A 47,337-nucleotide genomic window follows, 5' to 3' on the forward strand; every position below is an offset into this window, starting at 1 on the left:
CTTCCTGGTCCCGCAGCATGCCGCTGTGGCGCACCACCGCACAGGAGAACTGAACGATGTCCCGAGCTCGACCAATGTCATCGAGGGCATTGTTGAACAGATTACTCGACATTGCGCGAGAGACGCGTCCCGCTTGCAAATCGGCAGTTTGTCTATGCGGCGGTAGCCCGCCTCCGTGGGAAAGTCCGGACCGCTGCGCCTGGCGCGAGGGTCCGCCCTCGGCCCGCAAAGCGCCTGATTGCTGCCGCGACCCTTCAGGCCGTTGAGAACCTATGCGGCGGCTATCGCGCGCGCTCCCATCGTCGCTGCGTGGCGGCCTGGCCTCCATGCCGGACGGAGTTTTTCCAAGCGAGGAGGCGGAGGCGCGAGAGCCTTCGGGGACGCGATCTCTGCGCCTCGATCCGGCATCGGAATCCGAAGGGCCCGGTTGCCGCCGTGAACCGGAACGGCTATCGCGCGCGCCTCCATCGTCACGGCGTGGCGGCCTGGCCTCCATGCCGGATGGGTTTCGACCATGCGACGGGGCGGAGGTGTGTGAGCTTTCGGTGACGCCATCTCTGCGCCGCGATCCGGCATCGGAACGCGAAGGAATCGCTTGCCGTCCTTCACCGCGTCCCGGCTCATCGTCAGAACGCAAAGCGCTTTCTTCCTCGCTTGCTTCACCTTCTCGCGCCAAAGGAAAACGGCGCCGCGCCATGCCCGTTCCGCGCAATGCGGAAGCGAAAAGTCGTGGTTGACCAACGGGGACGCGCGCGGACCGGTCCTGCGGGGTATCATCACCGCGGCCTGCGACGCGGCTGGAAGAAGCTTCGCTAGCCTGCGGCTCGCTGTGCGTCCGCTCGACAATCGAGTTGAACGCGTTTCCACCTTCTGCCGCGGCGTGACCTGATGCGGCGCGGGGCCTGCCGTCCGGGGCGCCACCGGCTGGAGTGTCTCCGATGCGCGATCTTCCCGTCCGGCCGATGTTGGTCATGTTTCGTCTCCGATCCAGGCAACAACGCATCGCCTAAAGTGTGTGGAGCAACGACAGGCGAGCCAACATGGTCGTCGCTCAGGAACCCCAAAGCGCGCCTAGGCACCGAACCCGGGAGCTCTGAAGGAAGCACCTTGTCCGATCGGTAAATCGAGCAGGCCCTTGGCCGGGCCGACGCTCGAATACCTTTCACTCGCAGTCGGGAGGTCGCAATCACCTAACAACCATTGCTTCCTTGAGGCGGAACGTAGCTTGGCTGACCTGACAACAAACTGACGCGCTATGAGAGCTGAGCAGAATCTGAGAGCCGCCGGAGCAAACCGTTGCTTTTGGCCAAGGGACGATGGCCGGCTGAACTGACGTGCGAACGGTATGGCCGACGCGAGTACGTTAGACCGGCTGCGACCGTAAGGCACACGGAATCCAGCTGCTTGGAACGCCAGACTCCTATCCTCAGAGGGGACGTGACTTTCTCCGGAGTGAAGGTGCATCTATGACCAAGTGTGCGGCGAGCTCATCGTGGCGAATCTCTTTCCTTTCTGATTTGTTCGGCCGCAGAGCGCCTCACCCCACCAAAATTGCAGCTCCCGCATCGGCTCCGTAGCCAGCAATGACGCGGGCGACGTACCCCGACATTCCACGGCGTTTGATCTCTGGTTGGTTGCAATGGTCGCAGCAGGCCCGAAAGCGTCGAGCCTTACCCCGGCTGCTGAACGCCCAATCCAGAACCCTGACCGAAAGGCTTGGGCGCCGGGCGATCTTCGGCCCCTGAAAATATTCCGAGATCGCGGTGCGCATGCAGGACCGGGTCCTCATTAGCTCGCTGACCTGATCAATTTGATGATGGCGCTGCTCCAGCATCTGCTCCCGGTCGAGCGCGAGTACCTGTGCTGTCTCCACCGTTTTCTCCGCCATGAAACGCAGCCTTGAGATATCGCGGCCCACGCTCGAACCGTTGTGGAACATGACCGCCACGGGAGGCTTCCCATCCCGTCCGGCGCGGCCGAATTCACGTAGCTGGTGCTCAACCGACGCCGCCTGCTGCCAACGGATCACGAGGCGGACGTTCGGCACGTCGAGCCCCATACCAAAGGCATTGGTGCAGATGATGGTCGACGGTCGGTCTGCTTTGCCCAAGGAACCGCTTGACGAGCTCCTGCCGCTCCCATGCGTCCCCAAGTTTGGAATGATAGAGCGGCACTTCAAGCCCGAGACCGCGCAGGGCCGCTTGCAGCCTCGCCGACGTTCGTTGACGGTACTAAGACCATCGCCTTCTGTCCCTGGAGCTGAGGTGTCCGCACGAGAGATGCGATTTCCCGTGCTCGCATGCAGCTTTTATGCTGGCAATCCAATACTCGAAAGTCGTTTATTATCAGTTGCTTGCGGTAACAATTTATGCATTCCGCGCCCTTTCTAGGACACGGTGCTTGAAATTATGCAGCTTTTATGCATATATTGGATGAAATGATGAGAGGCAGTGCTATTATGCATCCCGTACTTCGCGTCCCGGAACTCCAGGGCTTGGAAAAGAAAATCTATGAGACCCTCGTTCGGCGTGGCGGCAATGGGCTTTCGCAGGCGAAGATAATCCAGTTGTTAGAGCTTGCCCCGTCCAGTCAGTCTTCGGTTTCAAGAGCTCTTGCCAAACTCGGCGCAGCCGGGCTCGTCGAGAAGTCTGGAACCACGAGAGATGCGTCGTTCAGCCTAACGGCGGAAGCGAAGTGGTTTGCGATTCCAGGCCACCTTCGACCGCAGGTGAAATACGATCCAGACCGCTTTGGATCCTACGACCCTAACGTTGCACCCTGGCTTGATCCTGCTTCGCACGCGCTCATGTCCGAGTCCGTCGGAAAGGGTAGCCTAGAGCTCGATCCTTCCACCTACACGCGTGAAATTGCCGAAAGATTCTTGATCGAGATGTCCTGGGCTTCTTCGGCGCTTGAAGGAAATACTTATTCCCTGCCTGAGACCGAGGCGCTCATCAAATACGCGGAGGTCGCGGGGGGAAAGTCTGAAATCGAAGTCCAAATGATCTTGAACCACAAGCAGGCGATTGGATGGGTTATCGACAACATCGCGACAGTGGAGATCGCTCCGGAGACGGTGATGAGACTGCACGCGATGCTCATGCGCACTCTGGTCAGGCAGAACAATCTCGGCGCGGTTCGACGCGAGCCGGTTAGCATCACGACCAGTTCATACGTTCCGTCGTCCGACCACACCGAGTTATCAATGGGACTTTCGGAGCTCTGCTGGAAGGCGTCCACAGCGAAAGACCCGTTCGAGGCCTCCTTCGCTTTGCTTGCAGGCATCGCTTACCTGCAGCCCTTCATAGATGGCAACAAGAGGACCGGGCGACTGCTCTGCAACATCCCGCTACTGAAAGCAGGACTGCCTCCCATCTCCTTCATCGGAGTGGGTAGAGCCGCTTACGGGATCGGCATGACGACATGGTACGAACTGGCTGATACAAGCCACCTCGGTAAAGCGATCGCCGAAGGCTATGCAATCACAGCGCCGTCCTACCTTGTGGCAACCACCACCAAGAGAGTGCCGCGCTCAGTGGAGATCAGAATGCGACGGCGCCTTGACGACGCCGTCGCGGAGTATCTCAGCCAGGCAGTCGCCAGTCCCGATTTGATGTCAAGCGATTTCGCGAGAGACGCATTCAGGGAGCTCGAGGGAGAAGACCTGGATGTCATAGTTCAGTCCTTCGTGGACATCATCGCGTCTATCAATGAGTTGAACTGCGTCGCATACGGTGTCGCGCCTGACCTTGTCGAAAAATATCACAGGGTGAAACCCGGCGGAGGCGCACACGTTGGACCGTAGGTCCTCCTGCATAAATCGCAAAGGCAAACACTTGATATAACGGTATATTTTTCGGCCAAAGCAATTTTGCATGAAAGATGCATAAATTGACGCCTTCCAATGAGTCCGCCGTCTCCGTCATCAATCCGAATGAGCAGACCGCTTTCGAGTTAGTAAAGCGATATTGGAAGCTGTCCTGGGCGAGATCGGCAGGGCCGTTCTACTACCGCTGCGACGGAGAACTGGGCTTCAGATTACCCTATCGGCGGGACACCATGCGCATCATCGTGGCACTGCCGGACGCTGACGAAATGCCTGGGACTGCGCCCTCCCTTTGTGGCATATTCGGGTGCGCCTTTCTCCATTTCGGCAGAAAGCGTGTGCTTGTATCACGACCATTTCGTTACGCGAGTCATCAGCGTTTGCAGGCTCATAGATGAAGGTCCGCATCATGCCTTTCCCGCACCGGACTCGTCGAGCTTCGGCGTCAGTCCCAGGATAGGCCCCACCGCCTTGGAGCTTCTGAATCGCTGCAGAATGTCGATCGTCGCGGCATAGGCGAGCGCCACCACGTCGCCGACACCGATAACCGTCATCAAGCACCGGCAGGTCGCGTTATTCCTGGTTATCGTGAGCACTTTTTGTGCAGGCGAGCCAATTCGGCGCGCACTACCGCCGGGCGGCCAGCAGCCTCCATGATCTCTTCGAGATCGGGCATGCCTTCGACGAGCTCGCAAATCCGCTCCTGCGCAAGCCGAATACCCATCTGCCCGGCTCGCTGCCCCAGGGGCGCAACTCGCCGCAGCGGCCGGCCTACGGCCTCAATGCCGAGCAGCTTTCGGGCTCGCCCTTCACGCGGCGCGTGGCACCAAAAGCGTTCCTGGCTCTACCGCATCCGGCCGAGCTTCCGGCACACCGGCCGCTTCAAGGCACTATCTGCTTGGGAAGACCGCGCCCAATCTCGGCGACCATGAGCTGGCGCTCGGCGAGCATCGCTGGAACCCGGCCGATGCCGAGCGAGCCGACCTGTTCAAGTCGCAAGTCCGACAAAAATGTGACGTAACGAACAGGCGGAATCGCGCATGAAAGCCAACATATTGAACTAAAACCGCTTTTTGAGCTGGCACAACTTTTGCGCTTTGAACTGCAACGTCCACCCCAGGAACGGAGCCGTTCATGTCCTTACCGACGATTTCGCTTGAGAGTTTGGTCAGCACCAAATCCTTCGACAAGTTGCTGACGATCGCGAAATCCACCGGCTGCGCATCTTCATCCTGCGGCTCGTCCGCAAAGCCGGACGAGATGGACTCCGCGGTCTGGGAGAAGATCAAGGACCATCCATGCTATTCCGAAGAGGCGCACCATTATTTCGCGCGCCTGCATGTGGCGGTCGCGCCAGCCTGCAACATCCAGTGCAACTACTGCAATCGCAAATATGACTGTGCCAATGAAAGCCGGCCCGGGGTCGTCTCGGAAAAGCTGACCCCAGACCAGGCGCGACGCAAGGTAATCGCGGTCGCCAACGAAGTGCCCCAGCTTTCCGTGCTCGGGATCGCCGGACCGGGCGACGCCTGTTACGACTGGAAGAAGACAAAGGAAACTTTCGAACGCGTCGCCAGTGAAATCCGCGACATCAAGCTGTGCATCTCCACCAACGGGCTTGCGCTGGCGGATCATGTTGCCGAGCTTGCCGACATGAATGTCGATCACGTGACAATCACCATCAACATGGTCGACCCCGAAATCGGCGCAAAGATCTATCCTTGGATCTTTTACAACCATCGCCGCCACACCGGCATCGACGCTGCCAGGATCCTGCACAAGCGGCAGATGTTGGGCCTGGAGATGCTGACCGCGCGCGGCATCCTCACCAAGATCAATTCGGTGATGATCCCCAGCGTCAACGACGAACACCTGATCGAGGTCAATAAATGGGTAAAGGAGCGTGGCGCGTTCCTGCACAATGTCATGCCACTGATTTCCGACCCGGCGCACGGTACGCATTTCGGCCTGACCGGGCAGCGCGGCCCAACGGCGTTGGAACTGAAGACGCTTCAGGATCGCCTCGAAGGTGGCGCCAAGCTGATGCGCCATTGCCGGCAGTGCCGGGCCGATGCTGTCGGCCTGCTTGGCGAGGATCGTGGCAAGGAGTTCACGATCGACCAGATTTCGGACGACATCACCTACGACGCCAGCAAGCGCGAGGCCTATCGGGAGGTGGTCGCGCGCGAGCGCGGCGATCACGTGGTAGCCAAGAGCGAAGCGATCGCGACGGTCAAGGCAGCGGGTTCCAGCAAATCGCTCCTCATCGCTGTGGCGACAAAGGGCGGCGGCCGGATCAACGAACATTTCGGCCATACGGCGGAATTCCAGGTTTATGAGGCCTCTCAGAGGGGGATCAGCTTTATCGGGCATCGCAAGGTCGAGCAGTATTGCCTCGGCGGTCGAGGCGCGGACGCCACCCTCGACAGCATCATAGCTGCGCTCAAAGGCATCGACATCGTGCTGTGCGCCAAAATCGGAGATTGCCCCAAGGATCAGCTCGCAGAAGCTGGAATCCGGGCAATGGATGTTTATGGCTACGGCTACATCGAGACCGCTATCAGCGCGCTTTACGCCGCCGAGTTTGGGAGCGAACCACTGGCGGCGACGGCTTGAGTGTCTCGTCCCAACCGAATCAGGAGTTGAGAAATGGCCTTCAAGATCATCGCCTCGCAATGCACGCAATGCGGTGCCTGCGAGTTCGAATGTCCATCGAGTGCGATCAAATTCAAGGGCGAGACCTACGTGATCGATCCGGAGCAGTGCACCGAATGCAAGGAGGCCTTCGATACCCAGCAATGCGCCTCGGTATGCCCGGTGCCGGGGACCTGCATTCCCGCCTAACCTCCAGTCGGGTCACCGGCACGGTCGGGGTCGCTTCCGGAGCACGCCATGACCTCCTTTGTTAACGAACTGCAGCCGCGAGAAAGGAAGGAAGGGGATGGGCCTCGGACGCGAACAGGAGGTCGAGATCCGCAAGCCTCCACGATTTATGCCGGGCGAGCGGGTCCGTGCCACACGCCACATCAAGAATGACGGCACCTATCCCGGTAGCGAGATAGGCGCAAACCTCGTGCGGAAGGGCGATGAAGGCTATGTGCGCGACATCGGCACCTTTCTCCAGCAGTTCTACATCTATGCGGTCGAATGGTTCGATCGCGGCACCGTCGTTGGCATGCGCGCCCACGAACTCATCAGCCTCGACAAATCCGGGGATCCTTGTGCCGAAATCACTTGTGGTCACTAACAAGGGAACAGCCCGATGAAGGTTATGATCCGCAAGACCGACGCCGGCCTATCGGCGTATGTGCCCAAGAAGGATCTCGAAGAGCCGATCATCGGCGTCGAGAATGAAGAGCTATGGGGAGGGTCTATAACGCTCAGGAACGGCTGGCGGCTCGTTCTGCCCGACCTTCCGCGAGATACACCTTTGCCAATCACCGTCGAGGCAAGAAAGATTTCCGACGAGGATTGATGCCGCAGGTCGGCAACCTGAGAGCGTCAACGGGAAACGAGCATGAATAAGATTCTGGCCTTGGGCCATCTTGTGATCAATCGGGACAGCCATGCCGCAAAGCAGCTTAACCTGCTGAAGAAGGCTCTCTGCGCCGATGAGATCATCCCGTATCTGGGTCCCGACCTGCTTCGGCTTAGGTACGAGGAACCACCGGTACCGCACACGCCGCAAGCCGTTGCCGCCGCATTCAACGCGCGGGCGCCCGCTCCTTCCAAGATTCGCACCAATATGTGGTCGGTCGCTCAATTCATCGAGCAGCGCCGGCATCGGCGGACGCTCCAAGCCTGGATGGCTGAGATATTCGCAGGGCCGGTGGCGCCGACCGTTTTCCATGCCTGGCTCGCGACACTTCCCCTCTCGCTGATCGTCGATACCTGGTACGACGGCGCCATGCGGGCGGCCCTCATAGACACCGGCCGCACTGATGTCGTCGAAATTCAAGGCGTCACGCGGGCGCACGCAATTGGCGACGTTTGGACGAAAACGTACGATTTGTCTGGAACGGAACTCCAACCAGACTCGGCGGCAACGACGGTCCTCTATACGCCGCACGGCAGCGTCAAGCCGGCGGCAAACTTCCTTATCGCAGATTCGGATTACGTCGAGGCCCTAACCGAAATCGATATCCAGACTCCGATCCCTCGAGCCGTGAAGGAACGGCGCACCAAGCGCGGTTTCTTCTTCTTCGGCTGCCGGTTCGACGACCAGATGCTGCGCACCTACGCCAGACAGGTCATCAAGCGCTCAAGCGGCCCGCACTTCGCGGCTATTGACTCGGCAACGCTGACCAAAAACGAACGCCGCTTCCTTGCAGCAAACGCAATCACGGTCATAGACATGCCGGCAGGCGAAGCCGCGGCTCAACTGGTTGGGACAGGCGTCTAGCAGATGATAGCCAGCTTTGCATGTCATGGGCATTTGACGGGGGAGTCGTGCGCCTCAAGACCCTCCAAACGGCCCAATATCACTGGAATGCACCCCCGAACGGTAAGGCTATCCGCGGCGTGACGAAGCCCGGGAATTCGCTCGCGAATGGAGAAGCGGCCGGTTCGGTCCAGGGCTTGAGCACGATCGCCCGCATTACGCGGATGAATTTGCGGCACCCCTGGCTGGTCACCGTGGCTATCGGCTCGACACTCGTTGCGGCATCGCTCCAATTGCTCATCCCCGAGCTCCTCGGCCAGGCCATCGACCAGACCCAGACAGCCATCGGCGGGGGTGTCAACGGAGCGGCAGCGCAAGAGGGGCTGTGGACCTCGGCGCTCCTGCTGCTTGCCATTAGCGTGCTGCGCGGCCTCTTCACGCTGGCTCAGAACTATCTTGCCGAAGCGGTCGGACATCACGTCGCGTGTGAACTGCGGGTCGCTTTTTATGAGAAGATCCAGCGGCTCAGCTTTTCTTTTCACGACCAGGCGCATTCAGCCGATCTGATCACGATCGGCATGCTCGATCTGGAAGGCGTGCGTATGTACTTCTCTGCCGCTCTGGTTCGCGCCGTTCTGCTCGTCATGTTGATCGGGGTCGGCGCCCACATGCTGATTTCCATCAACCTGGTTCTTGGTCTCCTCGCGCTGAGCTTTGTGCCCTTCGTCGGATGGCGCTCATCAATCACACAGATCAAGCTGCGGGCCACATGGCTTGACCTGCAGGAGCGGCTTTGCGTCCTCAGCCGTGTAATGGAAGAAAATCTTACCGGCATCCGGGTTGTCCGCGCGTTTGCAGCGCAGGCCTACGAGATGCTGAAGTTCGACCGCGCATCGAAGAGTGCGCTTGGCCTCATGCACGAACGGGCCCAGATTTACGTGCGCGATATTTCCGCGATGAATTTCTCGTTCTTTTTCGCCATGGGGTTGGTTCTGTGGATCGGCGGCAACAAGGTCATCGCAGGCGAAATCAGCGTCGGAAAACTTGCCACGTTCCTCACCTTTATGACCATCCTCCAGATGCCCGTTCGCCAGATAGGCTTGATAGTCGATGGCTTCGCCCGCGCCTCGACATGCGGTTCGCGCCTGTTCGGGTTACTCGACCTGGATATCGCGATCAAGGACGCAGCAGACGCCAAACCGCTCGAAATCAGCGAGGGCACCTTGCGCTTCGACGATGTTTCATTCGCCTATCCGGACCCTGAGAACCGCCCAGTTCTGAAGAATATCAGTTTTGAAGCCCGCAAGAGCGAAACGATTGCAATTGTCGGCCCGCCCGGCTCGGGCAAGTCGACCATAGCTCATCTGATCCCTCGTTTTTACGACGTCGCCAGCGGCGTCATCACGCTTGACGGCCAGGATATCCGCGAGGTCACCCTGGCGACGCTTCGCAGAGCCGTCGCGGTCGTGCAGCAGGATGCATTCATTTTCCCCACGACGATCGAAAACAACATCGCCTATGGCGATCCCTGGGCCAACGCACAGCGGATCGAGCGCGCAAGCGAGTCGGCTCAGCTTCACGACTACATTCTCCGGCTGCCGGCCGGTTACAAAACGGTGGTGCGTGAGCGCGGCGTATCCCTGTCGGGCGGCCAGCGTCAGCGCCTGGCGATCGCTCGCACGATGATGCTGCGCCCGTCGGTCATCATATTCGACGACTCGACTGCCGCGGTCGATGCCGCCACAGAACAGCGCATTCGCTCCGCGATGCGACTCTTTGCCAAGGACCGCGTGACCATCATCATCGGCCACCGGCTAAGTTCGCTCATGGATGCCGACGCAATCCTGTTTATCGAGAACGGCGAGATTGTCGAGCGTGGCACTCATGAGGAGCTTCTGGCGAAGGGGGGACGCTACAAGGCCCTCTACGATCTCCAAGTGCGCGCATTTGATGACATGCTGCCCAACCAAGAGGGGGTGAGCTGATGCTCCAGCGTGGCGAAGTCGAGACGGAGCGCGACGATGCCCGCGACGACCGGCGTCCGCCCCATGCGGTCGTCGGTTCGCACCGCATCGAAGAGGAGATATTCGGGCAGGCGTTTGACAAGAATATTGTCCGGCGCATTTGGGCGTTCGTGCGACCCTACCGCACCAACTTGATAGTCTCGGTTGCCGTGATGTTGATCCTCACCGGCACGCAGCTTCTCGTCCCGCTGACCATCCGCTTTGCTATCGACCACGGCATGCAGCCGGGAAGTGGCGATCGTTCGGCCCTGCTCGCAGCCGCCTGCGCATTCCTTTTCACCATTTCGGTCAATTTCGGCGCCAGCTACACGCAAGAGATCGTGATCTACAAAATGGCGGAGAAAGTTCTGTTCGATATTCGCCGCGCCACGTTCGGCCATCTGCAGGACGTGGCGCTTTCCTTTATGGACAAGACAGAGGTGGGACGGCTGATGTCGCGTCTGCAGGGCGACGTCAATTCCATGCAGGAACTCCTCGAAACCTCGGTGTTTTGCCTGGGCGACATCATTCTTGTCTTTGGCATCGTCTTCGTCATGCTGTGGCTCGATGTTCGCTTGGGGCTCCTTACGTTCTCACTGGTGCCTGTTCTCCTCATCGTGCGCATCTTCTGGCTGCCGCACGCCCGCGGCGCCTTCATGGCTGCCAACGAGGCCAATTCGGTTTCCAATGGCGCGCTGGCCGAAGCCATTCATGGCGTAAGGGCAGTGCAGTCCATGGACCGGCAGCAGGTCAATTTAATGCTTTATGACGACAAAGCCCGCGCCAATCTCAAGACACATCTGACCGCCGCCGAATACGCCCAGATCATGGTGCCGATCGTCGATAGCCTGACGGGCGTTGCCATGGCTGTCGTCATCGTCGTCGGCGGCTCAATGGTCATGAGCGATCGCATCGATGTGGGTGTGATGGTCGCGTTCCTCTTCTACATCCAGCGCTTCTTCGATCCGATCCGCTCCCTCACCTTGCAATATTCGATCATGCAAAGGGCAATGGCGTCGGGAAAGCGACTGATCGACGTGCTTGACGTCAAGATTGAGGTCCGGGACAAACCGAATGCCACGGAGCTTTCGCCCGAGATGGACGGCTCGATCGAGTTCAGGAACGTTACTTTCGGATATGATCCCAAGCATCCGGTATTGAAGAACGTATCGTTTCGGGTCAATCCCGGCGAAACCGTCGCCCTGGTCGGGCCGACCGGTTCAGGTAAATCCAGTGCAATGGCCCTCGTCCACCGCTTCTATGATGTCCAGGAGGGGCAGGTGCTGGTCGGCGGGTATGATGTGCGCGATCTCACCCAGAAATCGCTTGGCCCTCAGATCGCCATGGTGCTCCAGGAGCCGTTCCTTTTTACCGGCACGGTTTTCGAGAACATCCGCTACCACAAGGCTGAAGCCACGCGGGAAGAGGTTATCGAGGCCGCCATGGCGGTCGGCGCGCACAGCTTCATCGTGCGCCTTCCTAATGGATACGATACCGATCTATGTGAAGGCGGCGGCAATCTCTCGCGGGGCCAGCGCCAGCTTATCAGCTTTGCGCGTGCGCTTGTCGCAAACACCAAGATTCTGGTACTCGACGAAGCAACCGCCAATATCGATAGCTACACGGAAATGCTGATTCAGAAGGCACTGGTCAGGCTCCTCGAAGGCCGCACTGGCCTCGTCATCGCCCATCGCCTTGCCACAGTCCGAGGCGCCGACCGTCTTGTCGTTCTCCAGAATGGCAAAGTCGCCGAATCCGGCAAGCACGACCAATTGATCGAAATGGGCGGTCTCTATTCCAAACTCTACAGGCTCAACCACGCCTCGTTCGACGACACGCCCGATGAGCAACTCGACACCTCCGAAGCAGCGGGCTACAGATCTGAGGCGCGAAGCTCCGAGGAGCCAGCGCATTCGTGCAAGCGTTTTGCCGAGCGGTGATAGCCGACGCGTCGCCGGCTTTGCACAAGCAGATCGAGCGCCTGTGCGATGCCGATCTCGCCACCACCCATGACGAGAATTTGATTTTCACGAAAAGGCTCGCGATAGGTCCCGTGATTTTTTCTCCAAGCCTCGCAGCGTCCCAGAAAAGCACGCGTCATAGACTGGCTGAAGCCCGACGAGGATCGGTTATTCATTGGCGTAGCATAGATCGCCGAAATCTGACGTGGCGTTAGCCTTCATGGGCGAAGATGCAAACGCTACGCGCTTGGCGCACAGCTGGCCCAAGATCTGCCCCAAGTTCTGAGCAAACGGGCTTCCGGTCGACGCCGCCTTCTCTTGAGCCAAGTTATTGGTTTGCGGTTTCGTTCAAGTCCTGTCCAAATGAGGCCGGAGCGGCATATCGTCATGTACGCTCACGGTTTGCCGTTCGATCTTGTGGTGAATTTTGGGCGGGCAGTCGCCACAGTGCAGGGCTTCAAGGCGCGCAACGATTTCGGCGTCATCTTGGGTCTGCCTCTCGTTGTGGCGAACATACTCGACCCAAGTTGGCACATGATAACACTCGGTCCACAGTTCGGGCTTTTCGAGGTCACGCAGCAGCGCCCATTGCCTGGCTCCATCTCGCAGTCGGGCTTTTCGCCATGATGCCATCACATTGAGAAATTCTGGAACGTCTTTCTGGTGAATACGATAATCGACCATTATCATGATCGGTCCGCTTCGTGGTCGCAGGTCAAGCTGCAGGGTTGGCTCGCAGAACGTGTTGGTCGGATCGAGTTTGAGCGTTTCAAGATCCGGAAGACGCAAAATAACGCCGAGCAGTCCGCCAAATACAAGAACCAAGCTTGCGACGAGCAAGGCTCCCGAAACGCCTTGCAGATCCGCTAACTGGCCCCAGAGCCAGCTTCCCGCTGCCATGCCGCCATATGCGGCCGTCTGATAGAGAGAGAGGGCTCGTCCCACCACCCACCGAGGCGCCGAAAGCTGAACTGTGACGTTAAACAGCGAGAATGACTGGATCCATGCCGCACCGGCTGGCATGACGAGCAGGCAGCTAAGCCAAACGTGCTCGCTCCACGACAGGAACAAGCAGCTGATCGCCAGTGTAAAAAACGCACCGCGAACGACCCATTCGTTGGAGAGAATTTCGCGGGCGCGTCCGATGAGGAGCGCGCCACAGATCGCTCCCAAACCGAAAAAGCCAAGCATGACCCCGTAGGTGACCGCAGTGCCCTTAACCTGTTCGCGAACAACCAACGGCAGGAGAGCCAAAATGACGACTGCGGTGAGGCCGAAAATGAAACTCCGGCACATCAGTTTGAGAAGGTTTGGCGACAGAAGCACATAGCGGAATCCTGCCGCCATCGCGCTTCCGAAAGCCTCCCGCGGCAGCGCTCGTCGCGCCGGTACAGTTTTCCAGCGTAACAGCGCGGCGATCAGGGCGACATAGCAAAATACATTGAAGAGAAACGCGAAGGCCGCCCCGGCGGTCGCCACGATTATGCCGCCAATCGCCGGTCCGATGCTGCGCATGAGGTTGTAGCTCATGCCGTTGAGCGCAACTGCGCTTGGGAGGTCTTCGCGAGGCAGGATATCTCCCATCGAGGCTTGCCACGACGGATCGTGCAATGCCCAACCACAGCCGATCAGGAACGTGAGACCCAGAAGGGTCCAGGGTGTGATTTCCCCGGCGTAGGTCAAGAGCGCCAAGGACGCTGATACGCAAACCATCAGCAGTTGCGCCATTAGCATGATCCGGCGACGGTCAATGTTATCCGCAAGCGCTCCGGCTGCGAGCGAGAAGATCATGTAGGGCAAGGTGGTCGATGCCTGTACGAGCGCCACCATTCCATGGGAGCTGGCAATACTCGTCATCAGCCACGCAGCCGCCACACCTTCAACTAGCGTCCCAAGATTCGAAACAAGGGCCGCCGACCACAGAGAACGGAATGTCTTGTGCTGAAAGGGTACGAGTGGAGATGTTCTCTTCGCCATTGTGGGAAGCTTCGGAATCGACCGCGAGGCTGGATCTCTTCAGCTCACTCAACCACGGCCTCGCGGCTCAAGCCAAGCTGCCACAGTGAGCGCGCCTGCTAACCCAGGCAGATAGTTGTGGGCTGACGCTAAACCGCTGGCGAGATCGGCCGTTATCATCTGCTGGCGAGTTCTTCATGCGCACTGAGCACAATCGAGATGCAGCAGTTTTTCATTTCAAGAAGAGTTCCCGAGTTCCCCGACGGCAAGATGCGACATCTGATCCGATACTGCACCGCCCTGCAGCTTCGGACGCTCAAGCGTTTCCGAGCCGAATGCAACCCACTCCCGTAGCGGTGCATTCCATTCTCCTCGCGCGGAGGCCTGCGCTCGGCCCGCTTGCGAACACTGGCGCGACCGGTATCACTTGCTCGTCGAGGGACTTTTACGATAAAGCTCGGCGCGAACCAGGAAGCGCCAGGAGTTCCGAGCGGCGACTTCATTCTTCTATTCGTTTCTCATCAGGAAGGAACTATGAGGCGGCAAACGCGACCATTCACCGTGGAAGTCAAACAGAAGCGCCGTTATAAAAAAGCCGCCCGTTCCATCTGGGGCGATTTCGACATCGCCGCGGCGATGGGCGAAACTTCAGAGGAGCTCCAGAAGGTTCAACTGTCCAATCGTCAGCTTGTTGACTCTACTGTCGCGGCCCTTGATGCTGAACCTTTGCACAAACCGCAAATGGAGAATTTCATGGCAAATCGCCTGGAAACCGAAACAGCAGTAATTCCTACCGAACCGGCAGCCGAAGCGGAGAAGTCAAAATCGAGGGCGAGAACACCGCGGTCGAGGAAGCCAAAGGCTGAGCCGAGCGCGCCTGGCCGTAAGAACGGCGCCAAGCCGACATCCGCGACCACTGAAGCACCGCCATCGGCACGGACAGGCCGCAAGGTCTACTCGGTAAAGGAGCGCGGCCAGAAGCTCGCTCAGATCGAGACGTTGATCGGCGGCGGCGCCACTCTCAAGAGCGCGGTGAAGCAGGCCGGCATCTCGGAACAGACATATTATCTTTGGAAGAAAGCGGCGACGCCTGCAGCGGACAGCGACGAGCTGAAGGATCTCGTCGCGCTCGAGGAAGAAAACAAGCGGCTGAAGAGCCTGCTTGCGGATCGTCTGCGCAAGGAAAATACGGAACTGAAGAAAAGGCTTGGGCTGGATTAATTCAGCCTGAGCTTGCGGCTTCCCATATCGGCGCGCTGCCAGGCGATGTCGTGCTGTCTTTCGCTGCGTTGCGGTGAATGACCGGGTTGGCCGACTGGGTTCACCGTTCATCGGCGGCGTCCAGAACGATCGACATTGTCGACGTGGCCAATTTTGCGGCAGTAGACTGGTGATCGATCCATTTCCTTCCGAGGATGAATTGCCGACTTTTCTCTTGAAGCGTCATCGGGCTGACAACACATTCTGCAATGGTCGGCGGGTGTCGATGACGCCGCCTCGCAAGTCGGCTGTTCAGCAGGTCGGGAGGAAACGAAATGAAGGCGCAGGCCTTCGGCAGTCCGATTTTCGTGAAGCGTGCCGCCTATGTCGTGCAAGAGATTGCGGACCTCGAGGACGCCATCGATTTTCTCGATGAGTGGCCCGAAGATCGCAGGGACCTGATTCATGAGACTGCCTTTAAAGCATGTTTTGACGCTTATGATGGGAACAAGCCCTTAAGCGCAGCCCGCGCTGCCTTTTACGGCTTTGCGAAACGGGCCGTCATATTGGAAGATCCAACCTCGGCGATGCAGTGGATTGCCGCCTGCAAGACGGGCAGTGGCAAACGGTCCGTGTGAACAGCGACGTTGAGCGAGGGGGCTGGGAACGTGGGGCAATGTGGTCCCGTGAAGTGTCGCGTCCCAGAAAACCAGTTCTAACCATCGTCCGGAAACGGCGTCCGACCTAGGCAGGCATAGCGATGGAATCCCACGTCGGCCACGCGCTGCAAGGCTATGGTCTGGCAGCGGGCTGGTTGCTGGTAGACGCCGCGGGCGACACCTTCGAGCCGCCCTACGCCACGATTCATGGTCAGCCAAATCGGGTCATGATTTCAGAATGAATCGTCACTGCAGTGTACAGAGACGCTTCCAATGGCAAATCCCCAAACGCGAGCTGGCAAAGAAGATAGTTGGCCCCAGCCACTTCCAACTGACCAAGAAGAGCGTCCCGCACAAAAGCTGCCGTTCCCGCTATGCACAGTTCACTTTCAATCGCCGCTTCGAGGGTCAGCGGCAGGTTTGGTGGAGTTGGAATGCCATTGAGGTCGTAAAGAAACTTGAAGCTCTTGAGCCATGTTTCATAAGCAGGTGCCGCGATCGAATAGGCATGCGTGTCAGAACGCCCAATCACGATCATGCGCAGCAATCCCAGCAACGGCGACGGATTACCTTTGTCAGTGGTTTCCTCCCGCTTGGCGCGGAAGGCGTCGGTAACTTTGCGTACGGAGGAGCTATGCCCCACGCACGCGAGATTTGCGCCATTCGCGGCGGCCCAACCTGCCGATTCGGGTCGATTGGTGGCGACCCATGTCGGAGGACGCGGGCGCTGATGGGGTCTAAGCGTCAAGGGAACGCTATTCAGCTCAAAGTGGCGGCCCCGATAGGATAACTTCCCGCCTTTCATGGCGGCGATTACGATTTCGCTGGCTTCCGAATAACGGCCTGGCACTGCGTCCGCGCCAATCCCAAAATAACCCAATTCGGCTGAGAGAGAGCCTCGCCCAATACCGAGCTCCACCCTACCACCGCTCAACTGGTCGAGCATACAGATCTCTTCGAACGCCCGAAGCGGATGGTAAAGGGTAAGGAGCATCACCAGCGGCCCCACACGCAGCTGGCGGGTGCGCTGTGCGACGCTCGATAAGAAGAGATTTGGCGACACACCTCTCCCATGGGGGGTGCAGTGGTGCTCTGCGAGATGATATGCATAAAAGCCGAGGTGATCGCAGGCCTCCGCCAGCTTGAGACGATCGGCGCATTGTAGGCCGATGTCGCGACCGTCCTCATCCAAGTGATCGAAGATTCCGAAGGTCGGCTTCGAAGGCAAGACGTTTTTCACTCTATTGTCTCCGGAGTTTTGACGCGGAAGGTCCTTGCTTCGGACGAAGCTCGAAGCGCTCAAAGCAACGACATATTTTTGCGAAGCAACCCCTGTCCGCGGGGGTATAAATATGATTTCTATAGGCAGGTGGGTTATACTTACTGCTTTAGTCTTCTCAGTATATCAGACGTCCCAGACAGCAGTCTGTCCATTTGTTATTTTGTGCCTATGCTTACACTTATGTGTTCTTTCAAAAATGAATTTGAAAAAGTCGCGACCAGTACTTTCCGCCGCTTCAACGTTTTTTGCCACCACCTACCGTCTTGTCCTGGCGGCACGCGGGCTAGCAAGAAATTTGCATGCGAAGGCGTTACGGAAAATCCCAGTTGCGAGAGCGCGAAGGACACGCGCTCCCGTTCCTGCTTGATGTATCTGTGGTTCTCTTCATAGGCGTCGCGATGCGCAAGGATGCTGACGCCAACCGCATGGCCGATCACGTTCATGTTGAAAACATTTTGGATGCTGCGCAACCTTCCAATGATTTCGGGATGCCCCAATCCAAAACCGATACGGATACCGGCGGCGGCGTAGCTTTTTGAAAATGCCCGTAGGAGCAGAATATTGGGATAATGATCGGTAAGGCGCAGGCCATTATCCGGGGCGAAGTCGACATAGGCCTCATCCAGGCGATCCGACTGCGCCGCGAGGCGTTCGATCTCGGCCACCGAAACGAATGTTCCAGTTGGATTGTTCGGATTAGCTAGAAGAATGAACTTGGCGCCTTCTGCGGGACCAGAGAGCAATTCCTCTACCGGCAGGACATCAGATTGACCGCATTCGATTTCAAGAAATTGAGCCCCCTGCAACATGGCGAGTTTGCGGTTGAACGAAAAGCCTGGCGATAGCATCGCCACGCTGTCGCCAGGGGCGAGGAAGGCCCTGTAGATGAGTCCCAGCAGCTCGGAGGATCCGTTTCCGGCAATCACTTGATCCTTGGTGAGGCCGTAGGCATCAGCCGCCGCTTCCCTCAAGCCGATGTTGTCGTGTTCTGGATATAGATACTGCTGCTCAAGGGCGGCAATTGCACTTTGCATTACGACTTCCGGCATCGGAAATGGATTCTCGTTCGTATTCAACCGGACGCAGCTATCGTCCAGCGAATGGCGATCGGAGGGCAAAGGCTTTAGTTCCCTTGGCACCTGCGAAAACGACGAAAGCACGCTTTTTAGTTTTGTTCCCGACATATCCTCTCCAGTCGACTTGAGGGCTCAATCATCCACCCTCAACTTGCTCATGTTTAGCTCCCCATCAATTTCACTACTTCCTTTATAAGTGCTAATAATCCTTTTGTCTGAGGTCATCTCAAACTCAGGTTAGCTTTCTTGTAAGAGCCAATTAATGTTCTTTCCTATTTCTAACAACACTGCCTCATCGACTTCATCTGCCTCCGTGCGATGGTTTTAAAGGGGCATGACGAAACGTCTATTTCTGAGGCTATGCTTCGCATATGCATGCCTCGCCGTTTGTTCATCGACATATTGGAGGCTGGTTGCGAAGCGGCGTTGATCTGCGCCAGATTGCTTTTCGACCACGGCTAATGAGGCGCCACAGTATTTCTACCGCTCGCGTCAATAGCCGGCCAGGACCGCCCGATCCTCGTGCTGGATTTCCCGGGGTCGATTCGTTTGAATCTCTATGGTCGACACGGCGCCGGTGAACAGCGCTCCAGGCAAAAACCCGCATAGTGATGAACGTTGTTTGCTCAAGCGCGATTGGGCTGCTGTCGCCGCGTTTGTTTTCATCAATCCGCGAGTCCTCGCTTGGTGTCTGCGGCTTGCCCGTGCTGTGGTGGTGACCGATCCGGCGAAGGGACGGGTCGCAACGAGGCGGCCTCACTTGGCGGCTGTGGGACGGGTGGCTGGCCGGCCAATGTCTCGGCAAGATGATGCCCTGCAAACGCGGCTTCCAACTGCGCCTGATCCAATTCGCCTTCCCAACGGGCGATCACGAGCGTTGCCACGGCATTGCCGATGATGTTCGTAAGGGCCCGGCACTCAGACATGAAACGGTCGATACCGAGGATCAATGCCATGCCAGCCACCGGAACGGACGGCACCGCAGAAAGAGTAGCGGCCAGCGTGACGAATCCGGCGCCGGTGACCCCCGCCGCCCCCTTAGAGGAAAGCATAGCAACGAGTAGCAATAGGATCTGATCGCCGATCGAGAGATCCGTATTCGTCGCCTGGGCGATAAAGAGGGCCGCGAGCGTCATATAGATGTTGGTGCCGTCCAGATTGAAGGAATATCCCGTCGGAATGACCAGGCCCACGACTGAACGCTTGGCGCCAGCCTTCTCCATCTTCTCCATGAGAGTGGGCAGCGCGGCCTCCGAGGAGGACGTTCCAAGAACCAACAGCAGCTCTTCCTTGATGTATCGGATGAGAGAAACGATCGAGAAGCCATTGAAACGGCAGACCGCGCCGAGAACGATAAACACGAAGAGAAAAGCCGTGAGGTAGAACGTCCCGACCAGCATTGCGAGATTGACGACGGAGCCGATGCCGTACTTGCCGATTGTGAAGGCCATGGCGCCGAACGCGCCGATCGGGGCAGCCTTCATCAGGATACCAACGAGCGCAAAGATCGGCACGGTGAGCGCCTGGAGGAAGGAACTGATCGGCTTGCCCATCTCTCCAACCATCGCAAGCGCAATGCCAAACAGGACCGAGAAGAAAAGGACCTGAAGGATGTCGCCGTCTGCAAAGGCGGCCACAATCGTGGTCGGAATGATGTTCATCAGAAAGCCCGTCACGGACTGCTCGTGGGCCTTTGCGGCATAGGGATTGACGGCTTGGATATCGAGCGAGGCCGGATCAATGTTGAGGCCGGCGCCCGGTTGAACGACATTGGACACGATGAGGCCGACGATCAGTGCCAGCGTCGAGAAGGTGAGGAAATAGACCATCGCCTTGCTGGCTACCCGGCCGACCTTTTGAAGGCTGTGCATGCCGGCGATGCCGGTCGCGACGGTCAAAAAGATCACCGGTGCGATGATCATCTTGACGAGCTTGATGAAGGCGTCACCAAGCGGCTTCATGTTTTCGCCGATTTCGGGGTTGAAATGGCCGAGCGCGACGCCCAGGGCGATGGCGGCAATCACCTGCACGTAAAGCCGTGCATAGAAAGGCTTGCGAGGCGCGGCGTTTGCGTTGGGGCCCTTTGCGGTCAACATAAATCTCTCTCCCAGACCGGATCTCGGCAGTGCCTCTCCTCCCCGGGTTATTCCCGATCGCTGCGCTCCGGTCGGACGCTGCTGCGCTGTTCGTCGCAAGACATATGCCAACCGGAGAGGCCGAGCGGATCGCGCAATTTCGGATGTTTTCAGGGAGGTTGCGCCACGCACATGTGTGAATTTCCGCACTCTGTGGTTCCATTTGGCGAAATCCGGCACTAAGGTTGAGTCTGGAGAACGCGGTAGCAAACGACGGCATCAGCGAGGGTGGCTTGCATAAGGCCCCGTTCAACTTCCCTGGCAGATTGGGCACCGGCAGGTTTCTCTGGCTTGTGGTTTTGTTTGCACTTCTTGGTCCGGGGCTCGGTTTTTTTGTTTTTGCAGCCGGCCGTATTGCCGGCACCAAAGCTGAGTCAGACCTACGCGACCGTGCTCTTGCCGCGCGCCCACTTGCAGCCGACACTTTGAAAGGAGACGTCGAGAAGCAGCGATTGATTCCGCGCGTCTTGGCTCGTGATGGTGCGGTCCAGGAGATGCTTCGCAGTCCGGGCACCGGTGGGGAAGCTGCGCTGGATGAAAAGCTTCGAGCCATCGCGCGCGACGCCGCCTCTTCAGTCATCTACGTCATCAACAGTGAGGGAACGACGGTTGCTGCGAGTAATGCCGGCGAGCCCACCAGTTTTGTCGGCCGCGATTACCGTTTCCGTCACTACTTCGTTGAAGCGATGGCGAGCGGCATGGCCACGCAATACGCACTCGGTACCGTTAGCAAGCGCCCCGGCCTCTTCTTGTCGAGCCGGATCGATGGACCGGAGGGGCCACTCGGTGTCGTCGTGGTGAAGGTCGAGCTCGACCGTGTGGAGTCGAGCTGGCGCGAGAGCGGTTTCGTAGTCTTCACGAGCGACGAGCGCGGCGTCGTCCTTTCGACCAGCGTGCCTCAATGGCGTTTTGGCACTCTCTCTCCTCTTTCCAAAAAAGAGGCAAAAATCGCCCGCGATCGTCTGCAGCTGCCTGGCGCGGCGTTCGAGCCCGTTCCGCTTTCGCACCGCGGCGGCAACCTGGTCACCGCAAGTACCGCCGACAAGGCAGCCGGCTTTGTCACGGTTTCGCAGGATCTCGGCAAAGTGGTCCCAGGTTGGCGGCTGTCACTGCTCATTCCTGCCGATGCAGAGATTTCCGCGGCGATGATGACAGCCCGCGCGACAGCACTGCTTGCCCTCGTGCTCGTGGCATTTGCCGTTTCCGTTATTGTTCGACGGCGCCGGGCGATCCGACAACGGCAGGACGCGCTTGCGCACATGAACGCGGAACTGGAACATCGCGTCAACTTGCGTACGGCAGAGCTCCGCCGCTCGAACGAAGCGCTCGCAGCTCAGATAGCCGAGCGCGAGAATGCCGAGGCAAGGGTGCGCCGGTTATGTGAAGAACTCTCTCAGGCGAATCGCCTCTCAATTCTTGGACAGATCGCAGCCGGAGTTGCTCACGAGATTAACCAGCCGGTGAACGCAATTCGCACCTATGCCGAGAATGCTTCACGTCTTCTCCAAGGCGACAGGCCGCGAGAAACCGCCGGGAATTTGAAATCGATCATCGCTATAACGGGACGTATCGGGGCGATCACCGAAACGCTGCGGTCGTTCTCTCGCCGCGCAACCGGTTCCGTGGGGCCAATATCGGCGGAGGAGGCGATCGACGGGGCGCTTTCGCTCCTTTCGGGCCGCATCCGCGAATGCGGCGTGACGATCGAACGGCAACGGACAGATCCGTCTCCGACGGTGATGGCAAGTTTCGTTCGGCTGGAGCAAATCCTGGTCAATCTCTTGCAGAATTCGCTCGATGCCCTGAAGGGCCTGCCGGAGCCGCGGATCGAGATAGCACTTGCCCAGAACAAGGAAACAGTCACCATTTCGGTTCGAGACAACGGTGCCGGCCTCGCCCCTGAAATTCGCAAGAGCCTCTTCATGCCGTTCACCACAAGCAAGGAAAAGGGGCTCGGCCTTGGCCTGCTTATTTCAGAGGAAATCGCCCGCGAGCTCGGCGGCTCGTTGCGACTCGATGCCAGCCACGAGAGGGGGACTTCCTTCACAATCGAATTGAGGCGCGCCGAATGAGTGGCGAAAAAGGGCCTGTCATCTTCGTTGACGACGACGAGGATCTGCTGCCCGCTGCAGGGCAGATGCTGGAACTTGCCGGCTTTAGCCCTATCGTCGTCAATTCCGCCGAGGCCGCACTCGCCAGAATCGACGAGAACTTCAATGGTCCCGTCGTCAGCGACATCCGCATGCCCAGAATGAACGGGCTTCAGCTCTTTGACCGGGTGAAAGCAATCGATACGGACATCCCTTTTGTCCTTATCACTGGGCACGGCGACGTCGAACTCGCCGTTGCCGCCATCAAGGACGGCGCTTACGATTTTATCTCCAAGCCATATGAGACCGACCGGCTTTTGGTGACGCTGAATCGCGCTTCCGAAAACCGGCACCTGGTCCTCGAAAACAGGCGCCTCAGGGATGCGGTCGTCCGATCCGCGGGCGATATGCCTCTCTTAGGGAACGCGCCGAGTATGACATGGCTGCGAGAAACGATTCGCCAGATCGCCGATACGGATGTTGACGTCCTTGTGGAGGGTGAAACCGGCACGGGTAAGGAGGTGGTCGCGGATCTGCTTCACCGCTGGAGCAGACGAAGTACCAAGCCGTTCGTGGCCTTGAACTGCGGGGCGCTGCCCGAAAGTGTCATCGAAAGCGAACTTTTCGGCCACGAAGCAGGTGCGTTTACCGGTGCGCACAGGCGTAGGATCGGTCGCCTCGAATACGCGAATGGCGGCACGCTATTCCTCGACGAAATTGAGTCCATGCCGCCTGCACTCCAGATTAAACTCCTAAGGGTACTCGAGACCCGCCAGGTCACGCCACTCGGAACCAACGAAACCCGCAGCATCAATGTTCGTGTCGTGGCTGCGACGAAGGTCGATCTGAGCGATCCGGCCGCCCGCGGTGACTTCAGGGAAGATCTATATTTCCGTCTGAACGTCGTGACGGTCAATATTCCGCCTCTTCGCGAGCGGCGCGAGGACATCCCGATCCTCTTTGCGCATTTCTTGGAACGCGCGTGCAAACGCTTCGGCAAGCCAGTGTGGGAGATAACCGCGGCCGTGCGTAATCATCTCATGGGCCATGATTGGCCCGGCAATGTCCGCGAACTTGCACATTTCGCGGATCGGGTTGCATTGGGACTTGAAGGGGCGCCGAATTCGCCCCCTGGAAAAAGAGGCGCTGAATTAAGTCTCTCTCTTTCCGAAAAGGTTAGTTTTTATGAGGCGACCGTTATCCGCAACGCATTGCGGGAATGCGATGGCGACGTGAGGAGGACGACCGAGTTTCTGCAGGTGCCCCGCAAAACCTTCTACGACAAGCTGAAACGCTATGGAATAATTCCGGGCGCGTATCGAAGCAGCCGCGATTGTTCGAAATCTTCTTGAACTCGCCCGTCGCCGAAAGGCTGCTATGGGCTTGTGGGCACCGGGAAAATGAAAGCTGCTTGCGCCCAACAATACACTTCTCCGGTGCGGATACGTCAGCGGCGCGCTCTGGCGGTGTGCGGATCGTCTCGTGAGAGGGGGGGCGCCTGATGATCGGGCCGTTTGGGATCAGTCCTTTTTGGCTCCGAGACCTGAAAGACCTCGTGCTGCATATGTGTTCTTTCGGTCGATGCGTGTCGATGCAGTTGCGTCGAACTGCCAACGAGCACGCACCGTAATCGCCGAATCCGGCGAAGAAGGGATCTACTGCGACATCGCGGCATCAACCACAGGCTGACACATTCTGTCAAATTCCGTGACCCCGTCCTGTATGTTCCCCATGACTTCCTGTTAGACTCGAATCATGACTAAGCGCCCCACAATTGCAGATCTCGCCCGCGAAGCCGGGGTTAGCGTAGCGACCGTCGATCGGGTTTTGAACGGCCGTCGACTGGTGAGGGAACAGACCGCACGACGGGTCTGCGAGGCGGCCCGCGTCATCGGCTACAACGCAGCTGGTCTCATGCAGCAGCGCGCGCAGCGGATTTTGCCGGAGTACCGATTAGGCTTTATTCTCGGAATGCCGGCCGAGCATTTCTATCAGGATTTCGCGCGAGAGATCAAAGCTGCTGTCAGCGCGGCACAGTCCTTCCGGGGCATTCCAGTCGTTGAATTCGCGCCGTCGCATAGGCCTGGCGACCTGGTCGAGCTGCTCGAGGACATGGGTGCACGCTGCCACGCGATCGCGATGATGGCACCGGATCATCCAACCGTCACGGCAGCTGTCGAAGAACTCAAATCGAACGGAACCCCGGTTTTTTCGCTGCTTTCCGATTTTGCCGCCGGCGTGCGCGAGGGCTATCTGGGCCTCAACAACCGCAAGGTTGGACGGACGGCCGCCTGGATGTTTTCCAAGGTTGCAAAAAGGCCGGGCAAGGTGGCGGTCTTGGTCGTTAGCCACCGTTTTCAGGGTCCCGAATTGCGAGAAACCGGCTTTCGCTCATACTTTCGTGAGAAAGCGCCGATGTTCGAGGTGCTGGACACGCGCGTGAATCTCGATACGCGGCAAACCACCTACGAGGCCACGCTCGATGTCATACAACGCGAATCCGAACTTGTCGGCTTGTATGTCGCCGGCGGAGGCACGGAGGGCGCCATCGCTGCGCTCCGGGAAGAGGGCGATGGTCGGAATCTCCTCGCGATCGTCAACGAGATCACGCCAGAGTCGCGGGCAGCACTCGCGGACGACCTCATTACGATGGCGGTTGCCACGCCCCTGCGCCCGCTTTGCCAAGAGTTGATGACGCTGATGGCCAGGGCAATCGAGACAGGCACCGCGGAGGCGCCATGGCAGACGTTCTTGCCGTTTGAGATTTATCTGCCGGAAAACATTTGAGGCGAGATTCGCTCTCTTTGAGCGGTTCGCTACGACAGAGCATAACGACAGAATTCCATTTATCTCATCACCGGAAAACGTTCATCGACTCTGCTTCCGTATTCTTCTCGTTCCGGTTCGACGATGACCCTCTGCGAGATGAAACTGGAGAGCCGCATAACTGCGCTACCAGACCCATCACCAGGCTGATGTGAGGAGCTTGCCCACAAAGACGCTCCACGACCATATGACTGTCTGGAAATCAAAAGACGATCCCAACCCGCGGTTCGGCGGATGGGGGGTCGAATGCATGCAGCAATAGACGATTGGATGCGCAACAGCCTCCGAACTGCCCAGGCAATCGCTTCTGCAATGGGTGAGAGAAAAAGTCGCCGTTCAATCGTTATGCAGCCGCCCTACTATCCATGGTATGGATGAGTGCCATCGAAACAATTGATTTTTCGAATTTTTTGAAATGATGCAAATCTCGATCTGACTGGTTTCAAAGCACGTCGAGCACACGTATGCAAATGGCGCTCGCAAGCATGGAAGTGAGGTCCAGACTTGGGAACTCGGTGACGCGAGGAACTCAAGCGGTAGGATAACACCACGGTCGTCTTCGTCACTGTTGTGGCACTCTCACTTTAGTAAAATCACCTCTATATCAGGTAGTCTATGCCGCGGTATTTGCGAACCGATATTCAGGCCTTGCGAGGCTTGGCCGTTCTTCTGGTTGTTCTTTATCACGCCCGTCTTGGGCCGGGCGCCGCAGGTTATCTTGGCGTTGACATTTTTTTCGTCATTTCGGGGTTCCTGATCACAGGCCTCGTCAGGACGCATGTTGAACAATCACGGTTCAGCTTTTGGGAGTTCTACTACCGGCGTGCTAAACGCCTGTTGCCGGCTGCCTATGTCGTCATTGCGCTCACGACGATCGCTGCGCCTTTCTTCCTGTCGGAGGTGGAGCTGAAAGGGTTCCAAAACCAGGTTCTCGGGGCCCTCACATTCACCAGCAATATCGTTCTCTGGTTTCAGTCCGACTACTTCGGTGGCGCCGCCGAAACGAAGCCCCTCCTGCATTTCTGGTCGCTCGCTATCGAGGAGCAGTTTTATTTGCTGCTCCCTGCCTTCTTGGCGTTGGCTCCGAGGAGATGGTGGCTGACAGGAGTAGGCGTGCTCCTCGTTGCCAGCTTCTCGCTATGTCTTTATTTAACCTCCCGCGATCCATCCGCCGCATTTTTTCTTTTGCCGACCCGATTTTGGGAAATGGCCCTGGGGTCATTCGGGGCCTTGCTTCCCATCAGCCCCAGCGTGGCTGCCAGGCTTTCGAAGCTGCGGCTCCCGGCGGTCGCAATGCTTCTCTTTGTTGCCGTTGTCTCCACTGGGTCCCCTCATCCGGTCGCGGATGCGGCTGTGGTTTGTCTCGCAACGCTGGTCCTCCTGCTTGCGCCCAGTAGAGATAATGTGGCGGTTCGAGGCATGGCGAGGATAGGAGACGTCTCGTACTCGCTCTATCTGATCCATTGGCCGGTGCTCGTCTTTGTGCGGGCCGCTTGGCTTGCAGATACACCTGCCCTTGCGATCTATGCGGCAGTTGCTTTCTCATTTGTCGCGAGCTGGGTTCTTCACCGTTTCGTGGAAGAGCCGTTCCGGCGGGGATATGCGACGTCCCGTGTACGGCTGGCTTCGGGTCTCCTTGCTGTATCGGTCCTGCTCGGCTTGTCGCCCTCGCTCGCCATTGCAGCGACCCAGAGCGACATTGACTTTGCCTATATCCGACGGATCAACGAAGGTTTGGGACCAGCGTGTGATTTCAGGCCCGGATCGCCTCCTCAGGAAATCCCTCGGAACTGCCAAACGACAGACAAGCCCGAATTGCTGGTCTGGGGTGATTCATTTGCCATGGCGGTGGTTCCCGGCTTGGCCAAGACAATCGGAGAAACGGGACTGGCTCAGCTCACGATGAGCGCGTGCCTCCCTGCTGTCGGAATAGCTGGTTTCTCGAAGTCGCCGACGGCGTCTCCCTATTCCCGCGCCTTCGGCGAGAGCTGTATTCGCTTCAATGACAGCGTTTTGCGTATCTTGAAAGCTCGACCCGAAATAAAGACCGTTGTCATTTCAAGCCCGTTTGGCGTCGCGGCGCCGGGTGAATTCATGCTGCTTAAGAGGACCAAAGATACTTTCACCGAGGTCAATCTTTCTATTGATGAGGCCGTTGATGGCATCAAGGCTCTCGTCGAAGCCGTCCGCGCCTTGGGCAAGCGAGTGGTCGTTCTTGCTCCTCCACCAGTTGGGAATATCGACATCGGTGAATGTCTTGAGAGGAAGGCACGTGGGATTGTTATTGTCGGGCTTTACAGTGACTGTAAAATATACGTCGCACAGTACCGTCGAAGCCATTCCGACACTCTCGAGCTCTTGAACCAGGTGGCCTTGAAGGCTGGCGTAGAGGTCATTTCCTATCACGACTTTCTGTGCGACGGCACAGCATGCAAGACGGAGATCGATGGCAAATTCCTTTACCGGGACAGCGGCCACCTTTCCTATGAAGGATCAGAGATAATCGCTCGCCGGACAAGGCTTGCCGAGAGGCTGATTGCGGCTGCTCGTTAGAGCCGATGAGATGGTTTGAAGCAGCCAGATTCGTCCCATGATTCGAAAGCTGGAGGGTGAAGCTTGGTTAGCTAAGCTAGGCCCAATGTCGGGACCCGATCAACTCGCTGGATCGAATGCGTCTGTCCTCGCAACGGCCCCCTTTTTGCAATTGGAAAAGCATCAATTCGCGTAAGGAAGGGAAAGCAATATGCACCGTCGTCACCTGATCAAAGGGTTCGTTGCACAGGGCGCTTGCCTCATCTGTGCCGCGGCCGCGCGTGCGGATGGGGCCCATTGGGGATACACCGGTCAGGTGGGGCCCGAGCACTGGGCCGATCTGGACAGGAAGAATTTCGTCTGTTCGGCGGGTACGCAGCAATCACCCGTTGATATTACCGACGCCGTCAAGGCCGACATGCCGCGTATCGCAGTAGATTGGCACAAGGGCCGCCGCAAGATGGTGAATAACGGCCATACCATTCAAATCAATATGCCGGAAGGCAGCACGCTGACCCGCGGCGATCGCACTTTCGAATTGATCCAATTCCATTTTCATGCGCCAAGCGAGCATCGCATAGCTGGCAAGAGTTTCCCGATGGAAGTGCATTTCGTCCACAAGGACACAAAGAGCGACAGCTTTGGTGTCCTGGGAGTCTTTCTGATACCAGGCGCGACAAATGCCAGCTTTGCAAGCCTGGCAGCAGTCTTCCCTGCGTGGCCAGGCGCGTCAATGGCCGCCGATATCGATCCCAGCGGGCTTCTCCCGGCCTCGCTCAGCTACTGGACCTATGAGGGATCATTGACGACGCCGCCCTGCACCGAGAACGTTGAATGGATGTTGGCAAAAGAACCGGTAGAGGTCGACGCTGCGGATATTGCTCGATTTACCTCGCTCTATCCCCAGAACGCACGGCCTATCCGTTCACCTAATCGGCGGTTCATCCTAGACTTCAACTGAGGCCTTAGAATGCGGCAGTAAAGAATGTTGACCGGCAGAGGAGGCGGCCGCAGAACACGAAAGGCGACCGCCTTTGATGCCCATGCGGTGAAGATGAAAGCGGCCGGATCATTGCGGCCCAGATAACCGCAATGCAGGCCGGCTTCGTTAATGCGCCAGCGATGTGTCATCGGCACCGAGCGCATTTCGTCCATAAAAGTTTTCGGACCGCAGACTTCCGGCTCCGGGCATGATCGCCTGCCGATAGACGGGGCGAGGCTCTATTAGTTAAGGCACCGCCACTCCGCGATGGGAGGCCCGGCTGAAACCGGGTCGGCATCGAGCAACCGCTACAGATCTCCACCACCCATCCCAGATGCGGCAGCGCCTAGTCTCGGCGCAGTTGGCTTTTCGGTGGAGGCCCGCTTCTGGATCGGTAGTCGAAGCGTGCGTATCGTCCGACCGCTTTTCGCCTCGGGAGTTCGATCGCTGTTGCGCCCCACCGACATAAAGGCGTGGTCGCAGGCACGTTCCGCGCCGCAGCATCGGCATCGTGTCGTAGCGCACCTCGCGGCGGCCATCCTGAGGCCCTACCCGCCTCTCAACTCCTGTAGGATAGTTGTGACTCACCGAAGTCAGGCATAGCCGTCTCCACGGCGCCGCCCGACATCTTCTGTCGGGTTTGTCGAGTTCACGATAGGGGCCTTCTTTAGCCGAGCCCTAGCTTTTCTTCAGCTAATCGACTGAAAAGACACCACAAAATTCCTCCTTCGGCTCAATCGATCAAACTGGCATGAATCTTGAGCATCTCCATTGTCAGGCGGGCGGGAGCTGACTGTCGTGGTTAGTGTCACGGGTAGCAACGATGGAGGGTTGGAGCAAAGCGATGCTCTACGGTTGCGCACGCGTTGCTCTTAGCACGGTAAGACATGTGCGCACAGAACGGCCGACTAGCCTTGAAATACAACATCGCTCCGCGCGGAAGCCGCGAACAACTTCATGGAACGAGAAATGAACGCCCCCACTATTTCAATCGTCGGTGCTCGTATTCTGTGGTATAGGCGTATGTTCATCGCTGAAAGATTCCTGATTTCCTTCGCGATGGGCATCTTTGCGCTGCTTCCAGTTTACCTGTTGTCGATTGGGCGAGACGAGATCTTTTTTGGCTCGATCTCAGCAGCAGGCATGGCGACCGCCATCTTAATAGTCTTGATCAGTCCTTCGCTCACCCGGCAGTTTAGCGTGCGAAGGCTTGCACCTATCGGCGGGCTTCTCTATGCAGCAGGCTGCGCGACCATCCTCGTAAACGAGTTTTCGGGGGTGCGCGCGACACTCCCCTACTTCCTGAGCTACATGCTGCAATCGGGTGGATGGGCGCTGCACTTCACCGTGGGCTCGATCTGCATTGCCACCCTCTCAAGCGACGCAGACCGGTCATCGAGCTTCATGGCCTACTCTGCATTCTCAACCTTAGGGGTAACCTGCGGACCTCTGCTAAGCAGCCTCCTTACCCGGTTCACCGGCTTGGGCACGCTGGACATGTTCATTCTGGCAATGCTTGCGGCGACGGCAGGTTCCGCATTGTCATCGTGGGCAGCGCAGCGTGCGCCGAACATACGCGACGCCGATATTCCCAACAACGCCTCGCTTGCACGCGACCTTTTCACTCTCCTCTTTAGCAATTCTGCAATGTTTTTTGTACTCGTACTGCTGTCTGCAAGCATTTACACCACGTTGATAAACTTCCAAGCTCCATTTGCCAACAATTCCGGTCTTCGGTATGAAGTATTTTTTGGCTCTTGGGCGATAGCAGTAGTCGGCTCTAGGTTTGCAATTGGTCCGCGCGTGAGCCGCGGTGCGGCCGATCGGATCTTGCCGCTACTCCTGGGCGGGATGGTTATTTCGCTTCTCGGTTTCCACTACTCTCCGGGCCACCCTGTTATTTACGCGGTGGGATCACTGGCGACCGGCATAACCTACGGGCTATCGTATCCCCTGATGCAGGCAGAAGCTGTCCGCGTGACTGCGCCGCAGTCCCGAACCTTGGTGCAGATCATCTTCAGTCTTTCCTATTTCCTTGGCTTGTATTTCTTCCCTTTTGCTGCCGGCATCGTCTCAGTTCACCTGGGGTACGATACACTGACGTTGTTAATTGCCGGCTTGGCTCTACTGCAAACGGCTATTGCTCTTCTTGGCTATCGCACGACCCGGCGCAAGCCGGCTTCGACCGTGGCCGGCAACAAAGGCTAAAGCACGATGTGCGGGAGGTCCCACGTCGTCATCGGAGCCGGGCCAGTCGGCCGGGCGGTGGCCCTGCAACTTGCGGGCCAGCCGGACGCGTTGGTTGTCCTGATTGACAGGAGCCATTCTGTGCTTGCTGCGGCGCAAGGGCTTCTGGGCGACCTCAAAAACGTCCGCTTCGACGTGTCATTAGGTCCATGCGCTCTCTCAATTCAAGCACGATCGCTGATCATGGCGACGTCTTGGAATGACTGCCGAAATCTGGTCGGCAAACTCGCGCACCAAATGCACGAGGCAGGTCTACACACCCCTATTATTTGCGTCGGCAGGCCGGACCCCGAGGATCCTGACATTGCCCGGATGCCGCCTAACGGTCCGCCGGTAGTCTTGGGAGCGGGTCTCGAACCAGGACTAGTTGAATCGTTAATCTCACTGGCAGCAGCTGAACTAGACGGCTTACAGAGCATCGTAACTCATTGCGGAGGGATTCCCAAAATTCCGGAACCTCCACTGAACTATGCTCTCGCCTTTGGACGTCGGCTGCCCATAGAGCAGAGGCCCGCGTTGGCTCGAGTCAATGGCCGAGCCATAACACGAAATCGATTCGAAAGCGTGTCTTCGCTGTTCGTGGAGGGTGTCGGACTTCTTGAGGCATACGATGACGCAATGGTTCCGTCGACTGCCGCAAGCACTCATCTCAGCATTCCGACCATCCGACAATTGACTGTCCGATGGCCGGGCTTTGCGGATGGCGTTCGGATGTTGCATTGCCTCGGGCTGCTGTCCGACGAGGAGGTTGAGATCGGGAGCGCCCGGCTGCGGGTCAAGCACGTCACGGAAGCGCTTTTAACTCGCCGGAGCCCAAATGAACATGGCGACCAGGTCATCCTTGATGTGGCCATTGAGGATCGCCATCGCAAACCTGGCCGCTGGACGTGCATCCTTCGCTCCGCACTTCAGGAACGAGGCTTTTCAAGCATGGCTATCGCGACCGCGGTTCCAGTGGCCACAGCCGTGGAATGCGTCACGCGCAAACAGTTGCGGGGTGCCATACACCCCGGTGAAGCCGCTCTCGCCGAAGTCGCCTCGATGGCCCTCGGGAAAATGAGGGGAAGCCGGATGGCTGTCTTAGCCGAGCGCGCAACTGGGCTGTTGGAAACAAGCACGATTTTTGGAGCCGGTCATGCAAAAGCGGAAAACACTGCTCGTGGGCAGCGGACCAGCAAACCTTGCACTGCTGACGTGCCTGAAAGAATGGGGTTCCTCAGTTCTGGATTCGCTGGAAGTCCTTGAGCGCCGCGACAGTGCAGAATGGCACCCAGGGATTGCCTTCGAGGATTCAAGGCTCCAAGTCTCCTTGTTCAAGGACCTGGCGTTCCTGAGGAATCCGGCAAGCCCATTCACTTTTTTCTCGTTCTTGCACGACAGGGAGCTTCTCTATCACTTTATTCATACGAACGAACTATATCCTTCAAGGAAGCTGTTCTCCGACTATCTGGTCTGGGTAAGCGGGTTTTTTGCGAATAAGATTTGTTTCGGCAAGGAGGCGCTGGAAGTCAGGTTCGGCGAGAAGCCATCGGGAACCCCAACCCTTGTCGTCACGGTCCGGGATGTGTCGAGCGGGGACGTTTCGGAAACCGAAGCTGACGACGTGGTCGTGAGCCTTGGGCATGAACCATACCTTCCCGAAGAACTGGCCGTCGATCCCGGCCGTGTGGTGCATTCAAACTTCTTCCTGTCCCATGCGAACGAGGGAATGATCAACGCGAACGCTCGCGTTGCAGTCGTCGGGTCCGGGCAAAGCGCCGGCGAGATAGTCAGATTCCTGCTTCAGCATCGGGAAGTATCGGAAGTTATCGTCGTTGGCCGGCGCCACCTCTTTGAACAGACGGACGACAACCCGTTTGTGAATGACTTCTACACCTATCCACACTCGCTAAAGTTCGCGAAGCTGCCGCCCGAAGATCGCAATAGGTTTCTTACCGACACGAGGAACACGAACTTCTCCACCGTCACCAAGGACGTCCTCAAAAGCATCTACGATCTTCGCTTCGAAGACCAAGTGTGTGGACGCGATAGGCTCAGACTGTTCCCGTATACGGAAATCACGGCGGCGAAGCGTGTTGAGGATAGCTTTCGTCTTCACCTTCGCGGAATCGGAAGCAGGCAAGACCTGACAACGCTTGAAATCGACCTTCTGGTTTGCGCGACGGGCTTTTCAAACCGTCGCCATTTATCCTTCCTCCAACCGCTGCAACCGCTTATCGAAGACGCCGCCCTCGTTATCGACGAGTCCTTTGAAGTGGATCTCGGTCAGACGGCATTGCGCCGCTCCGGTCCGCGACCTCGCGTTTTCCTCATGAACCACTCTTTTGGCCTTCGGGGCCCAACGGAGCACACGCTCGGCGGTCTGGCCGAGCGGGCGGCGGTCGTGGCGAAGGCGCTGCAAGACTGGCAGGTGCTTCAACCTGCTCATGGTCGCCCCGAGACCTTGCCAGCGGCATGGCCAACCCGAAATTCAAGAGTGGAAACGAAATGATCTATCCGCAAATAATAGATCTCAAAAATGAAGCACGTGCGGTCCCTATCTCGATTGATGGCGGCATCGTCAGGCATGATCCCTTCCCAGAAGGGGGTAACGTTTCGGTACGTCTGTTGAAGTTCAGTTCAGGCGCGACCACTTGCCGTCACAACCACGGGGAAGTCGAATTTTGGACAGTGATCTCTGGCGGCGTTCGAATTCACCTGGATGAAAAGACCTTCCTGCTGCTTGGCGGAGAGAGCATTAGGATCGACCCGCTGCGCAGGCACAGAATTGAGGCTTTGGACAGCGGTGCAGTCATGCAGACGGTGTGGTGGCACAGCCGCGCAGCGTTCGAAGAGGCGATTTCCACGAAGGAAGCGACAGCAAAAGACAAACCGTTGTTGCTGGTCCCCGCCATGCTTACCCCGAATGGGCAAATGCACATAGGTCATGCCTCAGGACCGTTCCTCCACGCGGATGTGTTGCGCCGAATTGCTGAGACAGGCGACCGAGAGGTCTTCGTGCTGCAGGGCACGCACGGTCATCTTGAGCACATTGCGATTGCGGCCGACGCTGCAGGACTGGAATACTACCAGCTCGCAGAGAAAAATACGGCTTCTTTCCAAGAGGCTCTGGATCGGCTCAACGCAGTCCCGGATATTTTCCTTGGGACAGAGCCAGACCGCCGCGGCAAGGCGGTCGTTCTCGAGGTCTTCAAGCGACTTTGTAGCAAGGGCATGATCGCTGAGAGGGAGTATTTGGTCCCATATGACGTCGAAAGCGGGCGCTTCAGGGTCGACGCCTTCGTCCACGGCAAATGTCCCTATTGCGGCGGCTATGCTTCCGGCCATGAATGCGAGGATTGCGGCGCGCTGGTCGTCGATGCCGAACTTCAGGATCCGGTTGATCTCGAGGGGCATTCCCTAGAACGTCGCCCCCTGAAGCGCCTTTTCCTGAACCTCGCTCCAATGCATGACGCGCTCGAATCCTTCGCCTCGCGGTCCTTCCTGCCCATTTACGCCAAGCACTACATCGAATCCTGGCTGAGCCGGGGGCTTCCGGAAGTCTGCATCTCTAACCCAAACCGAGAGGGAATCCGGATTCCAATCCCAGGATTTGAGTGTCAGCGGTTCAACATCACCATCGAACACGTGCCTCGGCACTTGCTTGCCTTAGAAATGATAAGGGAAAAGAGCGGATGCCCTGCCTTGTGGTACCAAATTCCGCGGGACGAGATGCCGGAGCTGAACATTCTTTTCGGGGCGGACAACGCCTTCGGACGCTTGTTGGTCATTCCCGGCGTACTTTCGGCGCTCGATCTGCATGAGATGCTCCCTCGACGGATCTTCGTAAATCAGATGCTAACTCTCGATGGGAAGAAGTTCTCAACATCACGAAATCACGCAATCTGGGTGAACGATATCGCTGCAAAAGAAACCGGCGAGCCGCTTCGCTTCTACTTGTGTCGCCGGCGGCCGGACGGTGCTGTTGAGGACTTCTCCCTGAGTTCTTATGAAAGCTGGAAACGGAATTTCTGGGACGGACGGCTGTTAAGATCGACCGGGAAGGCTAACCAGGTCATCGAGCGGGTCGCAACTGACGAGCTCCCTTGTCCTGGCCAGTGGTCAGCCACCGACATTGCGTTCTTGGCGGAGTGCAGACGCTTCAGCGCAGAAGTGCGAGCGCGTTTCGAAGCGGATTACCCGGACGTACGTCAGCTGACACATGCAATCGAGGCGTTCGTCGACGCAATCGACCGCTATTCATGTTCAGTGCTGCACGTTCCAGCTGCAGCGAAGGAGAACGAGGCGCTTGACAGGACCGCGGCCCGCGCAGTGACCTTCGCGCTTGTCGGACTCTGTGTCGCGGCCTACCCACTCATACCTGATTTCGCCGTCCGCATCGCAGGGAGTCTTGGGCTGGGGGTCCCCAAGCTCAGCTGGTTAGACCGCGACTGGATGGCCGAGTCAGTGCGTCTGCCTGAAAGCATAGGCGCCAGAGGCGGTGAATAGCCGGTAAAATGATTTCGGACTTACGCGGAGCCGCACATCGAGGAGCGGGCGCCGGGGAAGGCGCGCCAGGAAACGTCGGCGACACGTCTGATGTGGACGCCGATGCCGGTCGGGCCATACGCTCCATCCGTTCCCCAGCATGGGTGGCCTTCGGTGTTCGCTTAAGTTTCTTTATCTTTCGATAACCTTGACTGTCAGTCGATCGCCACTGCCGTTCCCCTCTCGCCGACGTCAAAGAATCTCGCGTAAGGTCCGTGCGAGAAGTGGCGGCGCAACTCATGAAAATTCTCGATCGTTTGCTCTAGCGGTCGCGTTTCCTGGCGCTGAAGCGTCGCCGTACTGGAAAATCGAAGCGCCGGAACGCCCAGGAAATCCCAAATCGCTGCCAAGCATGTAGCAGGTTCGCGCAGAAGGCACTCGTACTCGATCTCGAGCATATTGCTCTTCGTGAAGGATCGCGCGACCCGAGCGTGGAAATCGTCGGCAGCCTTGAAGTATGCCTCACAGTCGGCGGTCGATAATCTAACTTGCGGCGGCGGAGCATCATTGTCCGACCTGAACTTTAGCCATTGGCGCGTTTGTCTCGCCTGTACCAGTGACCGCAGCGATTCCAAGGTATTTTCGCGAACCACGAGGATGACTCTGAGGCCTGGCCAGCGGGTCAGCTCGGCAAAAAAACCCGGACGATCATGAAATTGAGGTTCGTTGACCTTGCAGCCGACATGCGTCGCCTTTTTGTCGCTCTGCGCGGGACAGCACGAGTAGGCAAGCTCAAGCAGCTCTCGATCGCTGCGAAGCAGACGATGCTTATCGAGCCAAGTCGTGGCATATGGATTGAGCAGCTCACCGTTGCTCAACACATTCGGATGCGCGTTCAGCAATTCTTCCAGGTAGTGCGTCCCAGTTCTTGGCATGGCCAGGATCACGAATGGCGCAGGCGGCGGCATGTGGCTATCAGTCATTGCGTGTGTTCCTAACCAGCATTAGTCGCGGCAGTTCGGGTGGCGCTTCGGACGAGATGCCTGATTGCCATCTTCGACACTGCCTCGCTCAAGGATGTTCGCAACCGGTCGGATTAAGCTCGCACTCAAGCAAACCGTACAATCGAAGGGATAGCACCACGGTCTGCGCTGACAGGGGGCGAGTGCCAAAGCCTCGGCACCGACGCAGCAGCGTCAGCGCATCAGGCGCCGACGCAATAGCGCCGCCGACAAGAAGAACGGCAAAACCGCGTAGACGCAAAGTGTCGCAATGTGCAGGCCGAGGCTTTCAGCCGGGCGGCCAAGCATGACCGAGCGGATCAGGTCGACCGAGTGAGCAAGAGGCAAGAGAGACGATACCTGCTGAAAAGCGCCTGGCATTTGGCTGACCGGAAAGACGGCCCCGGACAGGAACAGCATAGGCGTGAGAACAAGCGTTTGATAAAATACGAGACAGTCGTAGTTGGGCGCAAGCGCCGTGACGATCATGGCTAGACTTGCGAAAGCAAGGCCAGTTAGGGCGATGATTGGCAGCGCGTAGAGAAGGGATGGCCACGCGGCATAGCCGAGCGTGGCAGCAACTAGCGTAATCGCCGTACCGGCCAGAAGAGACTTGGTGCCGGCCCAGGCTAGTTCACCAAGTACGATATCGCCGAGCGTAAGCTGAGTGCACAGCATCGCTTCCCAGGTGCGCTCGCCTCCCATGCGAGCAAAAGTCGAGTAGATCGTTTCGTAGGTCGCCGAGGTCATCGCGCTTACCGCGGCCATGCCAGCCGCCAGAAAAGCTACGTACGAAGTGCCTTCAACACGACCTATCATTATCCCGAGGCCAAAGCCGAGAGCGAACAACGAGATCATCGGCTCAGCGAGGTTCCCGAGAACCGCCGCAAGGGCAATTTTCTTCCAAGCCAAATAATTGCGGCGCCACACTGCAACCCAATTCCAGGCATTGGCGGGCATAACGGCCATATAACCTTCGATCATTGTTCAGTCCTTCATCTCGCGCCCGGTCAGCCGCAAGAAGACATCCTCGAGATTCGGCGGACGCTGCAAAAGGCGCAGACCAGCAACCCCACGCAGCTGCGTGAGCACCTGCTCGGGATCGGGCGCATAGCAAAAGAGGGTTTCGCCGCTCAGCTCGATGCGTTGCGCGTACGGCTCGACCAGCGATCTCAGTTCTTGTGGATTGCCGCCATAGACTTCGACCACCTGGCAGCCGATCTGCTCGTCGATCAACGCGTGTGGTCGCCCTTCGGCGATCTTGCGCCCCTGCTCGAGCACACACAGCCGGTCGCACAACCGCTCGGCCTCCTCCATGAAGTGAGTGGTCAAAAGTATCGTCTTGCCCCGCGCCAACAAGGAACGCAGGCGTTCCCAGATCAGGTGGCGCGCCTGTGGATCGAGGCCAGTGGTCGGCTCGTCCATGACCAAGAGTTGCGGGTCATTAATCAGCGCACGGGCCAGCGTCAGGCGTCGCTTCATGCCGCCGGACAGTTCGGCGACGCGCGCATCCGCCTTGTTCTCGAGGCGGGCGAACTCGAGCAGCGATGGGCTGACCGCTTCGACCTCGCTTTTGCTCATGCCAAAGTATCGCCCGAACACCAGCAAGTTTTCACGTACCGTGAACCTATGATCAAGGTTGTCGAACTGCGGGACCACGCCGATGCGTCCACGTGCCAAACGGGCACGTGCCGGCACTGGCACGCCGAACACCGTGATCTTGCCTGCGTTAGGCGTTGCCATACCGAGGAGCAGCCGTGTAATCGTGCTTTTGCCCGCGCCGTTCGGCCCCAGCAGCCCTAAGCACTCTCCCGGTGCAACGGTGAATGACATGCCGTCGACAACGACCCTTTTGCCATATGATTTCGTCACGCCGACAAAGTCGATTGCCACCATGGTCGCGCACTCAAACCAGCGTAAGGGCGCCGTCGACCGGCGATAGTTCAGTTTCGGGAATTTTGGTCAACAGCACACCATCGGACCATATGTGTTCAATTTTTCCCCAGCCGCAGGCTGCGGCGGCACCCGGAAAGAACCCACGTCCATGGTGGTTGGCACTCGTATTGCAAAGCAGCGGAATGCCCGTGAGTTTTTCATATTCGATGAGTAGCTCGGCCACCTTGTGCTCAGAGGTTCTGGAAATGGTCTGCAGTCGCGCAGAACCGTCGAGATGCACGACAGCGGGGACTTTGTCCCGCCATTCCGCCCGTGTCTGATGGTCGAACAACATGTAAGGATCCGGCGTTCCTGGGCTGAATATTTCCGGCGCGCGGTCCTCAAGGCAGATCGGCGCCACGGGGCGGAAGTGTTCGCGAAGTTTGACGTCGTTGAGATAATCCTTCATTTCGGGCGAAGTCGCCGCCGCGAGAATGCTTCTGCCACCCAGTGCCCGTGGTCCGAGCTCGGCGCGCCCTGTAAGGAAAATGACGGGCTTATTGCTGGCGAGAATGGAAGCGAGTTTTCGCATGCTGCACGGTTCGGAGTTCCATCCCGAAGGCAGTTGGCCATCTAGCAGGGCCGGGCCGCTGTAAACCGACCAATCCAGAGGAACGAAGCCATTTTGCACAACCATTGCGCTGCAAGCGGCACCGATTGCCGAGCCGCTGTCATTCGGAAATGGCGGCACCCAGACAGCATCGAAGAGACCAGCCTCGCGCAAGGCACTGTTCCATTTAATATTGAGACCGCAGCCGCCGGCGATGCACAAATTTCTCGCCCCGGAAAGATGTGCGTGCCGCTCCACAGCGGTCGCCATTTCGCTGACAAGGAGACGCTCGAGAAAAAGATGAAAGGATGCAAGCACATCTTCGGGTGCCTGATCCCTCAATCGGAGCGCACTGGCTTCGAAGAAGTCATGCACGCGCGCAAGCAAGGGCTCCGCGCTGTTGATATCCGCACGGTAATGGCTGGCTAGCTCTGTGTCGCCCGCAAAGCGCTCCTGGTAGAGTTCCTGAAACACTGCCACGATGTCTTCATCGACCGACCCGAGTGCGATGTAGGCCATCAGCTTGCCGGCAACACCTAGATCCCAGTCGCCGCGACCCGCCCGCTTATAAGGCCCGAAGTGATGGCCCGCAGCTGCGTAAACATGGCCTATCACTGGGAATAGGCATTCTAGGAACCGGGCGCCGCGGCGTTCTACATAATAGAGGCGTGGAAAGATGCACCCGTCCCAGACCAAGCAGAATGCGGGCTGTTCGGTTTTGGCGAAAGGGCTGGTGCAGTACGCCGAGGTCACATGGCCGGTAACATGCGGGTAGCTTCTATAAGAGAAAAGCCGGCCACCGAGCATCAGGCCGGAGCCGTCGAGCGAAGTGAGGAGGCCCTCGGCATGGCGTTCGACGTAGGGGGCCCCTTTGAGAGTGATCGGACCCGCCCCGCTAAGGACCTGGAACTGCGACTCCAAATCACCGTCCCAGCCGTCGATAACGAACTGATCTACGTCCCGCGGATCCAGACCGTGCTCCGCCAAGGCGGAGACAATTGACTCCAGATGGTCGATGGCTTGATATCGTCGGTTATTGTCCCGCTTCTCCTGTTCAAGGCAAAAGACGAGTTGTCCGTCCTCGACAAGGGCGACCGCCCCGTCATGCGTCAGCTTGATACCACAAATGCGCATAATGCTTCCTCGTCTAACGCAGGCAATTCGATAGATCCGGAGGCCGAACCGGACTCCGAAAACGGGCGAGCAAGCAGTCTTGGCTAGGGGTGTCACCCTGGCACTGCAGATGATCGACAGCGATCAACGTCTCGTTCAGCATTGCCATGACAGTCTCGGCACCAGCGGCGTGACCCCAGCGCCGGCAAGTGGCATCACGCGCCGATCCGAATACCAGGTGTCCCCCTGGCGCAAGCATCCGCGCAAGGTTGCGGATGGCAGCGCGCATCTCGGCTATGCCGTTGAGGTAATAAAGAACCTCCGCCACGACGATCAGATCGAACGGCTCCTCAGTCGAGAACTGTTGAACATCGGAGACTACCCAGGTGATGTGCGGTAGCTCCTTCATCCGTCTGCGCGTTCGATCAATCGCGCGCGGCACGACATCGATTACTGTAAGCCGTTGGCAATGGGGCGCTAGCCTTTCCGTGAACGCGCCTGCCGCACACCCAACTTCAAGTGCATTTGTGATGGATCCATGCAAAAGCGACAGCCGCAGCATTTGCGTGTGACGCTCCCGCTCGAACGAATTGGCATCGAGCAGCCACGGATCGTCGGCGGCCAATTCCCGATCCAACAATCGATGATTATTGTCCAACTTCAAAATTCGTCTACCTCGATTACGCAACCATCACTCATCGGAAGTCACCAGCACCGAACAGTCCCGCGCAAGATGGCGCATACGATTCGGCACCGCATCTTCCGACAATTTTGTAGTGCTTGATTCAGTGGTCAGGTTCTGGACGGGAGCCTGTTTCCCATCATTGACTGCCAGGGTGGCAGCGAAGCTGCGCGACAGCCAATCGCTGTTGCTCAACGTACACAACGCATAGGCTTTCAGGGGGAGCAAGAGAAAGACGTTGATGAATGTGTGGACAGCGAAGCCTATAAATCGAAGTTGGCGAGCACGAAGCGCCACCACGCTGCAGCGAACGATGGTCATGAATACAATCATCAGGATTGTCCACCATGGCACGGTGCCCATCAGTGCGAACTGCACGAGGCCTGTTAGCACCGATACGGCGAGTAGTAGCGGCCCGAGATTCTGTCCCACCACGTCCAATGTTAGAAAGCCGTTGAGGCCCGGTAGCAGATTCAGTGCAAGCCAGGTGTCCCGGAAAGTGCTGCGTGCCCACCGGAGTTGTTGGCGCAGATAAGGCCCTAGGCTATCTGGAACGACTGTTGCCGCGATGGCGTCCGGGATGTACTCAGTTCGAAGGCCTGCTTTCAGCATTAGGATCGTAAGATGGCGATCTTCACCGAAGTCGCTTGGCTTTCCCCGAAATGTTTGGGTCTCATACTGATCCAGCAGCAAAAGGAGTGCGGATCGACGGTACATGGCACACGGGCCGCAGCAGCACATTACGGCGCCGAAGCGAGCCTGCGCTGCGCGTTCCTCGTTGCAAGCCAGCCAGTATTCCATATCGATCAACCGAGTCAGCCAAGTGTCGCTCCGGTTGCTGGCTGTCAACTGACCCATGGCTGCGCCGATCCCGGGATCTTGCATCTTCAGCGCAAGCTTTGTGACGACATCGGACGCTAGCATCGTGTCCGAGTCGACATTGAGCACCAAATCTCCAGATGATCGGCGTATCGCGGCGATCTGTGCCTTGCGCTTTCCGGCATTTTTGGGGAGCAGAATGAAGTTGAAGTTCGGGTGGCCCGCGAAGCTCTGGTGAACGGGCGCAACGGCGTCCCGGTTTCCAGAACCGTCATCAACTACATAGACTTGCAGCCTTCCGGCGTAGTCCTGGTTTGCAATCGACGTGAGGCACTCGAAGAGTGTGCGGGGGTCCTCGTTGTAGCAAGGAATGATGACGTCCACGCTCGGCCAAAGATCGGGACTGGCTAGGTTGTCCGAGACCAATGAAACGCTTGCCGCGCCGGCATAAGCGGCTTGCATGCTCTTATATGTGGTCGAGAGCAGCGCATAACACGAGATGGTGACAGTGCTGACTGTGCCAAGAAGGTCCATGAGATCTTTGGTTCGTTTAGTGTTGTTGGGGGAGCGAGCGCATTACAAAGCCGCGGTCGTGCAATGCTGGAATTATGCGCGAGAGGGCCAGGATGGTTTGGCTTCGCAAGCCGGCGTCACTGCCCGGCTTCATCTCGCTAGGAGGGCACCCGTCGTGCAAGAGCACGATTGCGCCCGGCCGGACGGAGGCCAGCACTGCATCGACGATTGCATCGACACCGGGACTAGACCAGTCTTGCGGATCTGCCGACCAGTGGACAGCCGACAGCCCAATACTGGCCGCAGAGGCGATCACTTGTTCGGTCCAGATGCCATAAGGAGCGCGCATGTACCGCACCGAGGCCCCAGGGCAGGCCGCTTTGATGGCTCTGTTCGCCTCGAAGATCTCACGCTGCACTACGCCGGGTTCGCATTCGGACAGATCAGGGTGGGTCATCGTATGGTTAGCAACCTCGTGCCCTTCCGTGATCATTCGTTGGATTAGTGCTGGCTGGTCTGCCGCGTACGCGCCAATGACGAAGAAAGTCGCTGACACACGGTGTTGCGCCAGCACGTCGAGCACCTTCGGTGTGCAAAACGGATGAGGGCCGTCGTCAAACGTCAAATAAACGCTAGGTTGGCCGGCACCGTTAGCGCACTCGCTGTACACTTCGGACAAGCAGTCGAGGTGGCTCAAAGCTCTGCTCCGTTCCGATCAATCATCTCGCCGGCGGGCCAATCGGTTATCGGACGCCCAACTGGCAAGACAACGACGAGTGCGTCGTCTATGCGCGTGGGCGGTTTGTCGAGAAGCGCGTCTCTAAGGGTGGAGCGCACGCGAACGCCCGACTTGACGACCAGCAGACCGCCTCGCCCCAATCTTGCAACGTGTTTATGCAACGCTGGCCGAACCGTGCCGAAGCCGAATGGAACCGCGAGTTCCTGCAACACGGGAAGCACGACGCGGAATGAACTGCTGATTCCGAGCCCCTCGAGATCCCGACGAATCCCGTACAATCCGAGTTCAGCCACTAGCAGATCAGCCCCATCGATTTTGATGAATCGACGCAGTATGCCCATGTGTGCCGCAATACCGCTCGAGTCATACGCGATCGCACGGAACTCAGGTCTAGCTCCGGCCCAACTTCGGCTGCCTTCGAACGGCTTGGCATTGAAGGCGCCGGTCGGTCCGTAGGTCCTTCGAAAGAATTCGGCGAGTTCGATATGGTCGGAAAGTTGCAACTCGTTTTCCCAGCACAGCTTCCACCGCACCTGAGAGCGCATACAAAGACTCCTTTTTTGATACTTCCCGAGGGCACGCATCACGCGTTCGACGCCGCGTGATCTGGTGCGAGTTCAGACGCTGCCGTCGGTGATCGCGATACTAGCCAATTGAACTGGCAGAACCTCGTACGACGGGGTTCCAGCGCTGATGGGCTCTCTCAAACTTGCCGTCCTTCCTGAGCCATACCCTTCATTTCGAGTTCCTAATGCAGCACCGCCATCGATTGGTAAAATCGATTGTTTGGATGGTTGATATTCGATCGGTGGATGTTAGGATCTATGCGTTCGAAGGGTCCTGACCGCTCATGATCGGCTGGCCGAAGTTGGTGCTGTGCGCCGTCGCGGTCAGGTTCCCCCCGCAGCCAATAGGACTGCGCGCGAAGAGCAGATTTGATCGAGACCGCGTTGAACCGGCGGTGGAAATCGACACGCTCAGCCCCGCCACCGAGGGCATGGCCACGATGCCGATGGCACTGTGCGTTGTGCTCGCGAATCCATGCCTCGCCCGCCGAAAATGCGACAGGAGGCTTCCAGTGCCGGGGCCGCAGGAGCGCCCGTTGTGGTCCCATGAGGAGGCGGAACACGAGTTCCTGCTCTCCGTGACACGCCGTGACCTGGGTTTTGCCGGGGTGGTCGAGCACTGAGCGGTTATGCGGTGGAAGCTAGACTAAGACTTCTCAACCGATCCGCGTCTCTGCCGTGAAAGGCACCGGGTCGACCCGCTATCGCGCAAGCCCAGGAGCGCGCAAGAATAGTGAGCCGCCGATGTTTACGCTCGCGCCGGAATACGTCTCGGAGAACTGCCGACCGCCGTGCGAGGCGAGGTTTACTGGACCCCGGGGCGTGGTATCAATACGGATGGGATTTATCCAATCAATCAATTTGACTGATTTGTTTGAGTCCTGCATTCATGATCGGACGTCAACGCAAATTGAGCGAGGTACAAACCGGGGCCGGGGAAAAAAGCGGCTCCTAAGAGTCCTTGCCCAATCACATCAACACTGACATGTACCAGATTGCTTTGCCATTTCACTAAGTTTGGCGCCTTCGAACCACTTGTGACCTAAGTATAATCGCACCCCCATGCAGGCACGCCTGGAACAAGATGGCGCTCAATTCGACGTCGGGGTCAACCCTTCACAATGCGCTACCCGATTTGCCCCAAAGCGCACGGAAAACGCAGCTGTCGCTGTTACACCGGTTGAATGTTCAACGTCCGATTGGCCGGCCGGAGCGACAATCGACCGGAACGGACCAGAGCCAATGATACATTCCGACTGGTTATGGGACCTGCGCAGTGAGTGCGACGACTGCATCGGCCGCCGCAGTATATATTTGACTTTTGACGACGGTCCTCACCCGCTTTGTACACCGCAGATCTTGAATCTGCTGGCGGAACATCGGGTCCCGGCGACGTTCTTCGTCATTGGCGCCTATGCCTTGGGCCAGCCGGAGCTAATTCAAAGAATGGTCGCGGAAGGGCACGAGGTAGGCAACCACCTAGATGCGGGTTCGACGAGGTGCAGCGTGAAATATTTGACGCTAATGCGGCTATTATGATGGCTTGCCCTCAAGCGTCAGTTCGGCACTTGCGCGCGCCATACGGGAACTGGACCGAAGAGGTCTTTGCCGCGTCCGCCATCGCTGAACTGGCAGCTATCAAATGGTCGGTTGATCCGCGCGACTGGTCTCGCCCCGGGGTGGACACGATCGTCGATGCGGTCCTGGAATCGGCCAAGCCCGGGGCAATCGTCCGCTTGCATGACGGGTTTCCTCCCGACGAGTTGCTAGCCGTATCTGGTGCAGGTCTGCGCGATCAGACCGTCACGGCGGTATCCCGTCTAATCCCAGCTTTACTTGAGCGCGGATTTCAAATCCGCTCGCTTCCGCATTTTGATTGAAACGCACCGCTGGCTAACTCCGCGCTTTGACCGCTGCTATCTACGAGGGCATTTGCGGCGGATGGCCGACCATCCTCATGAACCGCATCAATCCTGCGCTGTTGTCGATGCGTTCACCGCTTGGATGCGCCAGACATCGCCGGACAAGCCCGACTTCGTGGCCACCTCGCGCCAAAGACGTGCCGTCCCGATCCTGACGCGGCCGCTGGGGCGCAGGACTCTTGCAGCACATCTCGGGCCAGAGCTAATGAGCTCCCGGGCGGTCGGCTGCTTCATTTTGCCTCCCCGATTTGCATATAAAGACACTTTTCAAATGTGGTGTCTCGTGACATTGGTGAAATCTATTGCTCGGATGAAATGCATCCATGCGCTAGATTGGAATTGAAATGCGGTTTAAAGGCCTTGATCTGAATCTCCTCGTCGCGCTCGACGCTTTGATGATTGAGCGTAACCTCACAGCGGCGGCTCGCAGTATCCACCTTAGCCAACCAGCCATGAGCGCGGCTGTCGCCCGGCTGCGCGGCTATTTTGGTGATGAGCTTTTTACAATGAAAGGCCGTGAACTCATCCCGACACCGCGAGCCGAGGCGCTCGCCTCGCCGGTCCGCGAGGCGCTGCTGCATATACAGCTCTCGGTTATTTCCTGGGAGGAATTTAATCCGCGGAAATCCGATCGCTGTTTTAGGGTCATCCTTTCCGATTACATGACGATCGTTTTCTTTCAGGGGGTCATTGACCGTGTTGCGCGAGAAGCCCCTTTCGTCAGCTTCGAACTCCTGCCTCTCGCTGACGATATGGAAGAAATTTTCCGGCGCGGTGACGCCGATTTTCTGATACTCCCTGAAATGTTCCTGTTAAGCGGGCATCCAAAAGCGAAGCTTTTCGACGATACACTCGCCTGTGTGGGCTGTCGGACAAACAAGGAACTGTCGAGAAAGCTCACGTTCGAAAAATATATGTCAATGGGTCACGTAATGGCCAGATTTGGACGTTCGCTCAAGCCATCCATTGACGAGTGGTTTTTGATCGAGCATGGCCTCAAGAGGCGGGCCGAGGTGGTCGTGCAGGGGTTCAGCATGATCCCTCTGATGCTACCGGGCACCAGTCGCATTGGGACCATGCCCTTGAGGCTGGTTGAGCATTTCGCAAAAACACTACCGCTGCGCGTCGTCGAACTTCCGCTCTCGTTGCCGGTGTTCACTCTGGCGATGCAGTGGCCTGCGCTTCAGAATGGCGATCCGGCAAGCATCTGGATGCGGAAGATTTTGTTGGAGGAGGCATCTCGCCTGGTGCCATAGCCGAAGGCTGCGGTATGATTTGCACATATCTGCTCAGCGTTTCGGCGGTGTGCTTTGCGGCGAGTGGCCGCCTGTCATCTCCGCCAGGAGGCGCAACTGGACACTCCGGTTCCCTGCCCGGCGCGGGCCGCAGATCAATACGAGCCAGCCGTTTCGCTGGCGTAAGAGCCCTCCCGCCGAATGGAGCCAGTCCTGCTGCCGTTGCTGCCTGTGAGGCCAGCGACGAGCAGATCGGGGAACTGCCGTCGGCACGCCTGCCGGCGCGGGATGGCCGGAATCGAGATCGAGCTGGTTGGTCGCTGTGCATTCGGGTCGACCGCGACGTCGATAAGGGTACGTTGAGCCGGGTGCAAAGGCGGCTCAAGCGAAAGCGCAATATGACTGCGTGTACCCGGATCGACTAGCGATACTATTTCCGGCGTCCTGAAATTCTAGCACATCACTATGTACAGGAAAAATGCGATCTGTGAACGACGCCCTTCAAAATGAGTATTGGACTAAGCCGCTGATCGCGGCGATTGGAGCCCCGGTTTAACAGGAGCCTCCCGACTGAGAAGATGAGGGTGTCAACAAAACACCTTTCAGTCAGGAGGTTCCCATGGGCAAGATCAGCCCTCT

The 47,337-nt window shown here is 58.0% G+C and carries 34 protein-coding genes and 4 pseudogenes; 24 read left to right on the forward strand and 14 right to left on the reverse strand.

Features of this window, described 5'->3' with window-relative positions; translation table 11 throughout:
* Positions 1 to 1,537: 1,537 nt before the first annotated feature.
* Entirely contained in the window at positions 1,538 to 2,110 is a 573-nt protein-coding gene (locus RFM98_RS29945; RefSeq protein ID WP_320312117.1) for a helicase-related protein, read from the reverse strand.
* A gap of 384 nt (positions 2,111 to 2,494) precedes the next feature.
* Between RFM98_RS29945 and RFM98_RS29950 the strand changes: the two genes are divergently transcribed.
* Entirely contained in the window at positions 2,495 to 3,805 is a 1,311-nt protein-coding gene (locus RFM98_RS29950; protein WP_320312118.1) for a Fic family protein, read from the forward strand.
* A 428-nt stretch (positions 3,806 to 4,233) separates the two neighbouring features.
* Here RFM98_RS29950 and RFM98_RS29955 read toward each other — a convergent pair whose 3' ends face one another.
* Positions 4,234 to 4,380 (reverse strand): transposase, encoded by a 147-nt coding sequence (locus tag RFM98_RS29955; RefSeq protein ID WP_320256166.1) that lies wholly within the window; start codon positions 4,378 to 4,380, stop codon positions 4,234 to 4,236.
* Positions 4,381 to 4,529: 149 nt separating this feature from the next.
* On the opposite strand from RFM98_RS29955, the pseudogene RFM98_RS29960 reads away from it, so the two are divergent.
* The 8 genes and pseudogenes from RFM98_RS29960 to RFM98_RS29995 all read left to right on the forward strand — a co-directional run.
* Positions 4,530 to 4,808: pseudogene (locus tag RFM98_RS29960) on the forward strand (homogentisate 1,2-dioxygenase); the annotation flags it as partial.
* Positions 4,809 to 4,960: 152 nt separating this feature from the next.
* A complete protein-coding gene (nifB, locus tag RFM98_RS29965) occupies positions 4,961 to 6,442 on the forward strand; it encodes a nitrogenase cofactor biosynthesis protein NifB (protein ID WP_320312119.1) in 1,482 nt (493 codons plus the stop codon).
* Positions 6,443 to 6,475: 33 nt separating this feature from the next.
* Positions 6,476 to 6,670 (forward strand): 4Fe-4S binding protein, encoded by a 195-nt coding sequence (locus RFM98_RS29970; protein ID WP_320216494.1) that lies wholly within the window; start codon positions 6,476 to 6,478, stop codon positions 6,668 to 6,670.
* A 97-nt stretch (positions 6,671 to 6,767) separates the two neighbouring features.
* Positions 6,768 to 7,092: pseudogene (locus RFM98_RS29975) on the forward strand (nitrogen fixation protein NifZ).
* A complete protein-coding gene (gene nifT / locus RFM98_RS29980; protein ID WP_040971429.1) occupies positions 7,089 to 7,301 on the forward strand; it encodes a putative nitrogen fixation protein NifT in 213 nt (70 codons plus the stop codon). The pseudogene RFM98_RS29975 and the gene nifT overlap by 4 nt, the downstream one beginning before the upstream one ends.
* A gap of 42 nt (positions 7,302 to 7,343) precedes the next feature.
* Entirely contained in the window at positions 7,344 to 8,228 is an 885-nt protein-coding gene (locus tag RFM98_RS29985; protein ID WP_320312120.1) for an SIR2 family protein, read from the forward strand.
* 203 nt (positions 8,229 to 8,431) lie between these two features.
* Positions 8,432 to 10,192 (forward strand): ABC transporter ATP-binding protein, encoded by a 1,761-nt coding sequence (locus tag RFM98_RS29990; RefSeq protein ID WP_320312137.1) that lies wholly within the window; start codon positions 8,432 to 8,434, stop codon positions 10,190 to 10,192.
* Complete coding sequence (locus tag RFM98_RS29995) at positions 10,192 to 12,150, forward strand: ABC transporter ATP-binding protein (RefSeq protein WP_320312121.1); 1,959 nt, start codon at positions 10,192 to 10,194, stop codon at positions 12,148 to 12,150. The genes RFM98_RS29990 and RFM98_RS29995 overlap by 1 nt, the downstream gene beginning before the upstream one ends.
* A 369-nt stretch (positions 12,151 to 12,519) precedes the next feature.
* Here the strand turns inward: RFM98_RS29995 and RFM98_RS30000 are convergent, their stop codons facing one another.
* Positions 12,520 to 14,148, reverse strand: a complete 1,629-nt coding sequence (locus RFM98_RS30000) for an MFS transporter (protein WP_320312122.1) — start codon at positions 14,146 to 14,148, stop codon at positions 12,520 to 12,522.
* A 513-nt stretch (positions 14,149 to 14,661) separates the two neighbouring features.
* Here RFM98_RS30000 and RFM98_RS30005 point away from each other — a divergent pair.
* Positions 14,662 to 15,348: a transposase gene (locus RFM98_RS30005; protein ID WP_320216501.1), complete on the forward strand. Its 687-nt coding sequence runs from the start codon at positions 14,662 to 14,664 to the stop codon at positions 15,346 to 15,348.
* Positions 15,349 to 15,662: 314 nt separating this feature from the next.
* The gene (locus RFM98_RS30010; RefSeq protein WP_320312123.1) at positions 15,663 to 15,965 is read left to right on the forward strand and encodes a DUF982 domain-containing protein; all 303 of its coding nucleotides are present in this window, start codon (positions 15,663 to 15,665) and stop codon (positions 15,963 to 15,965) included.
* Between the two features lie 232 nt (positions 15,966 to 16,197).
* Here the strand turns inward: RFM98_RS30010 and RFM98_RS30015 are convergent, their stop codons facing one another.
* The 3 genes from RFM98_RS30015 to RFM98_RS30025 form a co-directional block, all read right to left on the reverse strand.
* Complete coding sequence (locus RFM98_RS30015) at positions 16,198 to 17,226, reverse strand: LLM class flavin-dependent oxidoreductase (protein ID WP_320312124.1); 1,029 nt, start codon at positions 17,224 to 17,226, stop codon at positions 16,198 to 16,200.
* A gap of 197 nt (positions 17,227 to 17,423) precedes the next feature.
* On the reverse strand, positions 17,424 to 18,452 hold the full coding sequence (locus RFM98_RS30020) for a pyridoxal phosphate-dependent aminotransferase (protein WP_320312125.1): 1,029 nt from the start codon (positions 18,450 to 18,452) through the stop codon (positions 17,424 to 17,426).
* Positions 18,453 to 19,009: 557 nt separating this feature from the next.
* On the reverse strand, positions 19,010 to 20,440 hold the full coding sequence (locus tag RFM98_RS30025) for a dicarboxylate/amino acid:cation symporter (protein WP_320216505.1): 1,431 nt from the start codon (positions 20,438 to 20,440) through the stop codon (positions 19,010 to 19,012).
* 224 nt (positions 20,441 to 20,664) lie between these two features.
* Here RFM98_RS30025 and RFM98_RS30030 point away from each other — a divergent pair, with 224 nt between their 5' ends.
* The 9 genes from RFM98_RS30030 (at position 20,665) to RFM98_RS30065 (ending at position 35,644) form a co-directional block, all read left to right on the forward strand.
* Positions 20,665 to 22,551, forward strand: coding sequence for a sensor histidine kinase (locus tag RFM98_RS30030; protein ID WP_320312126.1), 1,887 nt, complete (start codon positions 20,665 to 20,667; stop codon positions 22,549 to 22,551).
* Positions 22,548 to 23,921 (forward strand): sigma-54-dependent transcriptional regulator, encoded by a 1,374-nt coding sequence (locus RFM98_RS30035; RefSeq protein ID WP_320312127.1) that lies wholly within the window; start codon positions 22,548 to 22,550, stop codon positions 23,919 to 23,921. Before RFM98_RS30030 ends, RFM98_RS30035 begins: the two co-directional genes overlap by 4 nt.
* Before the next feature lie 403 nt (positions 23,922 to 24,324).
* The gene (locus tag RFM98_RS30040; RefSeq protein ID WP_320216508.1) at positions 24,325 to 25,356 is read left to right on the forward strand and encodes a LacI family DNA-binding transcriptional regulator; all 1,032 of its coding nucleotides are present in this window, start codon (positions 24,325 to 24,327) and stop codon (positions 25,354 to 25,356) included.
* Between the two features lie 654 nt (positions 25,357 to 26,010).
* Complete coding sequence (locus RFM98_RS30045) at positions 26,011 to 27,948, forward strand: acyltransferase family protein (protein WP_320312128.1); 1,938 nt, start codon at positions 26,011 to 26,013, stop codon at positions 27,946 to 27,948.
* 190 nt (positions 27,949 to 28,138) lie between these two features.
* Entirely contained in the window at positions 28,139 to 28,888 is a 750-nt protein-coding gene (locus tag RFM98_RS30050) for a carbonic anhydrase (RefSeq protein WP_320216510.1), read from the forward strand.
* A 990-nt stretch (positions 28,889 to 29,878) separates the two neighbouring features.
* Complete coding sequence (locus RFM98_RS30055) at positions 29,879 to 31,117, forward strand: MFS transporter (RefSeq protein WP_320312129.1); 1,239 nt, start codon at positions 29,879 to 29,881, stop codon at positions 31,115 to 31,117.
* Positions 31,118 to 31,468: 351 nt separating this feature from the next.
* Positions 31,469 to 32,401, forward strand: coding sequence for a saccharopine dehydrogenase family protein (locus RFM98_RS31465; RefSeq protein ID WP_430682368.1), 933 nt, complete (start codon positions 31,469 to 31,471; stop codon positions 32,399 to 32,401).
* Entirely contained in the window at positions 32,292 to 33,647 is a 1,356-nt protein-coding gene (locus RFM98_RS30060) for a SidA/IucD/PvdA family monooxygenase (protein WP_320312130.1), read from the forward strand. The genes RFM98_RS31465 and RFM98_RS30060 overlap by 110 nt, the downstream gene beginning before the upstream one ends.
* Complete coding sequence (locus RFM98_RS30065) at positions 33,644 to 35,644, forward strand: class I tRNA ligase family protein (RefSeq protein ID WP_320312131.1); 2,001 nt, start codon at positions 33,644 to 33,646, stop codon at positions 35,642 to 35,644. The genes RFM98_RS30060 and RFM98_RS30065 overlap by 4 nt, the downstream gene beginning before the upstream one ends.
* Positions 35,645 to 35,838: 194 nt before the next feature.
* Here the strand turns inward: RFM98_RS30065 and RFM98_RS30070 are convergent, their stop codons facing one another.
* The 8 genes from RFM98_RS30070 to RFM98_RS30105 all read right to left on the reverse strand — a co-directional run bounded on the left by RFM98_RS30070 (position 35,839) and on the right by RFM98_RS30105 (position 43,520).
* The gene (locus RFM98_RS30070) at positions 35,839 to 36,606 is read right to left on the reverse strand and encodes a sulfotransferase (protein ID WP_320312132.1); all 768 of its coding nucleotides are present in this window, start codon (positions 36,604 to 36,606) and stop codon (positions 35,839 to 35,841) included.
* Between the two features lie 213 nt (positions 36,607 to 36,819).
* A complete protein-coding gene (locus tag RFM98_RS30075) occupies positions 36,820 to 37,608 on the reverse strand; it encodes an ABC transporter permease (RefSeq protein WP_320236770.1) in 789 nt (262 codons plus the stop codon).
* Positions 37,609 to 37,611: 3 nt separating this feature from the next.
* Entirely contained in the window at positions 37,612 to 38,520 is a 909-nt protein-coding gene (nodI, locus tag RFM98_RS30080) for a nodulation factor ABC transporter ATP-binding protein NodI (RefSeq protein WP_320216516.1), read from the reverse strand.
* A 10-nt stretch (positions 38,521 to 38,530) separates the two neighbouring features.
* Complete coding sequence (nodU, locus tag RFM98_RS30085) at positions 38,531 to 40,243, reverse strand: nodulation protein NodU (protein WP_320312133.1); 1,713 nt, start codon at positions 40,241 to 40,243, stop codon at positions 38,531 to 38,533.
* A 13-nt stretch (positions 40,244 to 40,256) separates the two neighbouring features.
* Complete coding sequence (gene nodS, locus RFM98_RS30090) at positions 40,257 to 40,910, reverse strand: nodulation methyltransferase NodS (RefSeq protein WP_320216518.1); 654 nt, start codon at positions 40,908 to 40,910, stop codon at positions 40,257 to 40,259.
* A 3-nt stretch (positions 40,911 to 40,913) separates the two neighbouring features.
* Positions 40,914 to 42,257 (reverse strand): chitooligosaccharide synthase NodC, encoded by a 1,344-nt coding sequence (gene nodC, locus RFM98_RS30095; RefSeq protein WP_320312134.1) that lies wholly within the window; start codon positions 42,255 to 42,257, stop codon positions 40,914 to 40,916.
* Between the two features lie 16 nt (positions 42,258 to 42,273).
* Positions 42,274 to 42,933, reverse strand: a complete 660-nt coding sequence (nodB, locus tag RFM98_RS30100) for a chitooligosaccharide deacetylase NodB (RefSeq protein WP_320312135.1) — start codon at positions 42,931 to 42,933, stop codon at positions 42,274 to 42,276.
* Complete coding sequence (locus RFM98_RS30105; protein WP_320216521.1) at positions 42,930 to 43,520, reverse strand: NodA family N-acyltransferase; 591 nt, start codon at positions 43,518 to 43,520, stop codon at positions 42,930 to 42,932. Before RFM98_RS30105 ends, nodB (RFM98_RS30100) begins: the two co-directional genes overlap by 4 nt.
* A 305-nt stretch (positions 43,521 to 43,825) precedes the next feature.
* On the opposite strand from RFM98_RS30105, the gene RFM98_RS30110 reads away from it, so the two are divergent.
* The 4 genes and pseudogenes from RFM98_RS30110 (at position 43,826) to RFM98_RS30120 (ending at position 46,719) form a co-directional block, all read left to right on the forward strand.
* Positions 43,826 to 44,164: a hypothetical protein gene (locus RFM98_RS30110; protein WP_320312136.1), complete on the forward strand. Its 339-nt coding sequence runs from the start codon at positions 43,826 to 43,828 to the stop codon at positions 44,162 to 44,164.
* Positions 44,165 to 44,603: 439 nt separating this feature from the next.
* Positions 44,604 to 44,768: pseudogene (locus RFM98_RS31470) on the forward strand (hypothetical protein); the annotation flags it as partial.
* A 15-nt stretch (positions 44,769 to 44,783) separates the two neighbouring features.
* A pseudogene (nodB, locus tag RFM98_RS30115) lies at positions 44,784 to 45,421 on the forward strand (chitooligosaccharide deacetylase NodB).
* Between the two features lie 386 nt (positions 45,422 to 45,807).
* Positions 45,808 to 46,719 (forward strand): LysR family transcriptional regulator, encoded by a 912-nt coding sequence (locus tag RFM98_RS30120; protein ID WP_320229389.1) that lies wholly within the window; start codon positions 45,808 to 45,810, stop codon positions 46,717 to 46,719.
* Positions 46,720 to 47,337 lie beyond the last annotated feature (618 nt).

The organism is Mesorhizobium australafricanum, from assembly GCF_033977265.1.
In the GTDB taxonomy this organism is placed as follows: domain Bacteria; phylum Pseudomonadota; class Alphaproteobacteria; order Rhizobiales; family Rhizobiaceae; genus Mesorhizobium; species Mesorhizobium australafricanum.

What these genes read in the sequence shown, in the direction of transcription:
- RFM98_RS29955 (WP_320256166.1), bottom strand. Translation starts at nt 4,380, where the DNA reads ATGACGGTTATCGGTGTCGGCGACGTGGTGGCGCTCGCCTATGCCGCG.
- nifB (WP_320312119.1), top strand. Translation starts at nt 4,961, where the DNA reads ATGTCCTTACCGACGATTTCGCTTGAGAGTTTGGTCAGCACCAAATCC.
- RFM98_RS29970 (WP_320216494.1), top strand. Translation starts at nt 6,476, where the DNA reads ATGGCCTTCAAGATCATCGCCTCGCAATGCACGCAATGCGGTGCCTGC.
- nifT (WP_040971429.1), top strand. Translation starts at nt 7,089, where the DNA reads ATGAAGGTTATGATCCGCAAGACCGACGCCGGCCTATCGGCGTATGTG.
- RFM98_RS29985 (WP_320312120.1), top strand. Translation starts at nt 7,344, where the DNA reads ATGAATAAGATTCTGGCCTTGGGCCATCTTGTGATCAATCGGGACAGC.
- RFM98_RS29990 (WP_320312137.1), top strand. Translation starts at nt 8,432, where the DNA reads ATGAATTTGCGGCACCCCTGGCTGGTCACCGTGGCTATCGGCTCGACA.
- RFM98_RS29995 (WP_320312121.1), top strand. Translation starts at nt 10,192, where the DNA reads ATGCTCCAGCGTGGCGAAGTCGAGACGGAGCGCGACGATGCCCGCGAC.
- RFM98_RS30000 (WP_320312122.1), bottom strand. Translation starts at nt 14,148, where the DNA reads ATGGCGAAGAGAACATCTCCACTCGTACCCTTTCAGCACAAGACATTC.
- RFM98_RS30005 (WP_320216501.1), top strand. Translation starts at nt 14,662, where the DNA reads ATGAGGCGGCAAACGCGACCATTCACCGTGGAAGTCAAACAGAAGCGC.
- RFM98_RS30010 (WP_320312123.1), top strand. Translation starts at nt 15,663, where the DNA reads ATGAAGGCGCAGGCCTTCGGCAGTCCGATTTTCGTGAAGCGTGCCGCC.
- RFM98_RS30020 (WP_320312125.1), bottom strand. Translation starts at nt 18,452, where the DNA reads ATGTCGGGAACAAAACTAAAAAGCGTGCTTTCGTCGTTTTCGCAGGTG.
- RFM98_RS30025 (WP_320216505.1), bottom strand. Translation starts at nt 20,440, where the DNA reads ATGTTGACCGCAAAGGGCCCCAACGCAAACGCCGCGCCTCGCAAGCCT.
- RFM98_RS30035 (WP_320312127.1), top strand. Translation starts at nt 22,548, where the DNA reads ATGAGTGGCGAAAAAGGGCCTGTCATCTTCGTTGACGACGACGAGGAT.
- RFM98_RS30040 (WP_320216508.1), top strand. Translation starts at nt 24,325, where the DNA reads ATGACTAAGCGCCCCACAATTGCAGATCTCGCCCGCGAAGCCGGGGTT.
- RFM98_RS30045 (WP_320312128.1), top strand. Translation starts at nt 26,011, where the DNA reads ATGCCGCGGTATTTGCGAACCGATATTCAGGCCTTGCGAGGCTTGGCC.
- RFM98_RS30050 (WP_320216510.1), top strand. Translation starts at nt 28,139, where the DNA reads ATGCACCGTCGTCACCTGATCAAAGGGTTCGTTGCACAGGGCGCTTGC.
- RFM98_RS30055 (WP_320312129.1), top strand. Translation starts at nt 29,879, where the DNA reads ATGAACGCCCCCACTATTTCAATCGTCGGTGCTCGTATTCTGTGGTAT.
- RFM98_RS31465 (WP_430682368.1), top strand. Translation starts at nt 31,469, where the DNA reads ATGCCGCCTAACGGTCCGCCGGTAGTCTTGGGAGCGGGTCTCGAACCA.
- RFM98_RS30060 (WP_320312130.1), top strand. Translation starts at nt 32,292, where the DNA reads ATGCAAAAGCGGAAAACACTGCTCGTGGGCAGCGGACCAGCAAACCTT.
- RFM98_RS30065 (WP_320312131.1), top strand. Translation starts at nt 33,644, where the DNA reads ATGATCTATCCGCAAATAATAGATCTCAAAAATGAAGCACGTGCGGTC.
- RFM98_RS30070 (WP_320312132.1), bottom strand. Translation starts at nt 36,606, where the DNA reads ATGACTGATAGCCACATGCCGCCGCCTGCGCCATTCGTGATCCTGGCC.
- RFM98_RS30075 (WP_320236770.1), bottom strand. Translation starts at nt 37,608, where the DNA reads ATGATCGAAGGTTATATGGCCGTTATGCCCGCCAATGCCTGGAATTGG.
- nodI (WP_320216516.1), bottom strand. Translation starts at nt 38,520, where the DNA reads ATGGTGGCAATCGACTTTGTCGGCGTGACGAAATCATATGGCAAAAGG.
- nodU (WP_320312133.1), bottom strand. Translation starts at nt 40,243, where the DNA reads ATGCGCATTTGTGGTATCAAGCTGACGCATGACGGGGCGGTCGCCCTT.
- nodC (WP_320312134.1), bottom strand. Translation starts at nt 42,257, where the DNA reads ATGGACCTTCTTGGCACAGTCAGCACTGTCACCATCTCGTGTTATGCG.
- RFM98_RS30105 (WP_320216521.1), bottom strand. Translation starts at nt 43,520, where the DNA reads ATGCGCTCTCAGGTGCGGTGGAAGCTGTGCTGGGAAAACGAGTTGCAA.
- RFM98_RS30110 (WP_320312136.1), top strand. Translation starts at nt 43,826, where the DNA reads ATGATCGGCTGGCCGAAGTTGGTGCTGTGCGCCGTCGCGGTCAGGTTC.
- RFM98_RS30120 (WP_320229389.1), top strand. Translation starts at nt 45,808, where the DNA reads ATGCGGTTTAAAGGCCTTGATCTGAATCTCCTCGTCGCGCTCGACGCT.